At 54.9% G+C, this 57,671-nt stretch carries 51 protein-coding genes (2 of these 51 only partly in view); 25 read left to right on the forward strand and 26 right to left on the reverse strand.

The window, feature by feature from the left end; all coding sequences use genetic code 11:
- The 4 genes in view from IAE48_RS08590 to IAE48_RS08605 are tightly spaced (at most 11 nt apart) and all read left to right on the forward strand, a layout consistent with a single transcriptional unit that may run on beyond the window.
- Positions 1-588 carry the 3' portion of a carbohydrate ABC transporter permease gene (locus IAE48_RS08590; RefSeq protein ID WP_042714510.1) on the forward strand. 300 nt of this gene lie to the left of the window's left edge, so 588 of the gene's 888 nt are visible here — the last part of the coding sequence; its start codon lies off the left edge, out of view; the stop codon is at positions 586-588.
- A gap of 11 nt (positions 589-599) precedes the next feature.
- Positions 600-1,424, forward strand: coding sequence for a phosphodiesterase (locus IAE48_RS08595; RefSeq protein ID WP_200134088.1), 825 nt, complete (start codon positions 600-602; stop codon positions 1,422-1,424).
- 4 nt (positions 1,425-1,428) lie between these two features.
- The gene (locus IAE48_RS08600) at positions 1,429-2,502 is read left to right on the forward strand and encodes an ABC transporter ATP-binding protein (RefSeq protein ID WP_200134089.1); all 1,074 of its coding nucleotides are present in this window, start codon (positions 1,429-1,431) and stop codon (positions 2,500-2,502) included.
- Between the two features lie 4 nt (positions 2,503-2,506).
- The gene (locus IAE48_RS08605) at positions 2,507-3,805 is read left to right on the forward strand and encodes an ABC transporter substrate-binding protein (protein ID WP_370568995.1); all 1,299 of its coding nucleotides are present in this window, start codon (positions 2,507-2,509) and stop codon (positions 3,803-3,805) included.
- 54 nt (positions 3,806-3,859) lie between these two features.
- On the opposite strand, the gene IAE48_RS08610 is transcribed toward IAE48_RS08605, so the two are convergent.
- Complete coding sequence (locus IAE48_RS08610; protein ID WP_200134091.1) at positions 3,860-4,324, reverse strand: hypothetical protein; 465 nt, start codon at positions 4,322-4,324, stop codon at positions 3,860-3,862.
- 41 nt (positions 4,325-4,365) lie between these two features.
- A complete protein-coding gene (locus IAE48_RS08615; RefSeq protein ID WP_200134092.1) occupies positions 4,366-5,403 on the reverse strand; it encodes a hypothetical protein in 1,038 nt (345 codons plus the stop codon).
- A gap of 147 nt (positions 5,404-5,550) precedes the next feature.
- On the opposite strand from IAE48_RS08615, the gene IAE48_RS08620 reads away from it, so the two are divergent.
- Positions 5,551-6,282, forward strand: coding sequence for a hypothetical protein (locus IAE48_RS08620; protein ID WP_200134093.1), 732 nt, complete (start codon positions 5,551-5,553; stop codon positions 6,280-6,282).
- On the forward strand, positions 6,282-6,911 hold the full coding sequence (locus IAE48_RS08625) for a hypothetical protein (protein ID WP_200134094.1): 630 nt from the start codon (positions 6,282-6,284) through the stop codon (positions 6,909-6,911). Before IAE48_RS08620 ends, IAE48_RS08625 begins: the two co-directional genes overlap by 1 nt.
- Here IAE48_RS08625 and IAE48_RS08630 read toward each other — a convergent pair.
- Positions 6,859-7,998, reverse strand: a complete 1,140-nt coding sequence (locus tag IAE48_RS08630) for an MFS transporter (protein WP_200134095.1) — start codon at positions 7,996-7,998, stop codon at positions 6,859-6,861. The two genes, IAE48_RS08625 and IAE48_RS08630, sit on opposite strands and share 53 nt — an antisense overlap.
- On the reverse strand, positions 7,995-8,516 hold the full coding sequence (locus IAE48_RS08635) for a TetR/AcrR family transcriptional regulator (protein WP_200134096.1): 522 nt from the start codon (positions 8,514-8,516) through the stop codon (positions 7,995-7,997). The genes IAE48_RS08630 and IAE48_RS08635 overlap by 4 nt, the downstream gene beginning before the upstream one ends.
- Positions 8,517-8,796: 280 nt before the next feature.
- Between IAE48_RS08635 and IAE48_RS08640 the strand changes: the two genes are divergently transcribed.
- Positions 8,797-18,120 (forward strand): hypothetical protein, encoded by a 9,324-nt coding sequence (locus tag IAE48_RS08640; RefSeq protein WP_200134097.1) that lies wholly within the window; start codon positions 8,797-8,799, stop codon positions 18,118-18,120.
- Here IAE48_RS08640 and IAE48_RS08645 read toward each other — a convergent pair.
- The 5 genes from IAE48_RS08645 to IAE48_RS08665 form a co-directional block, all read right to left on the reverse strand.
- Positions 18,109-18,507, reverse strand: a complete 399-nt coding sequence (locus tag IAE48_RS08645) for a putative T6SS immunity periplasmic lipoprotein (protein WP_200134098.1) — start codon at positions 18,505-18,507, stop codon at positions 18,109-18,111. The two genes, IAE48_RS08640 and IAE48_RS08645, sit on opposite strands and share 12 nt — an antisense overlap.
- Before the next feature lie 2 nt (positions 18,508-18,509).
- Positions 18,510-19,049, reverse strand: a complete 540-nt coding sequence (locus IAE48_RS08650; protein ID WP_233631506.1) for a type IV secretion protein Rhs — start codon at positions 19,047-19,049, stop codon at positions 18,510-18,512.
- Positions 19,050-19,206: 157 nt separating this feature from the next.
- On the reverse strand, positions 19,207-19,584 hold the full coding sequence (locus tag IAE48_RS08655; RefSeq protein ID WP_200134099.1) for a T6SS amidase immunity protein Tai4 family protein: 378 nt from the start codon (positions 19,582-19,584) through the stop codon (positions 19,207-19,209).
- Positions 19,585-19,631: 47 nt separating this feature from the next.
- A complete protein-coding gene (locus tag IAE48_RS08660) occupies positions 19,632-20,126 on the reverse strand; it encodes a type VI secretion system amidase effector protein Tae4 (protein ID WP_187801176.1) in 495 nt (164 codons plus the stop codon).
- A gap of 205 nt (positions 20,127-20,331) precedes the next feature.
- Positions 20,332-21,870, reverse strand: a complete 1,539-nt coding sequence (locus IAE48_RS08665; RefSeq protein WP_200134100.1) for a methyl-accepting chemotaxis protein — start codon at positions 21,868-21,870, stop codon at positions 20,332-20,334.
- Positions 21,871-22,139: 269 nt separating this feature from the next.
- Here IAE48_RS08665 and IAE48_RS08670 point away from each other — a divergent pair, with 269 nt between their 5' ends.
- The 4 genes from IAE48_RS08670 to IAE48_RS08685 are packed head-to-tail and all read left to right on the forward strand — an operon-like array spanning position 22,140 to position 26,181.
- Positions 22,140-23,138, forward strand: a complete 999-nt coding sequence (locus IAE48_RS08670; RefSeq protein ID WP_042713934.1) for an ABC transporter substrate-binding protein — start codon at positions 22,140-22,142, stop codon at positions 23,136-23,138.
- A complete protein-coding gene (locus tag IAE48_RS08675) occupies positions 23,138-24,172 on the forward strand; it encodes an iron ABC transporter permease (RefSeq protein WP_200134101.1) in 1,035 nt (344 codons plus the stop codon). The genes IAE48_RS08670 and IAE48_RS08675 overlap by 1 nt, the downstream gene beginning before the upstream one ends.
- A complete protein-coding gene (locus IAE48_RS08680; RefSeq protein WP_200134102.1) occupies positions 24,172-24,933 on the forward strand; it encodes an ABC transporter ATP-binding protein in 762 nt (253 codons plus the stop codon). Before IAE48_RS08675 ends, IAE48_RS08680 begins: the two co-directional genes overlap by 1 nt.
- Before the next feature lie 15 nt (positions 24,934-24,948).
- Positions 24,949-26,181, forward strand: a complete 1,233-nt coding sequence (locus IAE48_RS08685; RefSeq protein ID WP_200134103.1) for an MFS transporter — start codon at positions 24,949-24,951, stop codon at positions 26,179-26,181.
- Here the strand turns inward: IAE48_RS08685 and IAE48_RS08690 are convergent.
- From IAE48_RS08690 to IAE48_RS08705, 4 genes are all read right to left on the reverse strand, one after another.
- Entirely contained in the window at positions 26,146-29,220 is a 3,075-nt protein-coding gene (locus IAE48_RS08690; protein WP_200134104.1) for an efflux RND transporter permease subunit, read from the reverse strand. The two genes, IAE48_RS08685 and IAE48_RS08690, sit on opposite strands and share 36 nt — an antisense overlap.
- Positions 29,217-30,335, reverse strand: a complete 1,119-nt coding sequence (locus IAE48_RS08695; protein ID WP_200134105.1) for an efflux RND transporter periplasmic adaptor subunit — start codon at positions 30,333-30,335, stop codon at positions 29,217-29,219. Before IAE48_RS08695 ends, IAE48_RS08690 begins: the two co-directional genes overlap by 4 nt.
- Before the next feature lie 78 nt (positions 30,336-30,413).
- On the reverse strand, positions 30,414-31,610 hold the full coding sequence (locus IAE48_RS08700; protein WP_200134106.1) for a cell wall metabolism sensor histidine kinase WalK: 1,197 nt from the start codon (positions 31,608-31,610) through the stop codon (positions 30,414-30,416).
- Positions 31,607-32,302, reverse strand: coding sequence for a response regulator (locus tag IAE48_RS08705; RefSeq protein WP_200134107.1), 696 nt, complete (start codon positions 32,300-32,302; stop codon positions 31,607-31,609). The genes IAE48_RS08700 and IAE48_RS08705 overlap by 4 nt, the downstream gene beginning before the upstream one ends.
- 110 nt (positions 32,303-32,412) lie before the next feature.
- On the opposite strand from IAE48_RS08705, the gene IAE48_RS08710 reads away from it, so the two are divergent.
- The 3 genes from IAE48_RS08710 to IAE48_RS08720 all read left to right on the forward strand — a co-directional run bounded on the left by IAE48_RS08710 (position 32,413) and on the right by IAE48_RS08720 (position 34,348).
- On the forward strand, positions 32,413-33,201 hold the full coding sequence (locus IAE48_RS08710) for a MipA/OmpV family protein (protein ID WP_200134108.1): 789 nt from the start codon (positions 32,413-32,415) through the stop codon (positions 33,199-33,201).
- Positions 33,202-33,333: 132 nt separating this feature from the next.
- Positions 33,334-33,891: a GNAT family N-acetyltransferase gene (locus tag IAE48_RS08715; RefSeq protein ID WP_200134109.1), complete on the forward strand. Its 558-nt coding sequence runs from the start codon at positions 33,334-33,336 to the stop codon at positions 33,889-33,891.
- A 10-nt stretch (positions 33,892-33,901) separates the two neighbouring features.
- Positions 33,902-34,348 carry a GNAT family N-acetyltransferase gene (locus tag IAE48_RS08720; RefSeq protein WP_200134110.1) on the forward strand — a complete coding sequence of 149 codons (447 nt, stop codon included), beginning with the start codon at positions 33,902-33,904 and terminating at the stop codon, positions 34,346-34,348.
- A 30-nt stretch (positions 34,349-34,378) separates the two neighbouring features.
- Here IAE48_RS08720 and betA read toward each other — a convergent pair whose 3' ends face one another.
- Genes betA through betI form a run of 3 tightly spaced genes read right to left on the reverse strand, consistent with a single transcriptional unit; the run spans position 34,379 to position 38,167 of the window.
- Entirely contained in the window at positions 34,379-36,058 is a 1,680-nt protein-coding gene (gene betA, locus IAE48_RS08725) for a choline dehydrogenase (protein WP_042713955.1), read from the reverse strand.
- 26 nt (positions 36,059-36,084) lie between these two features.
- A complete protein-coding gene (betB, locus tag IAE48_RS08730) occupies positions 36,085-37,557 on the reverse strand; it encodes a betaine-aldehyde dehydrogenase (protein ID WP_200134111.1) in 1,473 nt (490 codons plus the stop codon).
- Positions 37,558-37,570: 13 nt separating this feature from the next.
- Positions 37,571-38,167 (reverse strand): transcriptional regulator BetI, encoded by a 597-nt coding sequence (gene betI, locus IAE48_RS08735; protein WP_200134112.1) that lies wholly within the window; start codon positions 38,165-38,167, stop codon positions 37,571-37,573.
- Between the two features lie 239 nt (positions 38,168-38,406).
- On the opposite strand from betI, the gene IAE48_RS08740 reads away from it, so the two are divergent.
- The 7 genes from IAE48_RS08740 (at position 38,407) to IAE48_RS08770 (ending at position 45,371) form a co-directional block, all read left to right on the forward strand.
- The gene (locus IAE48_RS08740; protein WP_200134113.1) at positions 38,407-40,437 is read left to right on the forward strand and encodes a choline transporter; all 2,031 of its coding nucleotides are present in this window, start codon (positions 38,407-38,409) and stop codon (positions 40,435-40,437) included.
- Between the two features lie 283 nt (positions 40,438-40,720).
- Entirely contained in the window at positions 40,721-43,132 is a 2,412-nt protein-coding gene (locus tag IAE48_RS08745; protein WP_233631501.1) for a type VI secretion system Vgr family protein, read from the forward strand.
- Between the two features lie 10 nt (positions 43,133-43,142).
- Complete coding sequence (locus tag IAE48_RS08750; protein WP_200134114.1) at positions 43,143-43,514, forward strand: hypothetical protein; 372 nt, start codon at positions 43,143-43,145, stop codon at positions 43,512-43,514.
- A gap of 101 nt (positions 43,515-43,615) precedes the next feature.
- A complete protein-coding gene (locus IAE48_RS08755) occupies positions 43,616-44,020 on the forward strand; it encodes a hypothetical protein (protein ID WP_200134115.1) in 405 nt (134 codons plus the stop codon).
- Between the two features lie 50 nt (positions 44,021-44,070).
- Positions 44,071-44,442, forward strand: a complete 372-nt coding sequence (locus IAE48_RS08760) for a hypothetical protein (RefSeq protein ID WP_200134116.1) — start codon at positions 44,071-44,073, stop codon at positions 44,440-44,442.
- A 110-nt stretch (positions 44,443-44,552) separates the two neighbouring features.
- Positions 44,553-44,930, forward strand: a complete 378-nt coding sequence (locus IAE48_RS08765) for a DUF3592 domain-containing protein (RefSeq protein ID WP_370568996.1) — start codon at positions 44,553-44,555, stop codon at positions 44,928-44,930.
- Between the two features lie 66 nt (positions 44,931-44,996).
- Positions 44,997-45,371 carry a hypothetical protein gene (locus IAE48_RS08770; protein ID WP_200134118.1) on the forward strand — a complete coding sequence of 125 codons (375 nt, stop codon included), beginning with the start codon at positions 44,997-44,999 and terminating at the stop codon, positions 45,369-45,371.
- Here the strand turns inward: IAE48_RS08770 and IAE48_RS08775 are convergent.
- Positions 45,368-45,757 (reverse strand): hypothetical protein, encoded by a 390-nt coding sequence (locus IAE48_RS08775; RefSeq protein WP_200134119.1) that lies wholly within the window; start codon positions 45,755-45,757, stop codon positions 45,368-45,370. The genes IAE48_RS08770 and IAE48_RS08775 overlap by 4 nt on opposite strands.
- Positions 45,758-45,801: 44 nt before the next feature.
- Positions 45,802-47,511: a DUF4153 domain-containing protein gene (locus IAE48_RS08780; RefSeq protein ID WP_200134120.1), complete on the reverse strand. Its 1,710-nt coding sequence runs from the start codon at positions 47,509-47,511 to the stop codon at positions 45,802-45,804.
- 301 nt (positions 47,512-47,812) lie between these two features.
- On the opposite strand from IAE48_RS08780, the gene IAE48_RS08785 reads away from it, so the two are divergent.
- A complete protein-coding gene (locus IAE48_RS08785) occupies positions 47,813-48,265 on the forward strand; it encodes a hypothetical protein (RefSeq protein ID WP_233631502.1) in 453 nt (150 codons plus the stop codon).
- A gap of 38 nt (positions 48,266-48,303) precedes the next feature.
- Here the strand turns inward: IAE48_RS08785 and IAE48_RS08790 are convergent, their stop codons facing one another.
- From IAE48_RS08790 to IAE48_RS08800, 3 genes are read right to left on the reverse strand one after another with little or no spacing between them, the layout of a single operon-like run.
- Positions 48,304-49,257 (reverse strand): fimbrial protein, encoded by a 954-nt coding sequence (locus IAE48_RS08790; RefSeq protein ID WP_200134121.1) that lies wholly within the window; start codon positions 49,255-49,257, stop codon positions 48,304-48,306.
- A complete protein-coding gene (locus IAE48_RS08795) occupies positions 49,254-51,740 on the reverse strand; it encodes a fimbria/pilus outer membrane usher protein (RefSeq protein ID WP_200134122.1) in 2,487 nt (828 codons plus the stop codon). The genes IAE48_RS08790 and IAE48_RS08795 overlap by 4 nt, the downstream gene beginning before the upstream one ends.
- Positions 51,741-51,750: 10 nt before the next feature.
- The gene (locus IAE48_RS08800) at positions 51,751-52,092 is read right to left on the reverse strand and encodes a molecular chaperone (RefSeq protein WP_200134123.1); all 342 of its coding nucleotides are present in this window, start codon (positions 52,090-52,092) and stop codon (positions 51,751-51,753) included.
- Between the two features lie 154 nt (positions 52,093-52,246).
- On the opposite strand from IAE48_RS08800, the gene IAE48_RS08805 reads away from it, so the two are divergent.
- The 3 genes from IAE48_RS08805 (at position 52,247) to IAE48_RS08815 (ending at position 55,742) form a co-directional block, all read left to right on the forward strand.
- Complete coding sequence (locus tag IAE48_RS08805) at positions 52,247-53,455, forward strand: site-specific integrase (RefSeq protein WP_200134124.1); 1,209 nt, start codon at positions 52,247-52,249, stop codon at positions 53,453-53,455.
- A 135-nt stretch (positions 53,456-53,590) separates the two neighbouring features.
- A complete protein-coding gene (locus IAE48_RS08810; protein ID WP_069891413.1) occupies positions 53,591-54,730 on the forward strand; it encodes a DNA cytosine methyltransferase in 1,140 nt (379 codons plus the stop codon).
- The gene (locus IAE48_RS08815) at positions 54,666-55,742 is read left to right on the forward strand and encodes a restriction endonuclease (protein WP_233631503.1); all 1,077 of its coding nucleotides are present in this window, start codon (positions 54,666-54,668) and stop codon (positions 55,740-55,742) included. The genes IAE48_RS08810 and IAE48_RS08815 overlap by 65 nt, the downstream gene beginning before the upstream one ends.
- A 55-nt stretch (positions 55,743-55,797) precedes the next feature.
- On the opposite strand, the gene IAE48_RS08820 is transcribed toward IAE48_RS08815, so the two are convergent.
- The 5 genes in view from IAE48_RS08820 to IAE48_RS08840 are tightly spaced (at most 18 nt apart) and all read right to left on the reverse strand, a layout consistent with a single transcriptional unit that may run on beyond the window.
- Entirely contained in the window at positions 55,798-56,226 is a 429-nt protein-coding gene (locus tag IAE48_RS08820) for an endonuclease domain-containing protein (RefSeq protein ID WP_200134125.1), read from the reverse strand.
- Entirely contained in the window at positions 56,199-56,498 is a 300-nt protein-coding gene (locus IAE48_RS08825; protein WP_200134126.1) for a hypothetical protein, read from the reverse strand. The genes IAE48_RS08820 and IAE48_RS08825 overlap by 28 nt, the downstream gene beginning before the upstream one ends.
- On the reverse strand, positions 56,482-56,907 hold the full coding sequence (locus IAE48_RS08830; protein WP_200134127.1) for a hypothetical protein: 426 nt from the start codon (positions 56,905-56,907) through the stop codon (positions 56,482-56,484). The genes IAE48_RS08825 and IAE48_RS08830 overlap by 17 nt, the downstream gene beginning before the upstream one ends.
- Positions 56,908-56,925: 18 nt before the next feature.
- Complete coding sequence (locus IAE48_RS08835) at positions 56,926-57,435, reverse strand: HNH endonuclease signature motif containing protein (RefSeq protein WP_200134128.1); 510 nt, start codon at positions 57,433-57,435, stop codon at positions 56,926-56,928.
- A 16-nt stretch (positions 57,436-57,451) separates the two neighbouring features.
- Positions 57,452-57,671: the 3' end of a capsid protein gene (locus IAE48_RS08840; protein ID WP_200134129.1), read on the reverse strand. Its footprint extends 776 nt past the window's final position; 220 of the gene's 996 nt are visible here — the last part of the coding sequence; its start codon lies off the right edge, out of view; the stop codon is at positions 57,452-57,454.

Genomic DNA, 57,671 nt, shown 5'->3' on the forward strand with positions numbered 1-57,671 from the left:
TTCTTCGTGCAGCTTTTTACCATCACGACCGCCGGGTATGTCTTCGCCTGCCATGAGTTTCGCGGCAAGCAGACGCTGTTCGTCCTCTTTCTGGTGCAGCTGATGATCATGCCGGTAGTGATGATGATCCCCAATATGCTGACGCTGAAAACCTTCGGCCTGCTCAACACCTTAACCGGCGTGATGATGCCCTACTTCACCTCGGCGTTTGGCGTGTTCCTGATGCGCCAGGCCTTTCTCGCCATCCCGAAAGAGATCGAAGAGGCGGCGCTGATGGAGGGCTGCCGCTGGTGGCAGGTGCTGTTCCGCGTGATGTTGCCCATGTCCTGGCCGTCGCTGCTCGCCTTCGCCACCGTCAGCATTACCTATCACTGGAACGAGTATTTATGGCCGCTGATGATGCTCAACGATCCCGACAAGCAGGTGCTGACGGTCGGGCTGGTCTCCTTCGCTATGGGCGCGGAGTCCGGCGGGCAGTGGGGGGTGATCAGCGCCGGGACGCTGATGGTCTGCCTGCCGCTGATGGTCGCCTTTATCGCGTTCCAGAAACAGTTTCTTCGAAGCTTTGGCTTCTCCGGCATTAAATAAGGAGTGCAGTGATGTTTTTAGCGCAAATTTCCGACACCCACTTTCGCAGCCAGCATCAGAAGCTGTACGGGTTTATTGACGTCAATGCCGGTAACGCCGATGTAGTGTGCCAGCTAAACGCCCTGCGCGAGCGCCCGGATGCGGTGGTCATCAGTGGCGACATCGTCAACTGCGGCCAGCCTGAAGAGTACCGCGTGGCGCGCCAGGTGCTCGGCAGCCTCGACTATCCGCTGTTTGTTATTCCCGGCAATCACGATGACAAAGCCCACTTTCTTGAGTATATGCACCCGCTCTGCCCGCAGCTGGGCAGCGATCCGCACAATATGCGTTACGCGATTGATGAGTTCCCCACCCGTCTGCTGTTTATTGACTCCAGCCTCGCCGGGGAGTCAAAAGGCTGGCTGACGCCGGAGACGCTGAACTGGCTGGAAGCGCAGCTTATGCAGAGTAGAGATCGGCCTACCGCGCTCTTTATGCACCACCCGCCGCTGCCGCTCGGCAATGCGCAGATGGATCGCATCGCCTGCGAAAATGGCCATCTGCTGTTAAATCTGATTGAGCGTTTCCCGGCGCTGACGCGCATCTTCTGCGGCCATAACCACAGCCTGACCATGACCCAGTATCGCCAGGCGACGATTGCCACCATTCCCGCCACCGTGCACCAGGTGCCGTACTGCCACGAAGATACCCGCCCCTATTACGATATGTCGCCGCCCGCCTGCCTGATGCACCGCCAGGTCGGCGAGCAGTGGGTCAGCTACCTGCATTCACTTTCTCACTACCCCGGCCCGTGGCTCTACAACCCGCAGATCAGCTGCCCGGTGGATGAGCGCTAAAACCATGTTAAGACTCAATCAGGTTAGTAAAAGCTTTGAGGGCAACGCGGCGCTGAATGCGGTCTCGCTGGAGATTGCCGACGGCGAATTTGTGGTGCTGGTCGGGCCCTCCGGCTGCGGCAAAAGCACACTGCTGCGGCTGATCGCCGGATTAGAGAGCGTCAGCAGCGGGGAGATCTGGCTCGATAATCAGCAGATCACCACCCTTTCGCCGCGCGATCGCAACTTTGCGATGATCTTCCAGAACTATGCCCTCTTCCCGCATCTTTCCGTGCGCGACAACATCACCTTCGGCATGAAGGTGCGCAATGAGGAGCGAGCAAGCTGGCAGCCGCGGCTGGCGCGCGTGGCGCAAATGCTGGAACTCGATACGCTGCTGGAGAGAAAACCGGCGAAGCTCTCCGGTGGCCAGCGTCAGCGCGTGGCGATGGCGCGCGCCATCGTGCGCAACCCGAAGCTCTTTTTGATGGATGAACCGCTCTCCAACCTCGATGCCCGCCTGCGCAGCGACGTGCGCGACAGCATTATGGCGATGCACCAGCAGTTACAGATAAGCACCATCTATGTGACCCACGATCAGACCGAAGCGATGTCGATGGCCGACCGCATCGTGGTGATGAATGGCGGGCATGTGCAGCAGGTGGGCCGCCCGGAAGAGCTTTATGCGCACCCGGTGAACCTGTTTGTCGCTGGCTTTATTGGCTCACCGGCGATGAACCTGCAACGGCTGCCCTGTGCCGGGGACGATGTGCTGCTGGGCGAGCAGCGCCTGCCGCTGCCGGCTCACGCCCGAAATCATGATGAGGTATGGCTCGGCATTCGCCCGGAACATATCACCGATGTGCCAGAAGCAGGCCATCTTATGCTGCCTGCCACCGTCACCCAGCGCGAACTGATGGGCGCCGATTACCAGCTGCATGTCACCACGCCCATCGGCAACCTGCGCTACATCCGCCGTCACCGGGGCGATGTTCCCAACAAAGGGGACACGCTCAGCGTCGGTTTTTCACCGTTTGATTGCCACCTTTTTGCTGCCGATACGCAGCGTAATTTACACCAGGAGAGAGACCATGCATAAGCTAATGCGAGCGCTTACTTACGGTATAACCCTTGCGATAAGTGCCAGTGTGGCGGCGCAGGAGAAGATCGACTTTATGTTTCCGGCACCGGTCGATGGCAAGCTGACGATGGAGATGACGCGCATCATCAAAGCCTTCAACGACTCGCAAAAAGAGGTTGAGGTACGCGGCATTTTTACCGGCAACTACGACACCACCAAAATGAAAGCCGAGTCCGCGCAAAAGGCGGGCCAGCCGCCTGCGCTGGTGATTATGTCCGCCAACTTCACCACCGATCTGGCGTTAAAAGATGAAATCCTGCCGATGGATGAGCTGTTTAAATATGGCGATAAAAAAGCGGGCGATTTCCTGCAAAGCGCCTTCTGGCCTGCGATGCAGAAGAATGCGCAGGTGATGGGCGTGACTTATGCCATCCCGTTCCACAACTCGACGCCAATCCTCTACTACAACAAAACGCTGTTTGCGCAGGCGGGCATCACGCAGCCGCCTCAGGACTGGAAAACGCTGCTGGAGGATGCGAAAAAACTGACGGATCAGAGCAAAGGCCAGTGGGGCATTATGCTCCCCTCGACCAATGACGATTACGGCGGCTGGATCTTTTCCTCGCTGGTACGCGCCAACGGCGGCAACTACTTCAATGAGAACTTCCCCGGCGAGGTCTATTACAACGCGCCGACCACCATTGGCGCGCTGCGCTTCTGGCAGGATCTGATCTACAAAGAGAAAGTGATGCCCTCCGGCGTGCTGAACTCCAAACAGATCAGCGCCGCCTTCTTCTCCGGCAAGGTGGGGATGACGATGCTGAGCACCGGCGCGCTTGGCTTTATGCGTGAAAACAGCAAAGGGTTTGAGCTGGGCGTAGCGATGATGCCTGCCCAGCTGCAGCGCGCGGTGCCGATTGGCGGCGCCAGCCTGGTGAGCTTTAAAGGCATCTCCGACGCGCAGAAAAAAGCGGCTTATACGTTTATGACCTACCTCATTAGCCCCGAGGTCAATGGCGCATGGAGCCGCTTTACCGGCTACTTCTCGCCGCTGAAAGCGACCTACGACACGCCGGAGATGAAGGCTTATCTCAAGCAGGATCCCCGCGCAGCGATTGCGCTGGAGCAGTTACAGTATGCGCACCCGTGGTACTCCACTTATGAAACCGTCGCCGTGCGCAAAGCGATGGAGAACCAGCTCGCCGCGGTAGTGAACGATGAGAAAGTGACGCCGGAAGCAGCAGCTGCCGCCGCACAAAAAGAGGCGGATACGTTGATGAAGCCGTATGTCGATAAAACGGCGCTACAGCCGGTGAAATAAGGGATTTGCAGGCCCGCAGGGAAGCGGGGGAAGGTTTGCTCCAGTAAGCACTCACTAACGTAGCAGTATCATGCTTAGCGTCGCCTGGAGGGTTTGCGCATCGTAATAGAGTGAAAAGATATCTGCTGCGGGGTCGCCGGATTTTCGCCACTCTTCTGCACGGGTTATCGGATGCGGATCGCGCTCATAGCCGAGGGTTTGAATGTACTGCCGCAGCGCCTCGATACTCTCTTTGCTGGCATTCTCAAAAATTATGCTGTTGATGGAGGGATAACCGTCACCATTATGAAATTCCAGATGATACGTCGTGGTGATACGCGGAGCCTGCGCAATCGCCTTTTCAGTCAACATGTTGTAATCCCACAGATTACGCTCGGTGTAGACCGTCGTTTCCCCCAGCCCGGAGAGCATCAGCCAGAGCAGAAAGAAGAGCACCAGCGCGAAGGAAACCACAAACAGGCTGCCCCACTTCACTATGCGAAAGAGTAACGCGGTGGCTGCGTGGGGCTTTTGCATCATTATTTTTTATCCTGCACCGTAGTTTGACGCTCCAGTCTTACCTACTCTTCGCGCGCCATAATCTTTTCGATATAAGCCTCAAGCTGATGACGCTGCAGATAGGTTTTCACCTGACGCTCCCAGCCGGAGCCATCGCCGAGCACCGCGCGGCTATGCGTCGGGGCATAGAGATAATGCGTGTCGTAGAGGTTCATCAGCGACTGGTTCATCGCATCGATATTGGCCGGGGTTTTCTTGCTTCTCTCTTGCTGGATAGCCAGCGAATGCAGGACTTTTTCGCGCGACGCTTCATCGGGCGTCCACGACCGCTCACTCAGTTCGCTCAGCACCAGAAACTGCGGCTGATACTCTTCGGCCAGCGCGGCCTGTAACCGGTCATGACCGTCGAGGATGACGAACGACGCCAGCCCGGCGATATACCACACCAGAATCGGCGGCAACGCGTTTTCGCGGCACTTCTTGCGCCACCACTTCACGCGGCCGGACCCGGCATCGACCGGATAGCGGCTAAGCAGCAGATGACCGCCCCACCACCAGTCAACCCACTTCACCTTCTCCGGGTTTTGCAGATCGGGAAAATCTTCACTGTAGAGCGACCAGTTCACGCCGATATAGGTGCTGTGGTCGGGGGTTTCAAAACGCCACTCTTCGCGCGGCACTTTGCGGTCACAAACATAGGGTGCCTTCGGCCTGGCCGCCAGCATCGGGCGTAGCAGCCAGCGGCGCGGCGGCAACAGCGGAACGGGCGCTTCCATCAATTCACGGGCAAAGTAGCGGCACCAGTGGCTGATCCAGCTCTCTTCGCCCGCCCGTTTGGCGCTTTCTACGTCCGCCGAGCTGATGGCAGGCAGCAGCAGATCCTGGCCGGGGTGCTCGGCGTTAAACACCAGCCAGACGCCGGAGTGGTCGTTTAGCATCGTCGCCCAGAAGAGGGGTTCGCCATTGACCTGCAGCGCCATGCGGCCGTTATTGCCGCTCTGCATCTCCATCGCCTGGCCGTTGCCTTCGCGCACCACCAGCTCCAGCCCCTGCCAGCGATCCTGACGGTCGAGCAGATCTTTCCACCAGTATTCACTCATCCTCTTCTCCTTACGACGTGACCCGCAGAGTGTAAGGCAAAGTTGCCGAATCGCTAACTATCAGAATGTCTTAAACCATGGCTGAGATTAAAGGAAAGGGATCGCCTGCCGTTTATTACCTCTCATTACTTTGTGAAAGGAACCACAATGTTACATGCCATTTTGAACAGCAAAGCGCGGCGCGTGGATGTGAGCGATAAGGCTGCACAAAGCTGGCGGTCGGTATTTCAAAACTATGAAGACCTCTTAACCGCCGCTTTCTGGGGGCGAATAAGCTATCTCTCCCAGGAAGCCATACAGGCTTTACTCTCCTCCCTGCTCGCAACCGATACTGGCCCGTGGGGAAAATTTGAATCCCTCACCTTCTGGCCTAAATACCCCTTTCCCGACGAACTCGACAGCACTGTCGCGCCGTGGATCAATGAGCATGATAAGTATGCCGAGCCCGATGTTGTCCTGACTTTCGAGCACGCCACGCTGATGGTGGAAGTCAAACCGCCAGAGGGTGGTCAGCAGTACCAACAGCAGTGGTGTAAAGAGATCTATGCGTGGAAAAACAGCGAAGAAGCCCAGCAGGCGCTGCATTTTCTGGCGATCGGCAACTTACCGAAGCACGCTAACGCTCTGTTTTGCGATTTGAAGCGTCTCTTTGATGGCGTGTCGTTTTACGGCTTAGAGTGGCGCGAGGTTCGCGCCAAAATGGAACACCCCGCCAGCGGCTGGCCGACAGAGCAGGATCAACGCATTGTCGCCGATTGCCTGCGCGCCCTTGAGTTATATGGCATCCGCGCGCCGTTGTTGCCGTGGCAGCCCTTACTTTCGTCTCTTCATCACGCCGACCTGTCGGCTGGCTTCCCCTCTTTACAAGGAAAATCCTGATGTCCGATCCCTTTAGCGTCGTGCGCCAGGCGCACCGGATTTGTGCGGCCTACTATCAGCAGATGCTGCCACTCATCAATGAAACGGCCTATCGCCTTGGGGCAGAGTTTTTTCGCCGCGATCACTGGAGCTTCAGCCCACCGCCGCAGCGTAACAGCAACCCTTTTACCTGCTGGGAGTGGGATTTCCTGCCGCTGATGGATGCCGCCTTCGTTTTCGCTCACCAGCAGACCGCCAGCAAAATGGGGAGCGAGGATTTCGTTGTTGATTTCCGCCTGGTAACGGACAGCGAGCTGGCCTGGGAGCAGCGCAACGAACAGTATGGCGAAGATGAAAAACCGCTCGCCAGCGCATTGAAAACAGCACCAGAAAATGCAAAAAGCTTGCTTGAAATCTACCTCTTCGCCACCTGTAAAAACGGAACCTACGATTCCCCTTACACGCTGTGGAACAGCTATCGCGGTTATCCAGAAACAGACGGTACGGTCACGCTTGCAGAGGGTGAACCCATCAAAGCGATCGGTTTCCGGGTGCAGCTTCATGAGCTAGCGCATGACGGTAGCGTTGACGCGCTTGTTAAACGCATCGAGGCTCATCTGGCACTACTGCGGGCGGATAAAACAGCATAATGCCCGCCAGCAGCGTAAAGGCGATCAGCGCTGGTGCAGCGCCGATCTGCGCGTAAAGCACGCCGAAAAGCATCGATCCGGCAACCTGCCCGGCAGCGAGCATAAAAAAGACCACGCCGACGCCGGATGCAGGCCTCTCTGGCGTGGCCTGCGCACCGCCAACCAGCAGCACGCCGGAAAGTGTAATGTAACCCGCCCCACAGAGCGCCACCGCCGGAAACAGCCAGCCGCTAAAGGTATGGCTGAAGGCAATTAGCATCAGCGGAGCGGCCATAAACAGTAGCGACAGGCGGTAAACCTGCCCCATGCCGATGAGGCGCGCAAGCGGCCCGGTAAGGACCCCGAGCATCCCCGCTGCACCGCATACCAGCCACAGCAGGCTTATCAGCGTATTCGCGACTTTCGCATGCTGGCGCAGCACCTCGGGGCCAAAACTCCACCACGCCGCGCTCGCCATACCGCTGATAAAGGCGACGATCGCAAGGTGCACCAGCGGACGAGTAAACAGCCCCCTCTGAGCGGATGGCTCAACCTGCTTCACCGCACCCGACGGCAGATAGCGCCACACCGGCAGCAAGGTCAGCAGCGCAATCGCCGCGAACAGCACGCAGGCGTAGCGCCAGGGCAGAACAAGCAGCATCGGCACAGAGAGGATAATTCCTGCGCCCGTGCCGGCATTGATGATGGTGTTAACCTGCGTCTGGCGCTGCGCGGTGACAGCCTGGCTGACCGCCGCCGCCAGCGACGGTGAAGAGAGCCCGGCGCTGAAACCGGCAATCAGCAGCCCTGCTGCCAGCAATAGGGCCGAGGAAGCAGCGGCAAGCAGCAGCAAACCCGCCGCGGCACAGAGAGCGGAGATCACGCCTACCAACCTTGCGCCATAGCGCGTGCAGAGCCGGGATGCCACCGAGACCGACAGGCAGTAGGCGGCGAAACTGCAGGCAGAAAGCACGCCCGCCAGACGCGGGCTGAATGGCACCTCTTGCGAGACCGCGGGCAGCATCAATCCCCACGAGAAACGCGCCAGCCCGTAAGAGACGGCAATCAACAGAAAGCCCGTAACGGCGAGCGAAAGGGAGTTTTTCATGGCGTCTCTTGGTGGGCAATAAGCAGTGCCGCCGCATCACCGGCGCGCTGCGCGGCCTGAGCACCGACGATCAATGCCGAGGTGATAGCGCCTTCAAACAGCATCCATATCGCATCTGCCAGCGCGGCGTCGTGCACGCAGTCGGTGATGTAAGCGCGCAGCTGATAGCGAAAATCGAGCGCCAGCGCCGAGAGGCGAACACTCTCCTGCGCATACTCGCCCCAGGCTTTCAGAAAGAAGCAGCCGCCGGTGCCATGTGCCTCCATCCAGTCGCCGAGCACGGTGAAAAGCGTGTGAATGGCGAGCGGATCGTCAGGCGTTCGCAGGTCAGCAAAAAACCGCTGCTGACGCGCCTGCATCACCGCCTCGGTAAGCTGCTCGCGCGACGGGAAATGACGATAAAGCGTGCGCGTCGAGACGCCCGCTTCGCGGCAGATGCGGTCGGTGCTGGTGGCGTGAAAGCCGTTGTCATAGAAGAGCCGCTCGGCGGCCTCGATGATATCGTTTCTTTTTTGCATAGTTAAAAAGTAAACCGATCGTTTTACTTCTGCAAAAAAATAGCGAAAAAAATAAGATTAATAATCTATTCAGCCGGAACGGTATCACCTGCAGCACGGGTTTTTACCGCGGCGTTATTTACCGCGTGAAACATCCGAAAAGGAACCATTTGCCTTGAAGCACCCCTCCCCTTTGCTAATTCTTAAAAATCACCTTCGCACTCCGTTCGTTCCGCCACCTTTTTGAGCAACCACCGCTTTCATCTTCCTGGCGCAAGATGCTGATTATCAGGGGCTTACCATGTCCGACTACGATATTCTTCCTAAAAGTATGCCCGACACCACAGGCGACATGGCCGATCGTTTTGATACCGCGCTGCCGGAGGCATCATTTAAAAATGATTACTCCCGGCTTGCCGCTGATATTTATGAGCTTTTTCTGGACGACTCAGACGATATTACTCTCCAGTCATCAGGCCGCCCGGCAAACAACGGCTCCCCGCCCGATGAAAATAAAAAACAGCAGCTGAGGGATGTTATTGAAGAGGCGTTAAATAAAAAACTGCCCCAGCTGATCGAATTCCACGCGAAGGGTTATAACGCGATCAGTCCGGACAGAAACGCGCTGCAGAACCTCCGGGAGATGCTGCAAAACGAGCGGCTGAATATTCCTGAAGCGCTGCGTAAACCCGCCCGGCGATTTGTCGACACCCTGAATGCCGTGCTCAGCTCAGAAGAGACGCTCTCCCCGGACCTGCTCCAGGCATCAGACGACGTTCTTCAGCATCTGCGCGCCGCGCTGGATGACCTCAGCGCCATCCGCAAAGTCAGCACGCTGAACTGGGAGGAAGAGGCTGAGCAGACGGCGCACGAAGCGCGCGGGCAGCTGGTCACCCGCGCGGCTGAGCAACTTTTCCCGCAGCAGGGCACAGAGCGCGAGAAAAGCCGGCAGAAACTCGACAGTATCCTGTTCTCACAAAGCAGTGCGCTCAGCGCAGAGTATAAAAAATTCAGCCTGTTAAAAGCCTCACTGGTCGCGGAAAGCCGCATGACCCGCCAGCGGCTGGCGGCCCATTTACAGACCCGGGCAGACACCTTAATTCAGGGCGCGCGGGAAGCACGCCGCGCCGCACTGGATGTGCTGCTCACGGAGTCCGGTACCGGGCAGATGCACCCGGAGCAGCTGATGCACTGGAGCCAGGGCTATCAGCAGTATGCCCGTTATCTGCGGGCGGTTGATGCCCGGCCGGACGCCGGTGCGCTGACAGGCAATCCGCTGATTGCCGCCGTGTATGCAACCGCCCGCGGCGGCGGCTCCGCGCGCGCCAGGCTTGCCGGGAGCATGGTGCCGCTGGCGGATGCACTGGGCTCGGTTGCCGTGCGTCTTTTACAGGAAAAACAGCGCACAGAGCCTGCGCCAGCTGCCCCCCGGCCTGCGCAGAGGGAAGAGTCCGGGTTAACGGGCAAAATTAAAAAAGTGGTCTGGGACAGGGGGCGCAAAAAAGGGCGTGCGGTCAGGGCAACCTCTGTCTGGCTGGCGAAAACCTCCGGCAGCAAAGTCAGCCGGGCAGCGTCAAAAACGAAACATACCCTGCAACGAGCCCCTGCCCTCAGCGAAGGCACCCGCCAGGCCATCAGCAACACCGCCCTGCTTCTGCTTGATGAGATTCAGCAGGCAGAGCGGCGGCTCAGGCTCCTGCCGGGTTATGCCTGGGTACGCCAGGAGGCGGTACAGCAGCAGCAAAACGTCAGCCGCGAAATCACCGACGCGCGCGAGTCACCCCTGCTGGATACGCTTGTTTCGCAACGGATTAATGAGGAGACAGCCCGCTGGCAGCTGATCGCAGACAATGCCGCCAGGCAGATGGAGGCCCTGCTCTCTCCCCTCACCCGCCTTGCGGAAACAACCTGGTTCAACGACTTTTACTTTGCCCTGAGTGATGAGCTGCGGGCACACCCGGTGCCGGGAAGCGCTGAGGCGATTTCACGCATGGATGAAACGGTGATCCGGGCCGCCGAGCAGCTGGCCGGTCTCGGGCGTCAGCTGAACGCCGCCGCCGTGCGGCTGAGCGGCCACGGGCATGAGGGCGGAAAAGCACTGCAGAAGAAGGCCGGTGAGTGGCTGATGACGCTGAAAACCCTGAAGCACCAGGTCAAAACGCAGGCCATTCAGCTCACCGGCCATGCGCCGGATAACTTCTCCCGCAGCGGCATGCTGGCGCGCGGCATCGCGGAGTGGGCGCAGACGCTGCGTCAGGATTATCTTGCGGGCCTGGCGGGCGATGAGCGCACCCGCGAAAATGAACGCTTCGATCAATTATTCACTGAACTGCTCAGTAAGCACCGCCAGCACTTTGCAGGGCCTGACGATCCGCAGGCAGAGGGCCTGCTGAAACGCGTCGCCATGGCGTTAAAGCATACAGCGGAAGGGACGACGGTCTACCCGCCGACGGCGGAGGAGATCCTGGCGGGCACCCGCAGTATCTCCGCGGATGTTCAGCACTGGGCAGAGAAAAAGATCCTCACCGGCGCGCTGTCAGCGGCAATGTCAGGCGGCCTGAAACTGCTGACCGGGCCGGTTTCCCTGCCCGTGCGCGTCGCCCTGCGCGGTGCGAGAACCGGCTGGACGCTGAACAAAAGCCTCAGGGCAATGAACCGCGTGCGGCTGGGGGAGGGGCCGCCGGACCACAGCGCGCGGGACCGGCTTATCCATCAGGAGTTGTCGAAGCTGGCCTTCCGGCTGACGCTCTCCTTATCCCCGGCGGGTGGTTATGGCGTGGCCGCCACCGTCGTCGGCAACCAGCTGATTAGGGGTAAAAAAACCTACGCCAGAGCGCTGACAAAAAAAGTAGTTGTCGACCTGCCGCAGGAAGCGCTGTGGTTCGGCCTCGCGAATGGCGGTTACGCCGGCGTTAACGCGGTGGTACGGGCCAGCGCGGAGCGTGCGATGCAGAAAGCCTGGGAGCAGGCGGCAAATGCGCGGCGCGAGAGAATTAACCGCATGCTGCTACAGTTCAGCATGGCGGATATTGAGGAAGAAGATGTTTCAGAGACAGAACAATCCATAGCTGAAACCGCAGACGATACTGCAGCTGAAGTCACCTCCGATGTAGTTATTGCAAGTAACGAGACGAATGAATCAACAACGTCGCAGAGCGAAACGCCTGCAGACGCTGGCACCGACCAGGCCAGAAACGATAAAAGAAAAGTGCCGTCATTATCCCGCAGCGGCCGGATAAAAAGATTCGCACCGGACAGTGGAACTCCCCGGACAGGCATCGCGCTGAATACCACGCCGGATAAGGCGGATAATAAAATTATCTCCTCTCATGTTTCCGGCAGTTTAAAAGGTCTCGTCGAGAACCTGGCTACCGGGCGCGGCTTCCTGAACTCCGGCCTCAAAAATGGACACGAGGGAGCAGTTTATAATGCGGACGGCAACTTTTATATTTGTATAAATAAACAATACTGGCCCATTGATTTCAAAGAGAATCAGAAAGCGGTCATCACTTTAAATCCCTATAAAAGAGAGAGCGAAATAAAAATAGAGGTTCATCTCAAAAATAATACGTGGTCAGCAGCCGAAAATGACAATACAAAAAATAATTATCCCGCCCTTCCTGTTAAGCCTGGAAATCCGCAAGAGGAAAGTGCCGAATCCACTACAAATTCAGAAAAAGAGGTTAGCAAAAATGCTGACTCTTCAGCAGGATTATCTAACAGCACAGCAACACCTGAACTTTATAAAGAGGTTAAAAGCTGGTCAACCCATAGTGCTTTTTATTATAACAACATGACTGGCGGTAAAGAGTCGCAGATTTACACAGACAGTAAAAATCATAAAAACTATATTTATCTTAACGGTATTTATTGGCCAGTCATTATCACAGGAAGTTCAACAGCGGCTATCACCTTGAATTTTGATGACCCTCGGCAGAAAAAAGTCATCAACATAAGGAAAATCAATCAACAATGGGGGATAGCACCGTCATTTAACACACAACCCCTGACTATGAAAAACGCAGGTAATTTTAGCATTGAAGATTACATCAAGGTTTTTTTTAGTGCTAATAACGCTGCTAAAGTTACATCCGAACAATTACAAAAATTAGATAACGGGTTATTCCTCGACAAATCCACGGGTCAGCATTATATACAGGTAAACGGATATTACTGGCATATCACATCTATTCTCCTTCGTGGTTCTGAAAAACTTAAAACCTGGAAAATACATGAAGCCGGCACGCGTGAGTATATTAACGTACATTATAATGAAACCACTGGCGTATGGATTCCCTTGCAAACAAAGGATAATGCGTATGATACAGACAACAGTATAACGCCTGCCACATTATCGACAGATTTAATTGGCGAGATGAAAAAATGGGATGTTGATTCGTCTGTGCGCCCTGCTGGCTCAGGACCAGGCGTAGAGGGCGTTGTATATCAAGATAAAACAGGCGAATATTATATCTATCTGCAAAATCGGTACTGGCATTTCAGCTGGATAACGCCAGATGCAGGAGGGGTAACCATCATTAGCGATGGTATTCGTAAGTTTTTCATTCTCCTCAAGGAGAACAGTCAATGGTACTATTTTGATGAAGAACTGATATCAGACGCATTCGATCTCGATACTCTTCTAAAAAGCATCGAGGATGCTAAGCTTGATAACGAAACGCAAGAAAAATTATATTCCATATTATGGCGAGATAATTTCACATCGCTGGATGACTTACTATATAACTTACAGAAAGCACTGGAGCAGGGATTTTATCGACTCTATGAAAAACCGGCTAGCGAAGCTCTCGTTAATATAATCTCCTTAAGTAATAAAGTATCAGAACTACAAAAATCCATTGCTTATTATAATCCTGATAAGGGTAGTAAAAAAGAAGAGTATAACTGGAATCAAAATCTACTCAATTTATATCGAGAAGAGTTCTCCAGCGATGCAGAAGAGAGTTCTTATTTATATGCCGCACGACAAGCTAAAGTTGCGGCTGATGAGGCCAGGAAAAAGATTACCCAACTCAGCACTGCGGCTATTGATCGACAGATTAAAGAACAATATGACGCCATCTCTGCCCGCATGAAAGATATATCTTACTGGCTTGATTTCCTTTTTGAGAGGCCATTATCAATTGATAAACCAATAGCCCAGGAGAATATAGACGCCCTTAAGCTAACAATTAATACGCACCAAACCAGAATCAAACAACTCAGTACCCTGAGGAAACAAACGCTCGATCGGAAAGCTGAATACCAAAAAGTCATAGACGACTATAACAAAAATTATCGTCTGGTAAATATCAGTATTGACTATGTGAAAAAAGCCCTTGCTGATAAGAAAAAACTAGCAGGATTTAATGATGATGTAAGCATAGCTGAAGAGTTACTAATTGATTTCACCTTACAGAAAATTGCCATAAGAAATTCCGCAACAGAGGCTTATACCCAAGTCGAACTCGATAAATTAAAAACATTGAACATTTCGCAAACGATGATAGCACAACTCATTGAGCGCCATACGCTGAGCCAGGAATTAATAGAACAAATCGAGCAGTCATCAATTCAGTGGCCGTCATTGAAAAATAGCTACCAGGATATAGAATGGAGCAATAAAGAAGCAGAGAGAATTTACCAGGAAAATTATCCAGAGGATGATGACTCTGAAGCTAATCACTTATTACCCCCTTTACTCTACTGGTTATTAAAAAACAACGGCAACTTTCGCACCCTAAAGTCGATGGATATAGATGATATTATTAATGTTTATTATTCCGATGCCTATTTATTGAACCCACTAAAGAAAATTAAGGAAATGCCAGAAGGGTATACCCCATTAGCACACATGTTAGGTAGCGAACACTTCAACTCTGATAGCGAGTATTATCAACAATTCGTCACCTACAAGGAAAAATACAGCAATTACGAGGCTAGCGAAAATACCAAAAACTTCCTCCTGTCATCCGATCTCTCTTTGAATGAGATCACATCTAAGGTAAAAAAACGCTTCTATTTTAACGTACTACAGTCAACTAATATTAATGATAAACATGACGGCGGAATGTTATTTATTGAACTGGAAGATGGCCGCTGGGTTTTCTTCTCTCTTTTCCCTGAATCTCTTTTTAGCCGGGTACTATCTCGTGAAGAGATGATGGGAAATATCTGGTTAAAAGCAATAGCTAACCTGACTCCGGAGAAAACACATTATCACGGGGTTGAGTCCGTTTTCCTCGAATCCTTCTTTCTTAAAAACTTTGAACCCAATAATAAAAACAAAAAGGCTGGCAAATACCACACTGTGGAAGCCAGAAAAAAGAAAGAGTACGAAGATTTAATCAAAAACATCTTATACAAGGATCGCGATGGTATCACCTATGACAATCCTTTTAAAGATCGCGCATATTATGGTTTGACCTATGATTTTTCACTTAACACTGAGCAACCACAAGAAACACTATTAGAAACCCTGAATAAAGCTTTTCATGATGTACTGAACCGCTCCGCCACAAATCGAAAAACGTCCTTATACCAGTCGTCACTATTTGAGAAAATCGCTAACATAGTCATTCCTTTTTATGCTGAGATACGTGGTTCAATAAATGACCCAGAGCACAAGGTTGATGCTACTTCAATTATTCTTGATGTCGTAAGCATTTGCTTTGTTGCTTCCCAGGCGGGAACTAAAACGGCTTCACTGCTTAAAAATGCAAAGGGGATGGGTAAAATAATTGGTGAAGGGAGAAAAATTGGGTTAGCAGGAAAGGGCTTGCAGAAATATGTAATTAAACAGATGGGCAAACAAGGCCTCATCAACGCATCGGGGCTCGCGAAAATCAGCGCCAATGCACTCATTGATCTTGTTTCACCTGTTACTTTAGGCGATTTATCAAAGATCTCTTTCACTAAAAAGAAACTTACCGCTGGCCTTAGCAATATCATTAACGCTGATTTCCATGGAGCAGTAAAGAGCAGAGGCATTCCTGATAAATACATAAACACAAGTATTTCGCTTGATGATTTGTCAAAGACTCATATACACGGCACTGACGTTTATACCAAACCAGCTGATAGTGTAATGAATGGGAATTATTTTATTAAATCTGATGGTAACCTTTACCAAATACGCTGGGATGATTATGCGCACACCTGGCGAACTGTTGACCCTAATAATCCAGGGCGTTTTAGTTATGGTGAACCGGTTATCTTAGAAGATGGCAACTGGGTAATAAATAAAAATTATGGTGGGTTACGTGGCGGTGAAATAAAGTACCCACTGGTTACTATGGGTGAGCAACCGATGAGAGAAGGATTAAAAGAGGAAAAAGTCTTTGAAAATATTATCAGTACTCCAGATGTTAATGCCGCAGCATATCTTGAAGAAATAAAAAAAACCGGCGGATTAAGTGGCGCAATATTATCCCCGTCTGAAAAATGTGAACTTGTTATTACAACCATGGCTACTTTTATGAAAAAAAAGGATTTTACAAACATCAGATGCCGGGGCATGGCTTTTTTTGTTAACGGCATGGATACTTCAGCAACCAATCATTTCGTGCTGATCGGTACAAAAAAAGGCAGAGATTACGCTTTTGATATTACTGCCGGACAGTTTAATGGACTCTATCCAGAGTTAAGCGGCCCAATCATTATGCCCGAGGAAATGTGGGCTCAAAAGTATGCCAATATTACGTCCGAAAGAAAGCTTATAAAATACGCTGATTATCCCCTGAACGAACTGCGTAAGGTAAAAATAGATTACGGGTCTTATAGTCCTTATCTCGTGCGCGGGCCCAATAGCCAACTGCCTAATGCATTGGTCCTCAAGCGACCTATCTGGTATTTTCCTAAAAAAAGTGTCGATGATGTTGCTGCCATCGCTAGCACCAATAAAAAAATGGCATTCGACACCATTGCGCAGGCCAATCCTGTACGCGAGGCGGCAAGGCGTAGCAGGCTAACAAGCCAGGCATCCGATATCAGTTGGGATTATGCGGTTACTCTTCTTGAGAATGCCGAACTTATAAGTAAAGGCCCGGCCATAACGTTACGTACCGGCATACGTCAGGCAACAAAATACCAGCGCGCTAGCGCCTCCTCCCCAGGCAATGTGGATGGTCTCTTTGCAAGTAGTCACGCCATCAATAGCCATGAGAATCTGCTTAACGTAAAACAGGGCGAAATATTGATGTTTATGGAGGTTGATCCTAATTTACCGGCCAAAGGACCGCGCCCGATCCATATTATGGTAAGCCTTGGTAATGGCCGCTTCGCCGGTGTGAAAAATAGCGTGCTTAACAGCAGTTTTGGCGATGGCAAACGAATATTAACCGCAGAACAGCTTGGCGAGTTTGTGAACGGGACATTCAGGCGCAGGGGAAATGCTCAGTTACCAGACTTGCAGCTTATCGCGGGCAGACCGAAAGGGCTGCAGCTTGACTCCCCTTCATTAAAATCTCTTGCAGAAGATGCCCCGTTATCGGCAGCGAACAGCAGCGATATCGCCACCACTACCACTGAATTTCTCAGCAAATCAGGGGAGCTGGCAGAAGAGCAGGCCAGGGCTTTGAAAGATCTATTAACGCCCCTGTTATCCACTACCACCACTGGCGTTGTTCATCAGCCCGTAACCAACTTATTAACGAATGCCGTCCTGATTAAGAAAAAACAGCTGGCAAACGTGCCCAAAGGTCAATTGATCATTTTTGATAAAACCTCTGATGTCTCATCGACAAGGCATGTCATGTACAGCCTGGGTAACGGTGAATTTTTTATGGTCAACCCCGGACATCTGGATGCGGGTCTGCCAATTGATAAAGCTATTGTCAAAGCAGAACAGTTCTCCGATGAGATTTTTAAAAACCGCAAAGTCTATGCCGGCAATATCTCACTGACTAATCTTCGCATGAAGTCACTGCTGGGACAGGACGCCAGTTTTGTTGTCAGCGGCAATCAATTAATCATTACGGCACATGGTGCTGCATCAAGCGTTAATGCAATGGATGCCTCTGAACTTGCAGAGGTGATTCGTGGCCTGGGGCTGCGTGAAACCTCCAGAGTGGACTGGTCAAAAATAAAAGAAATCAGGCTTAACTCCTGTTTTGGCGCATTTGGCTCGTTACCCACCGGCAAAGTTCTGGCGCATATCCTGAACAAAAAAGTGACGGCCTATCCTTTTTACTTCAGCGAGAGAATGCGTGATACCAGGCGCTTTTTTACCCGGGCCAGGACTTACCTCCCGGGTGACCTGCCAACCATCGAAGTAGGGAAAATGATAAAACAGCAAAGCCGCAACCACGATTTGTGGGTCAGGCTACTGCGACTACCGCGGAAAGGCCAGGCGAAGGGAGTGCATCTTGTCACCAGTCGTTTTGATAATACGCTCGAGGATGTTGCAAAACTGGCAAATGGCGACACAACGGTCGGGCAATTTATGAAAGATTACCCTGATTATAAAAGCGGGCTGTCCGTGACAGAGAATGAACTCAACACCCTCGTCGGAGAAACTATTCCTGATGATGAAACCTTTGCCATGCGTTGCTGGGATATTCTGATGGCCAGCACCTATACCGCGAATCTGGTGGATAAATATCTTGAAAGCCAGTCAGCGGATTGAGGTATCGCTCACTGAAAGATGCCCTGCGCTATCGATGGAGAGGGTAAATTGGGCAGTGATGAGGTAGGCATCACCTTTGACAGGTACAACGTTCCAGTAGTAAGCATATTTTTCCCCTGCCCTGAATGCAGTGCTAAACATGGGCAGGCAATCACCCGCAGCAATATAACGCGGCTTATCCGGGAAGAGTTCAAAACGCTTTCCTTCATCAGTACTGAAAATCTCAGCCGAGACCATCTTTTCGCCGGGTTTCATGATCGAGACTGCGCAAACTTCATGATTCATCAAAAATAGATTTGTCGGCACTTCTCGTGTCATTTTGTCAAGAAAACCGATGCAGCCAGATAGCATGCACACGCCCATCAATAGCAAACTTGCTCTCATCATCCTTACCCTCTGCCTGTAATGATTTTTCGATACAGCGTCGGGATATCACGAATATCATCTTTTCCGCAATATCGTCCTGGTTGATTATGTTTCTGAAATAGCTGCCAAACATTAATACCATGAATATGAAGCAACCAGTAATCCGCCAGAATAGAGGCCTGTTGCTCAAGGGAATAATCTGTAAGCTTTTCTCTGTCGAGTTGATAAAAATAATTTGCTGCCCAGCTAAAAGCTCCTCGGATGCGCACCCATTGACCATGCTGATGCTGCCACACGTGCCCTAACTCATGGATGAAGGTGTGTTTTTCTTGCAGGGTCGTAGAAGGCAAAGAAAAGTCATCTCTATAACGCTCTTTTCTGTACCAAATCTCCCCATTCGGCGCCATAACATAATCCGGATACTGCAGCCCAAACGGGAAGTAGCTGTCGCAGTGGATCCAGACGCGGCTATATACAATCGCATCGCCGTAAAATTGACGTGCCATGGCAATTTCACCGAGCGTCATCAGACGCAATGTTCCCTCTCTACGTCCTGTAGTCATCATTTATTCCCTCTCACAAATCACAGCGCAGGATTATCAACAAATCTCGTCACCGCTGCGCAGGGGGAATAAGCAGAAAACAAAAATTCAGATTATTTTTTATAAGGACGCGTTACAGGGGTAATTAAATTACCCCTTCGCGTTAATTGCCGGAATCTTATTTACCGCGCTTTGCTGAAGCATGATCCTGCGCCCAACTGCGCTCGGGATGCGGCACAAAATCTTTGACCTGTTTTGCAAGCTCTGCGCTGTGGTACATGTCGATGCATTTCATCAGATTGAGTTTTACATCGCTGCCCTGATGGGAGTAATACTCTCCTGCAAGATAGCGGTCGGCCAGTTCGCCCATCTTCCCGGCGCCCTTTTCGGCATCATACTCACTCCAGTTATCAAAACCGCCAGCGCTGGCTGATGCGTCTTTACCGGCAGCGGGTTCACTGGCGTACGCTTTCGCTACACAGAGCGCCAGTGCGGCATCTTTGTAATTCTGTGCATAGGTGCGGCTTGCGGCGTCAGGTTGCTGGGCTGCTGTCACAGCAGCGCTAAAGAATAAAATGGCAAATAAAACAGTAGATGATCCTTTCATGATAAGGCCCAAAAGTTAGCATGTTCTGTCTTGTAGTTGACGCCCGGCTCATTGAAATAACAATGATCATAGCATTGAAGACCATTCCACAATGTTGCATGCCCAGTTGCATCACCCCAACCTGATATTTCAAATAAAATTAATCCTTTCTTGCCGGCCAGATCCCCCCCTCCAGCAGGAGGATAACGAGTGATGATATCGGGTTTTCCCCAATTCTGACGCAAAAAATGGATAACATCGGCCACATAATGAAAATACCAGCGGCCATCTGCGCCCGAGACTGTTTTGTTGGCAATAAACGGTATCGTAGTTCCCGTTTGATTGAGGATGTAGCTTATACGCACAGCACATGTGTTTACCCAGGCTCCACGCGGCGCAATATTCATTGCAACTTTGCCACCAATAACCTGAGCAACTTTAGAGCCTGAGTCTGCGGGATCGTAAATCCGCATTGCTGCGGCCCATGCTGCTGAAAAAGTAGGTTTTGCCATTTCATCCTTTCCCTATATATGACTAAAAAAAAGACATTAGCAAAATGTGACTGCGCGTACATGAACAATGCGCCCCGTCTACCAAAATTGAGGATTACGTCAATAAAAATGAGAAATAGAAAGCATGCCGACAATGGGTCAAGTTGCGCTACCAAAAAAACGAGGCATTTAGTATGCCCCGTTTAATGTCAGCAATATAAAACGATTAACTGAGCTTAAACACCGCCACCGCCTCTTCCAGCAGCTGAGACTGCTCTTTCAGCGAGTAGGCTGCGGCGGAGGCTTCTTCAACCAGCGCGGCGTTCTGCTGGGTCACGGTATCCATTTGCGCCACCGCGAGGTTGATCTGATCGATCCCGCGGCTCTGCTCGCCGGTGGAGAGCGCGATTTCCGACATCAGTTCGGAAACCTGCTTCACCGAGTTGATAATACGCTGCATGCTCTCGCCTGCGCTGGTAACGCGATCGCTGCCCACCAGCACCTGACGGCCAGAGAGCTCAATAAGCTCTTTGATCTCCTTCGCCGCCACGGAGGAGCGCTGCGCGAGGTTACGCACTTCTGTTGCTACCACGGCAAAACCACGCCCCTGCTCGCCTGCGCGCGCTGCTTCAACGGCGGCGTTAAGGGCCAAGATATTGGTCTGGAATGCAATATCTTCGATGATGCCGATAATGGTGCCGATCTTGCCGGAGCTGGTTTCGATCTCCTTCATCGACACCACGGCTTCTTCAACAATCGCATTCCCCTCTTGCGCCGCGCTGCGCATATTCCCCGCCAGGCTGTTGGCCTGCTGGGTGTTTTCAGAGGTGTGTTTCACGGTTGAGGTCAGCTCTTCCATGCTGGCAGCGGTCTGCCCCAGCGAGGCGGCCTGCTCTTCGGTACGCGCCGACAGATCGGTGTTACCCGCGGCGATCTCTTCTGCGGCGTAAGCCACGCTCTGGCTGGAGTTACGCACCTGAGAGATGATCTGCACCAGCGAGAGACGCATCTGCTCCAGCGCGCTCATCATGCCGCCGATCTCATCTTTCGAGTTGGAAACCACCGGCAGATTCAGTTCGCCCGCCGCCATTTTCTGGCAGTGCAGGCGCGCGGCATCCAGCGGTGACAGCACACGACGACGCAGCAGGATAAAGATCCCCACAATGATCAGCGTAAACAGCAGCGCAAAGACGCCGAGGGTCACCATGCCGTTAACGAAGCGGCTCTGCGCCTCATTGTTCAGCTGCTGGGCATACTTTTCACGGAACGCCAGCAGGTTATCAAGGGTGATCTCGAACTGACGATCCAGCTGAGGAATGGTAGTGCTGACCAGCTGGTTAAAGCGCGCGGTGTCGTTGTTTTTCGCGGCATCCATCAGCGGACGTAAGCCGTTATCAACATAGTCCTGCCAGGCCCGGCGATACGGCGTGGCAAGGGCATCTTCACCGGCAACGCGCGGCGCGGCGAGATAGTTATTGAACGCCGACGAAGCTTTTTGCATCACCTCATTGGCGCTCTCAAGGGAGGCCTGGGTTTTCTGGCTATCGCCCAGCGAGGCGTTAATCATCGCCTCCATCAGGCGTACGCGCAGGGTACGGCTATGGTTAATCGGATCGATGACCGACAGTACCACGCGGATCTCTTTGTTTACGTTATCCAGCGAGTCGTTACTGCGGGTAAGCGACCAGAGGTTAGACGCGGAGCTGATAAGGAAGATAGAGAGTAACAGACCAAAAACGAGCAATGAAAAACGCCTGACTGACATAGTGATCCCTTGGGTGATAGAGCGACAAAACGATGTGGCACCGCATAAAATGCGAATTGCCTTAAAAGAGTTATCGACCAAAAGGGAGCGAAATTTAAATTAAATAATCATATTTACACTAAATATGAATCCTCAAAAATCCATTCATAAAACAAATTTGAGCCCCTCGCGCAAAGAAGATCTCGCATTCGTAATAGGATTCATTATCATTGCGAAACTATTTCGATGATCCCATAAATCACCATAATGTTAATGAAGGATAGTGTTGAATGAAGAAGGTTCTCTGTGCGCTGGGGCTGGCGCTTGCCTCATTAAGTTCGGCTTATGCCACCACATATCCCCTCACCCTTGAAAACTGTGGCTACAAAGAGACCTTCACCAAAGCCCCTGAGCACGTGGTCGCGTTAGGGCAAAACACCGCCGAGATCCTGCTGCTGCTTGGCCTGGAAGATAAAATCGCCGCCACCGCCTTCTGGCCGACCAAAGTCCTGCCGCAGCTGGCGGACAAAAATGCGAAGATCAAAACCCTGACGGTAGAGATCCCCACGCTGGAGTCGGTGCTGGCGCAAACCCCGGATTTCGTTGCCGCGCAATCACCGCTGCTGCTGGGGCCAGAGAGCAAAGTGGCGAAGCGCGAAGATCTCGCCACCGTCGGCGTTAACAGCTATATGTCACCCGGCATGTGCGCCACCAAAAAGGGCACCGGCGATATGTACGGCAGCCGCCAGAAGCTGTGGGACATGACCTACCTCTACCAGGAGATCGAGGATTTCGCGAAGATCTTTAACGTTGAAGATCGCGGCCAGGCGCTGGTTGCCGACTTCAAAAAGCGCGAAGCCGATCTGCGTAAAGAGTTTGGTAAAAACAAAAAAGATCTCTCCTTCGTCTTCTGGTTCTCCAGCTCATCCCCTTCTGCTGACGCCTACGTCGGCGGCAAAAACAGCGCCTCCGGCTTTATCGCCAACGTGCTCGGCGGCCATAACGCCATCACCACCGAAACCGAGTGGCCGACCGTTGGCTGGGAGAGCATTATTGCCGCTAACCCGGATGTGATCGTCGTCTCCAGCCTCGACCGCAACCGCTGGGCGCTGGATAACGCCCAGGAGAAGATTAAGTTCCTGAAGAGCGATCCCGCCGTCAGCCAGCTTGAGGCAGTGAAAAAAGGCCATATCGTGGTGATGGATGGACAGGCGATGAACCCCACCATTCGCACCATCTACGGCGCAGAGCAGGTTGCTGAACAGCTGAGAAAGATGGGGCTTAATTGATGGCAGCGTTGCACCCAACGCGACAAACGTTGTGGTTAAGTAGTGCCGCGCTGCTTGCCGTTGTGCTGGTGGTGGTGGTGATTGCGGTAGGAGCCAGCGTCGGCGAGCTGGCAATTCCGTTACCCAGCGTTTTTTATGCGATTGGCAATAAGCTTGGGCTGACTGCCGAGCCGCTCAACCGCATCTATGAAAGCGTGATCTGGGATTTCCGTCTCAGCCGCTCGCTGGTCGCTGCCTGTTGTGGCGCCGGGCTGGCGATTTGCGGCGCGGTGCTGCAAAGCCTGCTGAAAAACGCCCTTGCCGAGCCCTATGTGCTCGGTGTCTCGGCGGGCGCCTCGACCGGTGCGGTCTCCGTGGTGGTGCTCGGTCTTGGCGCGGGTGCGGTATCGCTCTCGGCGGGCGCCTTTGCCGGTGCTTTCGCCGCCTTTGCCTTCGTGGCGTTTCTCACCAACGGCGCGCGCGGCGGCAACGAGCGCACCATCCTGGCCGGGGTGGCCGCTTCGCAGCTATTTAACGCCGTCACGGCGTATACCATCAGCACCTCCGCCAGCGCCCAGCAGGCGCGCGACGTAATGTTCTGGCTGCTGGGCAGCTTTAGCGGCGTGCGCTGGCCGGAGTTCCAGCTGGTGCTGATCGTGGTGCTGATTGGTCTGGCGATCTGCCTCTACTACTCGCGGGCGCTGGATGCCTTCACCTTCGGTGATGATGCGGCGGCCTCGTTAGGTATCGCCGTGCCGTGGGTGCGCCTCGCGCTCTTTACCACCACGGCGCTGATCACCGCCACCATTGTCAGCATGGCTGGCTCCATCGGATTTGTCGGGCTGGTGGTGCCGCATATGATGCGCTTCTTCTTTGGGCCGCTGCACCGCAGGCTGCTGGTGGCCTGTGCGCTGGCGGGCGCGATTTTGATGGTGCTGGCGGATATCGCCTCGCGGATGCTGATCGCCCCGCAGAGCCTGCCGGTGGGCGTCGTCACCGCGCTGGTCGGCGTGCCGTTCTTCGCCTTTATTATTTACCGTTCAAGGAATCGCTAATGAGCATCGCCGCTGAAAACATCACCTGGAAGGTGGGTAAGAAAGTGATCGTCAACGATGTCTCAATGACGGTTGCGCGTGGCGAAACGGTGGGCCTGCTGGGGCCGAACGGCTCGGGGAAATCCTCCCTGCTGCGCGTGCTGGCGGGGCTGCGCCGCCCGCATAAAGGACGCGTATTGCTCGACGGGCAAAACCTTCACCGGCTGCCCAAAAAGCAGCTTGCCCGCCGGGTGGCGTTCGTTGAGCAGCACGGCATGACCGATGCCAATATGCGCGTGCGCGACGTGGTGAAACTGGGGCGTATTCCGCATCACTCCCCCTTCTCCAGCTGGAGCACGGAGGATGAGGAGACCATCTCCGCCGCGCTGGCACGTGTCGACATGCTGGAGAAAAGCCAGCAGGGGTGGCTGACGCTGTCGGGCGGCGAGCGGCAACGCGTGCACATTGCCCGCGCGCTGGCGCAGATGCCGTCGGAGATCCTGCTCGACGAGCCGACCAACCACCTCGATATTCACCACCAGCTCCAGTTGATGAAGCTTATCAGCGAACTACCGGTGACCAGCATCGTCGCCATTCACGACCTCAACCATGCGCTGATGTTTTGCGACAGCCTGATCGTGATGCAGCACGGTACTGTGGTGGCGAGCGGAACGCCGCAGGCGATCCTCACTGAAGAGCTGCTGTGGGAAGTATTTCGCGTGAAGGCGAAAATCACGCCATCGCCCTGCCATGACAAAAACCATATCCACTTCATCGCCTGACGTCAGGATTTTCGCATGTCTTTTCCCCACCTGCGGCCAACGAAACAGCTCTGGCCGCCTGTTTTACTCGGTAGCCAGTTTGTTTTTAATATCGGCTTCTACGCCGTGGTGCCCTTTCTGGCGATCTTCCTGCGCGATGACTTACTGCTCTCCGGCGGGCTGATCGGCCTGGTGCTTGGGCTGCGCACCTTCTCGCAGCAGGGAATGTTCTTTATCGGCGGCGCGTTATCGGACCGCTTTGGCGCGCGCTTGATTATCCTCTGCGGCTGTATTATCCGCGTCGCAGGCTATCTGATGCTGGCCTTTGGCCACTCGCTGGGGCCGATCATTGTCGGAGCCTGCCTGACCGGCATCGGCGGCGCGCTCTTCTCCCCCTCGATTGAAGCGTTACTGGCGCGCGCCGGTGCCCAGAGCGAGAGCCAGGGCAAGCGCAGCCGCGCCGAGTGGTTTGCGCTTTTTGCCGTCTGCGGCGAACTCGGCGCGGTGCTCGGCCCGGTAGCGGGCGCGCTGATGACCGGCCTCGGCTTTCGCCAGGTGGCGTTAGCAGGTGCTGGCGTGTTTGTCGTGGCGCTGATTGTGCTCTTCTTCTGCCTGCCGCCCGCGCCGCCAAAACGCCAGACGCTGGCAGTCACACCGTGGTGGACCACCTTTCGCCAGCCGCGCTTTGTCGCTTTTATCATTGCCTACAGCTCCTGGTTACTGAGCTACAACCAGCTCTACCTGGCGCTACCGGTTGAGATCCAGCGCGCGGGTGGCAGCGAAAAAGATCTCGGGCCGCTGTTTATGCTGGCCTCGGTGCTAATTATCACCCTGCAACTGCCCCTCGCCCGCTTAACGCGCCGCATCGGTGCCGCGCGCATGATGCCGGTGGGCTTTTTGCTCATCTCTGCAAGCTTTGCCAGCGTCGCGCTCTGCGCTGCCAGCACGCCGCCTGCGGGCTGGATGCGGCTGCTGCCCGCCATCAGCTTTGTCTCGTTATTAACCCTCGGGCAGATGCTGCTGGTGCCTGCGGCGAAAGATATGGTGCCGTGGTTCGCCGACGACGCCACGCTCGGCGCGCACTATGGCGCGCTGGCGACGGCGGGCGGTTTTGCCGTGCTGGCGGGCAACCTGCTGTTTGGCAGCCAGCTAGACCGGGCGTTAACCCCCTCGGTTGAGGCGATCTACCCCTGGTTGCAGCTGGCTATCTTCCCGCTCTGTAGCGCGGTGGCGTTAATCTTTATCTGCCGCCCGATGCGCAGGGGCTAAGCGGGCGCTCAGTTGCAGCACCAGGCTGAACGCGGCGGGTAACACCGTCAGCGTCACCAGTGTTGCCACCAGCAGCCCGCCGATAATGGCGTAGGCCATCGGCCCCCAGAACACCTGATGGGAGATAGGGATCATACCGAGGATCGCCGCACAGGCGGTCAGCATTATCGGCCGCGCGCGGTGCTCCGACGCGGCGATAATCGCCTCATCAGGCTGCATCCCAAGGTGCAGGTTACTGTCCACTTCGCTAATCAGGATCACCGCGTTACGGATGATCATCCCCGCCAGCGCAATCACCCCCAGCAGCGCGACAAACCCCATTGGCGTGCCGGTCGGCAACATCGCCAGCACAATTCCCGGCAGGCCAAACGGTGCCATGGTGACGGCCAGCAGCATGCGCGAGAAGCGCTGAAGCTGAACCATCAACAGCAGCAGCATAATGATCAGCGTCACCGGTAGCACGGCATACACCGAGCCGTTGCCTTTGTCCGATTCGGCAACGGTGCCGCCCTCCTCAATGCGATACCCGGCAGGCAACTGGGCGCGCAGCTTATCCACCGTCGGGCGCAGACCGGACGATACCGCTTCCGCGCGCAGGCCCGGCGCGAGATCCGTCTGCACGGTGATAAAGGGCAGCCGCTGATGACGCCAGATCACCGGGTCGTCCAGCCCCCACTCCGGCGTCGCCACTTCGCTCAGCGGAATTTTTGTACCGTTAGACGTCGGCAGCATCAAGGTGCCGAGCGTACCGATATCGAGCCGCTCGCGATCGTTACCGCGCAGCACCACGTCCACCAGCCGATCGTTATCCCGCACCGTGGTGAGCGTCGCGCCGGACCAGACGGTATCAAGCATCTGGGCAATGCTTTCCGAGGAGACGCCCGCCGCACGCGCGGCGGTCTGATTAACCTGTAAGCGGATCATCCGCTCCGGCTCCCCGGCGGTCAGGTTCACTTCCCGGGTCAGCGGCGAGCCGCCAATCTGCGCCGCCAGCTGATGCGCCAGCGTCTGCACTTTTGCATAATCCGGCCCGCTCACGCGGTAGCGCACCGGCCAGCCCACCGGCGGCCCCAGCTCCAGCGGCGACACGCGAGAGGTAATCGCGCTGAACTGCTTTGCCAGCAGCGTCTCCAGCTGTTGGCGCAGCCGGTCACGGGCGGCGAGATCTTTTGCCACCACCACCAGTTGCGCGGTGTTTTCGTTGTCCTGCAAAACATCCATCGGCAGATAAAAACGCACCGCGCCGGAGCCGACGTAGCTGCTATAGCGATCGAGATCCTCATTACCGGTCATCGCCCGCTCTAGGCGCTCCACCTGCTTTTGCGTCTCGGTCTGCGAGGCGTTCGCGGGCAGCGAGAGCGTCACCAGCAGCTCCGGGCGGTCGGAGGCGGGGAAAAACTCCCCCTGCAAATAGGTGGTGCCGACCAGCGACACCCCCAGCGCCAGCAGCGCCAGTGCCAGCGTGGTCAGCCGCCAGCGCAGCGCGAGGCGCAGCAGCGCCTGATAGCCGCGCTTCAGCCTGCCGACGCGATCGCCATGCTTATTGATGCGCGCGGGCAGCAGCCAGGTGCCGGTGAGCGGGGAGAAGAGGATCGCCACCAGCCACGAGCAGAGCAGCGCGATCAGCACCACGGCAAACAGCGAGTAGCAGTACTCCCCGGCGCTGGAGGCGGCAAAGCCGACGGGAATAAATCCGGCGATCATCACCAGCGTGCCGGTAAGCATCGGAAAGGCGGTGGTTTTGAAGGCATAGGTGGCGGCCTGCCTGCGCGACTCCCCCGCTTCCAGGCGCGCGACCATCGTTTCAACGGTGATCATCGCATCATCCACCAGCAGACCGAGCGCGATAATCAGCGCGCCGAGGGAGATACGTTGCAGGCCGATCCCGGCGAGCATCATCCCGGCGAAGGTCATCGCCAGCACCAGCGGAATGGCGGCGGCCACCACCAGGCCCGCGCGCAGGCCCAGCGAGACAAAGGAGACGGCGAGCACAATCACCACCGCTTCCACCAGCACGCGGACAAAACCGCTCACCGCCCCGCTCACCACCTGCGACTGATCGGCCACTTTCACCATCTCAATGCCGTGCGGCAGCTGGGCCTGGATCTGCGCCATGCGCGCATCCAGCGCCTTGCCAAAGCGCAGCATATTCCCGGTCGAAGCCATCGAGATCGCCAGCCCCAGCGCCGGTTGCCCGTTAACGCGAAACTGCGGCGCGGGCAGCTCAGCGGCCTGGCGGGTGACAGTGGCGATATCGGTGAGCGGAATATAACGATCGTTGATATGCAGCGTCACCGCCCGCAGGCTCGCTTCGCTGCTTAACGCGCCGCTGACGCGCAGCGCCACATTATCCTCGCCGGTGCGGATGGTACCGGCAGGCGCGATGGCGTTTTGTGCCTTCAGCGCCGTGCTGATCTGCTCAATATCGAGCCCCATTCCCGCCAGCTGACGCGGGGAGAAGGCGATAACAATCTGCTCCTGCTGATCGCCTATCAGGCTTATCTTGCCGATATCGTTCAGCGACATCAGGCTGCGGCGGATGGTCTCCAGCCGATCGCGCAGTTCACGCGGCGAGTAACCGTCGGCGGTAAAGCCATAGATGGTGCCGAAGGTGTCATCAAACTCATCGTTGACCTGCGGCCCCTGCGTGCCCTGCGGCAGATCGGCGGCGCTGTCCTGCATCTTTTTCCGCACCTGGTACCAGATGTCGGGCACTGCTTTCGGCGGCGTGTCATCACGCAGGTTGACGTTGATAATCGTGCTGCCAGCGCGGGTTTCGCTCTCAATAAAATCGAGATGCGGAACCTCCTGTAACTTCTTCTCCAGCACGTCGGTGACCAGCTGCGTTGTCTCTTCGACGCTGGCACCCGGCCACTGAGCGGTGACGACCGCCGTTTTGATGGTGAACGCCGGATCTTCATTACGCGGCAGCTGTTGATAGCAGAGCACGCCCATCACTATCACCAGCAGCATAAAAAAGGTGACCAGCTGCTGATGTTCCAGCGCCCAGGCAGAGAGGTTAAAGCGCGAGCGTTTCATGGCTGTAACTCCCCGGCGATCACCTGCTCACCGGCGCGCAATTTGCTGACGCCCGCAGTAATCACTCTGTCACCGGGACGCAGGCCGGAACGGATAAACACCGATGAGGCGCTATAGCCGCCCAGCGTCACCGCGCGCGGCTGCGCCCGGTTTTTCTCATCAATCACAAACAGCGCCGGTTGTTGACCAAGGCGGCTTAATGCCGGGGCAGGCACCGCGAAGCCTGCGGATGCTGACTCCGGCAGCGCAATGGTGGCGCTGGCACCGAGCGCCATCGCCGCGGGCGGGTTTGCCAGCGCCAGCCGCACCTGCCAGGTGCGCGTCTGCGGATCGGCCTGCGGGCTGATATCGCGCAGGCTGCCGCTCGCCTTCACCGACGGGTCCGCCAGCAGCGCAACGGTGAACGTTGCGTTTGATGCCAGCTGGCGCGGGTCGGCAACGGCAAACACCACGTCGCGCGCCTCGCTGGTGGCGAGGGTAAAGACCGCCTGCCCGGCGCTGACCACCTGCCCGGCAGAGGCGTTCACGCGCGTGATGATGCCGTCTGCCGGGGCGACCAGCTGCGTCCAGCTCAGATTCTGCTCGGCGTTGCGTAATGCCGCAGTGCTGCTTTTCAGCTTTGATGCTGCCGACTGCCAGTCGGCGCGGGCGCTGTCGAGCTGCGTGCGGGCAATCGCGCCGGAGGGCATTAACGCCTGCATCCGTTTCAGATTCAGCGCCGCCACCTGCTCAGCCGCGCGGGCACTCTCCACATCGGCGCGCGCGCTGGCGAGCTGGTTTTTGCTGGTTTCGCTCTCAAGGGAGGCCAGCACCTGCCCGGCATGCACCCGTGCGCCAATATCCACCTCACGGGAAATCATGCGGCCATCCAGGCGGAAGGCCAGCGTGGTCTCATCATGGGCGCGGATCTCGCCAGTGCGCACCGTTTGCGGGTTTGCCGCACTGTTAGTGACGACCAGGTAACGCACCGGACGCGGCGGTGCCGGTTTGTCGGTTTTTTTCTCGCCACAGCCGGTCGCAGCCAGCGCCAGCAATAGCAGCAGAGGAAGCCCGCGCACAGCGTGCAAAAGCCTGTGCGCGAGCGGGCGTGCGTAAGGGATAAACTGTTCTGACATAGCGCCACTCCGGATCGGTAATGGCGCTATTACAGGCGTGACGCGTCGAGATTCAGCCCACGTTTCGTCAAGGTTTTATCAAGGCTGCAACTTTTCTTGCGCCTCAACAATGTGGGGAAGGTGAAGGGTGATCGCCAGCCCGCCCGCTTCCGGCAGCGCGGCGCTGATGCTGCCGCCGTGAGCATGGACAATCGCCTGGGCGATGGATAACCCAAGGCCGCTGCCGCCGGAATGGCGCGCGCGCGAAGTCTCGGCCCGCGTGAAGCGATCAAACATCAGCGGCAGAAAATCAGCCTCCACGCCGGGGCCGTCATCGGTGAAATCAATTAAATAGCCGCTCGCCTGCGATGTGAGGGTGATAAACAGATGGCCGCCCTGCCGGCCGTAACGCACCGCATTCTCCATCAGCACGGTAAAGACCTGCCCTAAGCGGAAGGCGTCGCCCTCCAGCGGCGCGGGCGTTGGCGCGGTCAGGGTAAAGGTGAACCCGGCGGCGTCGGCCTGCGGTTTCATCCACGCCGCGCGTTCGCGCAGCAGATCGTCTAAGAGCAGCGGCTGGCAGTTGAGCATCAGCTGCCCGGCGTCGGCCAGCGAGAGCAGGTGCAGCTCATCCGTTAAGCGGCGCAGCAGTTGTAATTGCTTCATCACCATCGACATCTGCGCAGGGCTTGGCTCAAACACCCCATCCAGCATCCCCTGCAGGCGACCAATCGCGGCGGTGAGCGGCGAGCGCAGTTCGTGAGCCATCGCCACGTGGGAGGCGCGCAGTTCACGCTCATAGCGCGCCAGCTGGCGGGTCATGCCGTTAAAGTCGCTGGCAAAGCGCACCATTTCGGCGGGGGCTTCTTTTACCAGCTCCGCCTGTGCGCCAAATGTTCCCTGCGTCACCTCTTCGGCGGCGTCGCGCAGGCGGCTAAATTGCAGGGTCAGCGGGCGGGCATAGCGCAGCCCCATAAAGACGATAAAGGGGATCATTACCAGCACCAGCACGCCAACCATGATCCAGTCCGTCGAGGCGATAGTGGGCGTGGAGTAGCTCAGCCCCCACCAGGTATCGACGATTTCGTGAAAGCGCGTCGGATTGATCTCCGGGTTCTCTTTCAGTAGCAGAAACTCGGCGCGCACCGACGCGGGCATGGCGTGCAAAATCCAGACGTTCTGCACGGCATAGCGTAGCCACATACAGAGCGCGATGATGATCACCGTACCGATCGCCAGCGCGAGGATGCGCACGCAGATCCAGCGCCAGAGCGACTGTTGAACTGAATTTTTCATGGCTGAGAGAACCTGTAACCGACGCCGCGCACATTGCTTAACACGCCGCTGACGCCCGCGTTTTCCAGCTTTTTACGCAGGTTGTAGACGTGCGTATCGACCACGCGCTCCAGCGCTTCGCTTTCGGGCAGGCAGTGCTCCAGCAGATGCTGGCGGGAGAAAGCGCGCGTGGGATGGCGCATCAGTGTCGTAAGCAGGGAGAATTCCGTCGGCGTCAGCTCCAGCGCGCGCGTCTGGTTATCCTCTTGCGTGACGGTCACGCTAATGGCGACGGTGTCGACCACGAGGTTGTGCCAGCGCAGCACCTCCTCCTGGGTTTCCGCGCGCTGCGTGCGCCGCAGTACCGCCTGCACGCGCGCCACCACTTCGCCGGGGTGATAGGGCTTCACCACATAATCATCCGCGCCGTAACGCAGCGCGCCAATGCGATCCGGCGCATCGCCGAGCGCCGTCACCATGATCACCGGTACATCGCTTTTGCGCCGCAGCGCCGCCAGCACTTCGCTGCCGTTCATGCCGGGCAGCATCACATCAAGCAGGATCAGATCGGGCTTGCAGCGCTGCGCCAGCTCCAGCCCGGCCAGGCCGTCGCTCGCCAGCGTCACCTCATAATTTTCACGGCGCAGATAGGCCTCCAGCACGCCTGCCGCATCCGCGTCATCCTCAATCACCAGCACTCTTTTCGCCACCATTTCCCCACCTTGACCGTTTCTTAACACTTTGCTGACGGTTTATTGATACGACCTGTCTATGTTCCCTTTCAGCGCTTGCGCACACCCTTTCCCACCGACGAGATGTGACGATGATAACCAGAAAACGTACGTTGTATAGCCTCTGCGCCCTGCTGGCAGCCACCGCCTCTGCGGCGCACGCCGATGATGATCCATCGGCACAAAATGGCGTTACTGTAGGCATTGCCGCACAGTCTGCGCCGCGCTATAGCGGTTCAGACAAGCAGCGCCTGCAATTCGTTCCGCTGATTCAGGCGCGTGATAATGCCCTCTTTATTGATTCGCAAAAGGGCATCGGTTACGACCTGCAAAGCGATAACGGCTTCTATCTCGAACATACGCTCGGCTATGGCCTCGGCCGCGATGACAGTAACTCCTCCTGGCGCGATGGCGCGGATAACCTGAAGGGGATGGGGAAAATCGATGCCACGATGAATACGGCGTTTGCCGTCGGCTGGTCGATCACCCCGTGGCTCTCCGTTGAAGGCAAAGCGACGCTGCCGCTGACCGACAGCCAGGGCGTGCAGTATCAAACCTCGGTGACGCTGCTGCCGGTGCAGAGCGCCAGCGATACCGTGGCACTCCAGTCCGCTGCCCTGTTTGGCGACAGCCGCTACATCAACACCTTTTATGGCGTCAGCGCGCGGCAGAGCCAGCGCAGCGGTTTTCGCCCCTATGACCGCGCGGGCGGTTTCTACGGCGTCAACAGCTCGCTCACCTGGAGCCATCAGTTCGACGAACACTGGGGAACGCTGCTGAGCGCGGGCTACACCTGGCTTGGCGATCGCGCGGGCGACAGCCCGATTGTCTCGCAACGCAATGAGGGAACCGGCACGCTTGCCGTGACCTGGACCTTCTGAACAGGAGGAAGATCGTGAAAAAAGAGGATTATCAGCTGGTGGGGAAGATCTGGTTTGGCTGCTTACTGGTTTACCTCGGCGCCTATCTGACATATATCTCTTTGTAATGATTGCCACCGAAACAGCGATGAGATGAATAAAGACGCCCACACTAACGCCCTTTGCCTCGACACGCCACGGCTGGTCTGCACGCAAATCGAGGCCCAGGATCGCGATTTTTTTAGCCGCCTGATGGCGAGCAATGAGGTGCAGCATTACATCTCGGATGAGCGCGCGCCAGAGGAGATCGAGGAGGCTTTCACCGCCCGCTTGCCGCCCTGGCAACCAGGGAGCGCACACTGGCTCTGCCTGGTGGTGCGCGACAGAGCGAGCGGTGAAAGACTCGGCGTCACCGGCTATATCCATCGCGAAGCAGACTGCGCCGAAGTGGGGTTTCTCTTTGCTCCCGAGGCGCAGGGAAAAGGCTATGCGCGCGAGTCGTTACTGGCGGTGTGCGATTTCGCCTTCCATAAAGGCGGCATCCGGCGGCTGACGGCGATGGTCACCGCCGGCAATCACCCCTCTCGCCGCCTGCTGGAAAAGGTGGGGTTTGTGCTGGAGGGCGAGCTGCGCGAGAGCTACTGGCTGCATAACCGCTGGCACAATGACTGGCTATTTGGCCTGCTGCGCCAGGATTATCTCCATCAATAACGAGGGTGTTATGTCACTAAACATCACCGCCATTACCCCGGCAGTCGACGGTTTTCAGCCGCTAAAACAGGCGAGCGTGGCGGAGGGGTTTAATATGCTGCGCAGGCTTGAGGAGAACTGGATCAATCAGCACAACCGCTTTGATAAGCCAGGCGAAATGCTGCTGGGCGCGTTGATTGACGGCCAACTGGTCGGCGTTTGCGGGCTGAATATCGACCCGTTTGTGCAGGGAGATCGCGCAGGCCGGGTGCGCCACCTCTACGTTGCCGCAGCCTATCGCAGCCAGGCGGTGGGCTGCCTGCTTTTGAGGGAGATTGTCGCCCACGCCGCGCAGAGCTTTGACAATCTCTACACGCATGCACCGCAGGCGGCGTTCCGCTTTTACCAACGCGCAGGCTTTGTGCCAACGGAAGGGATTGAGCGGGTGACGCACTGCCTGCGGTTGGGGCAAAACTAGCCGGTAAGCGTGCCCTACCGGCTTTTGGTGTTACGCGCGCATCGGCTCGCCGCGCACCGGGCGGTCGCCCGCCACGAAGTAGTCGGCGTTGCTGCGCGGCAGCGGCGTGCGGCCACGGATATTATCGGCAATCTTCTCGCCAATCATAATGGTGGTGGCGTTGAGGTTACCGGTGATGATCAGCGGCATAATCGAGGCATCGACCACGCGCAGCCCTTGCAGGCCGTGCACGCGCCCTTCACCGTCCACTACCGCCATCTCGTCGCTGCCCATTTTGCAGGTGCCGCACGGATGGTAAGCGGTTTCGCCATGGTTACGCACAAACTCATCCAGCTGTTCATCGGTCTGGCACTCGATACCGGGGCTGATCTCACGCCCGCGATACTTATCCAGCGCCGGCTGGTTGATGATCTGGCGCGTAATGCGGATCGCATCGCGGAACTCCTGCCAGTCCTGCTCGTGGGCCATGTAGTTAAACTGAATGGCCGGGTGCATACGCGGATCGCGCGATTTCAGGCGCACAAAGCCGCGGCTCGGCGAGCGCATGGAGCCAACGTGGCACTGGAAGCCGTGGGCTTCAACCGCGTTGCTGCCGTTGTAGTTAATCGCCACCGGCAGGAAATGGTACTGAATGTTCGGCCAGGCGAACTCTTCCCGGCTGCGGATAAAGCCGCCGCCTTCGAACTGGTTGCTGGCACCGATACCGGTGCCGTTAAACAGCCACTCCGCGCCGATTTTCGGCTGGTTCCACCACTTCAGCGCCGGGTAGAGCGACACCGGCTCTTTGCACTCGTACTGCAGGTACATTTCGAGGTGATCCTGCAGGTTTTCCCCGACGCCCGGCAGATCGTGCACCACGGGAATATCGAACTTCTTCAGCAGATCTGCCGCGCCGACGCCGGAGCGTTGCAGGATCTGCGGCGACGCGATGGCTCCCGCGCAGAGCAGCACTTCGCGACGCGCATGCACCTGCTGCGGCGTGTTACTGGCACCGTGCAGATACTCCACGCCCACCGCCCGCTTGCCGTCGAACAGAATGCGATCGGTGGTGGCATGGGTGATGATGGTCAGGTTGGAGCGCTTCTTCGCGGTATCGAGATAGCCACGCGCGGTGCTCGAGCGACGCCCTTTCGGCGTCACAAAGCGATCCATCGGGCCAAAGCCCTCTTGCTGGTAACCGTTGAGATCCTCGGTGCGCGGATAGCCCGCCTGCACGCCCGCTTCGATCATCGCTGCAAACAGCGGGTTGTTGCCCGGTTTGCAGGTGGTGATGCTGACCGGGCCTTCGCCGCCGTGGTAGTCGTTCGCGCCAATATCACGCGTTTCCGACTTGCGGTAGTAAGGCAGGCAGTCGAGATAGGTCCAGCGCTCAAGCCCCGGTTCCTGTGCCCAGTTATCGAGATCCATCGCGTTGCCGCGCACGTAGCACATGCCGTTGATCAATGACGATCCGCCCAGCCCTTTGCCGCGCCCGCACTCCATGCGGCGGTTGTTCATGTGCGGCTCGGGCTCGGTTTCATACGCCCAGTTGTAGCGTTTGCCCTGCAACGGGTAAGCCAGCGCCGCAGGCATCTGCGTGCGGAAATCAAAACGGTAATCGGGACCGCCCGCTTCAAGCAGCAGCACGTTGACGTCGCTATCTTCGGTCAGTCTTGTTGCCAATACGTTCCCTGCGGATCCGGCTCCGATGATGATGTAATCAAATTCCATTAGTCGCTCCTCAGGTTAAAATTCACTCAAAATACAGACTGGAAACGGGTCATTTCGAGCTGCACAGACTTCACCTGGGTGTAGTTTTGCAGCGTCATCAGGCCGTTTTCACGCCCGACGCCGGAGTGCTTGTAGCCACCCACCGGCATTTCGGCGGCGGATTCGCCCCAGGTGTTGATCCAGCAGATCCCCGCTTCAATCTGATGAATAACGCGGTGCGCGCGGTTGAGATCCTGCGTCACCACACCAGCGGCCAGACCGAAGTCGGTGGCATTCGCGCGGCGCACTACTTCCTCTTCGCTTTCATAGGTGAGGATCGCCATCACCGGCCCGAAGATCTCTTCGCGCACGATGGTCATCTCGTCGCGGCAGTCGGTAAAGACCGTTGGCGCAACCCAGGCGCCGTTATCGAACTCACCGCCAGTCAGACGTTTGCCGCCGCAGAGCAGGCGCGCGCCTTCACTGATGCCGGATTCGATATAGCGCATCACGTTGTCGCGGTGCGGGAAGCTCACCAGCGGCCCGAAGTTGGTGGCTGGATCGTTTGGATCGCCCGCTTTAATACGCGCCACGCGATCGGCGATCTTCACTTCAAACTCTGCCTGCCATTTCGCCGGAACAAACACGCGTGTGCCGTTGGTGCAGACCTGGCCGGAGCTGTAGAAGTTGGCCATCATCGCGATATCGGCGGCGAGATCGAGATCCGCATCGTCAAAGATGATCAGCGGCGATTTACCGCCCAGCTCCATGGTGACCTCTTTCAGGGTCGAACCGGCGGCATTCGCCATCACTTTTTTACCGCTGGCCACGCCACCGGTGAAGGAGACTTTGTCGATGCCCGGATGCTCGGTCAGTAGCTGGCCGGTGACCGCGCCGCTGCCCGGCAGAACGTTAAAGACGCCGTCCGGCAGACCCGCTTCGGTGTAGATTTCCGCCAGTTTCAGCGCGGTGAGCGGTGTGACTTCGCTCGGTTTGAAGATCATCGCGTTGCCCGCAGCCAGCGCCGGTGCGGATTTCCACAGCGCGATCTGGATCGGGTAGTTCCACGCGCCGATACCGGCAACCACGCCAAGCGGCTCGCGGCGAGTGTAGACAAAGGAGGTGTCGCGCAGCGGGATCTGCTGCCCTTCCAGCGACGGGATCAGCCCGGCGTAGTACTCCAGCACATCCGCGCCGGTGACAATATCAACCGCCTGGGTTTCGCTTAGCGGTTTACCGGTGTCGAGGGTTTCCAGCGCGGCCAGCTCGTCATTGCGCTCGCGCAGAATATCGACCGCGCGACGCAGGATGCGTGAGCGCTCCATCGCCGTCATCGCGGCCCAGATTTTCTGGCCTTTACGCGCGCTTTCGACTGCGCGATCGACATCGGCCTGCGCCGCTTCGTGCACCTCGGCTAACACTTCGCCGTTGGCCGGGTTGATGGTCTGGAATGTTTTTCCAGCCGCGGCGGGAACGTATTGACCATCAATATAGAGCTGCTGTTCTGCGAATCGGGACATGATTCCTCCTTCCTCAGGGATTCTTTGCACCAGCCAACTGCTGGCGGATGAATTGGGTGGTGAGCGTTCGGGCAACGTCCGGGTTGAACGGTTTGCCGCTCAGGGCTGCGCGCAGCCACAGGCCATCAATTAATGACGCCAGGCCGTGCGCCGCCAGTCGGGCCTTTTCGCGCGGCAATTCGCGGCGAAACTCCGCCGTCAGGCTGGAGAAGAGGCGTCGGCTGCTGACCCGCTCAAGGCGGCCCAGCTGCGGTTGATGCATGCTGCTGGCCCAGAAGTCGAGCCACGCTTTCATCGCCGCGCTGTGTACCTGCGTTTCGTCGAAGTTACCGTCGACAATCGCCAGTAAACGCGCTTCGGTTGTGGCCTGGGCTAACGGTTTCAGGCGTACCGCCACCGCGTCGCGCAGTTGGCGCGTGATGTCGCGCATGGTGGCTTCCAGCAGGCCGTTTTTGTCCTTGAAGTAGTGGCTGATGATGCCGGTCGATACCCCGGCCCGGCGCGCAATCTGCGCAATGGTGGCGTCGTTGATCCCGACGTCGTTGATCGTATCCAGGGTCGCATCAATCAGTTGCCGACGGCGTATCGGCTGCATTCCCACCTTTGGCATGACTCCCTCTTCCACCGCAAAGTAAGGGCTCTATTTAATCTTTTTTTGATTGCACGTTCAATATAAAAAAAGAATTTGTTAAGGTAATGTACCTGCGCTGTTACAAAAACGAAGCGGCAGTGTGTAAGCTGTAGCAGGCTCAATCCGTAACAAAAATGAGGGAAAAACAACAAGAAAAGAGGCAGCACGTTGCAAGTAATCTTTTGATTTATTTACAGGAAATTAACCAGAGGTAACCGATGATTAATCCACCTGCCAGTGAAAAAGACAGAATCAATCCTGTGGTGTTCTACACCTCCGCCGGACTGATTCTGACATTTTCACTTGTCACCATTCTCTATAGCGATCTCGCCGCGGCGTGGATCCAGACCACCGTTAACTGGGTGTCGTCCACCTTTGGCTGGTACTACATGCTGGCCGCCACGCTCTACATCGTCTTTGTCATCTATATGGCCTGCTCGCGCTACGGGGCGATCAAGCTCGGGCCAGAGCAGTCCAAACCGGAGTTCAGCCTGTTAAGCTGGTCGGCGATGCTGTTTGCCGCCGGGATCGGCATCGATTTGATGTTCTTCTCTGTCGCTGAACCGGTGACGCAGTATATGCAGCCGCCGGAAGGCGCCGGGCAGACGATGGAAGCCGCGCGCCAGGCGATGGTCTGGACGCTGTTCCACTACGGCTTAACCGGCTGGTCGATGTACGCCCTGATGGGGATTGCGCTCGGCTACTTCAGCTACCGCTACAACCTGCCGTTAACCATCCGCTCGGCGCTCTACCCGATTTTCGGTAAACGCATTAATGGCCCGATTGGCCACACGGTGGATATCGCAGCGGTAATCGGCACCATTTTCGGTATCGCCACCACCCTCGGTATTGGCGTTGTGCAGCTTAACTACGGGCTGAAGGTGCTGTTTGATGTGCCGGAAGGGTTAACCGCGCAGATGGCGCTGATTGTGCTGTCGGTGGTTATCGCCACCATTTCGGTCACCTCCGGCGTGGATAAAGGCATCCGTATTCTTTCCGAACTGAATGTCGCGCTGGCGCTCGGGCTGATCCTGTTTGTACTGTTTATGGGTAAAACGGATTTCCTGCTCAACGCACTGGTGCTGAACGTGGGCGATTACATCAACCGCTTTATGGGCATGACGCTGAACACCTTTGCCTTTGACCGCCCGACGCAGTGGATGAACAGCTGGACGCTCTTCTTCTGGGCCTGGTGGGTGGCGTGGTCGCCGTTTGTCGGCCTGTTCCTTGCGCGCATCTCCCGCGGTCGTACCATCCGCGAGTTCGTGCTCGGTACGCTGATCATTCCGTTTACCTTTACCCTGCTGTGGCTGTCGGTGTTTGGTAACGCCGCGCTGTATGAGATCATTCACGGCGATGCCGGTTTTGCCCAGGAAGTGATGTCCCACGCCGAACGCGGCTTCTACAGCCTGCTGGCGCAGTACCCGGCGTTTAAACTGAGCGCCTCGGTTGCCACCATTACCGGCCTGCTGTTTTATGTCACCTCGGCGGACTCCGGCTCGCTGGTGCTGGGTAACTTCACCTCGAAGCTGAAAGATATCAACAGCGATGCGCCGAACTGGCTGCGTATCTTCTGGTCGGTGGCGATTGGCGTGCTGACGATGGGGATGCTGATGACCAACGGCATTTCCGCCCTGCAAAACACCACGGTGATCATGGGTCTGCCATTTAGCTTTGTGATCTTCTTCGTGATGGCGGGGCTCTATAAGTCGCTGAAGGTGGAGGATCACCGCCGCGCCAGCGCCAGCCGTGAAACCGCCCCCTATATTCCGGCGAGTAACGATCGCCTGAGCTGGAAAAAGCGTCTCTCGCGCCTGATGAACTACCCGGGCACGCGCTACACCCAGCAGATGATGGAGACGGTGATCTACCCGGCGATGCAGGATGTGGCGAAGGAGCTGGAACTGCGCGGCGGTCGCGTTACGCTGGAGAGTGTGCCTGCGGAGGATGATAAACCGCTCGGCCATCTCGATTTGCGTGTGCACCTCGGCGAGGAGCAGAACTTTGTTTACCAGGTCTGGCCGCAGCAGTACTCCGTTCCCGGCTTTACCTACCGCGCGCGCAGCGGTAAGTCGCACTACTTCCGTCTGGAGACCTTCCTGTTAGAGGGCAGCCAGGGGAATGACCTGATGGATTACAACAAAGAGCAGGTGATTATCGATATTCTCGATCAATATGAACGCCACCTGAACTTTATCCATCTGCACCGCGAAGCGCCCGGCGCAAATATTGTTTACCCACAGATGTAACGACATAAGGCCACGCAAGTGGCCTTATTTTTTCAGGCGGATGAATTTGCGCTAAACGAAAGTGTTTTTAGGAAAAATCTGCAAATACGACTCAGTTTTTCAATTTCATGCATTGCGCTCTGTATCTGAAGATGTCGATCTGTAAAATGTCGTCTTTCATGGAATGGTTGCGGATTGACATTAAACGTTTATTCCCGCCAACCGTGAGCACAGCAAAAAACCAAAAAAAGAAACACCTCGCAAACCTTTGAACGCGCGGGGCAATAGCTCCGGGAGAGTTGCTATGTTTGACCGTATCACCGTCACCCCGCCAGCCGGCGCCGAGTCGCTGATGTTCTGGAAACTTAACGGCACAGAAGTGATGTCGCGATCCTTTGCACTGAACGTCACGATGTTAAGTGAAGATGGCAATATTGACCGTAGAGCGCTATTAGGGAAACCCTTAACTATTAAGGTGCCAACCCAGAGCCTGCAACCACGCTATTTCAACGGCAAAATTACCGAGGTGAATCTGCAAAGCACCGAGCTTGATGGTGTGCGCTACGCAGTATATCTCCTGAAAATTGAATCCGATTTATGGCCGCTGCTGCGCGACCGTAACCAGCGTATTTTCCAGAACCAGCGCGTGCCGGACATTATTAAAACCGTGCTGTCGGAATATGGCGTTAAAACGGAAGATAAGCTGACCGGCGACTACCGTAACTGGGAGTATTGCGTTCAGTATCAGGAGAGCAGCTACAACTTTATTAGCCGCCTGATGGAACTGGAAGGGATCTACTTCTACTTCCGCCATGAGGCGGATTCCCACACCATGGTGCTGATGGATGCGGCAGAGCATCATGAACCTTTCAGCGGATATGAAGTTATCCCCTATCACGCCACCCTTTCCGGCGGGTCGACGGATAAAGAGGGTATTGGTCAGTGGGCGATCAGCGAACGCGTTACGCCCGGCCTTTACAGCATCGATGATTACGACTTCCGCAAGCCGAACGCGTGGATGTTCCAGGCGCGGCAGAACCCTGCTTCGCCCTCACCTGGCCAGATTGACTATTACGAGTGGCCGGGTCGTTTTGTCGAGCATTCGCACGGTGAGTTTTACGCCCGCATCCGCCAGGAGGAGTGGCAGGCCGAGCAGCAGCGCATTGACGCCAACGGCACGGCGCTCGGTATCACGCCGGGTTATACCTTTACCCTCGGCAACCCGCCTTTTGCCGGCAGCAGCAACGATTATCTCGTCGTCAGCGCCGCCTACACGCTGGAAGAGAACAGCTACGCCAGCGGCAGCGCTTCCGACACTATCCATCAGATTCAGTTTGTGGTGATCCCGGCGGCAACCACCTTCCGTTCGGCACAACGCACGGAGTGGCCACGCACACATGGTCCGCAGACCGCTCGTGTGGTTGGCCCGCAGGGTGAATCAATCTGGACCGACCGCTATGGCCGCGTGAAGGTGAAGTTCCACTGGGATCGTCATGCAAAAGGCGATGACACCAGCTCCTGCTGGGTGCGCGTATCCAGCGCATGGGCGGGCCAGGGCTTTGGTGGGGTGCAGATCCCACGCGTCGGCGATGAGGTGGTTATCGACTTTATCAATGGCGACCCGGATCGCCCGATTGTCACCGGCCGCGTCTATAACGAAGCGAGCATGCCGCCGTGGGAGCTGCCGGGCGACTCAACCCGTATGGGCTTTATGACCCGCAGTAAAGACGGCAACAAAGATAACGCCAGCTATCTCTTCTTCGAAGATAAGCTCGGCAACGAGTCGGTTGACCTCCACTCCGAGCGGGATATGAACGTCTCCGTTGAGGGGATCCATAAGGAGACCGTGCATAAAGAGACGATCTATAACCATAAGCTCACCCGTGCCATAACGGTGGACGATCACGACACGCAGACCTTTAATAAAGGGCAGACCATCTGCGTGAGTGCCGAAGGCCGTAAAGAGACGATTGTCGATAACGAGACCAAATCAGTCACCGGTTACTCCGACAACAGCTATACCAAGAATCTGGTGATCAAAACCGACGCCTCGGTCAGTACCCTGGCGGCAGATAAGATCATGTATGAAGTGCCGGAAGTCGTGTTTGGCCAGGTGGTGAATGCCCAGGGTCAGGAGTCGCAATTGCCGCCCGTGCCTACTGATCAGCGGATTGGTCCAATGCCGGATAAATCAGTAAAAATCGATCCCCATCCTAACCCGGTTTCAGTCATGTCACTTAATGCGCCAGGCTCACTTTCATACGCCACTAAAGTAACCTATAAGCGGGGCGTGGTGACCGATATTCAGGGTATGGAAAAGCGTACGGTTAAGCTTAATCAAATTGTGGATATTAAAGGCAGTGTAGGCAGACATATCGGTGGGCGACTGGACGAAATTGTTGAGGGTGGTGTTAGCCTCTATTCGCCGAAGAAAATTACTATTGAGAGCCCTGAGAAAGTAGAGATACTTTCGCCAGGTGAATATTATGAATACAAAAATGCTGCTGCAAGTCTTAAGCTGAATGATATTTCAGTGAATATGACTTCAGCTTCAATTAATCCACTTTTCGGTTTTTCTTTTAATGGGTTAAAATTTGAGAATAAAGCCGCAGCATTAAAATGGGAAGGCGGAAAGTTCGAAATACACGTGGGAGGGACGGAAACAAAGATCAACACCTTCTCCCAATACATCACAGCCTTAACCAGTTTTTTTTAGCCGAGGAATTATGAATACTTTATCTTATATCATGCCGAAATTAGCATGGATCATACCTTTGGTAGCAATGTTTTTCGTTGCTTACGTTGTATTTAAAAACAAGCAATCTGATAAAATTGATGCATTTATTAAAGAAAATGGCGTTGATGTCGATGCTGTCATGGTGGAGATAGTCCCAGATAAATACCAGAGAGTTAATAATAAAATTGTCGCGGTAATTACAGTACAGTATAGTTTTGAAGGAAAAACTGTTACATCTAAACGCGGTCTTAATTTTTATATAACTGACAAAGATAAGTTTGAGGTTGGCAATAAAATCAGGATAAGAATAAATCCTGCAAACCCGACGCAGTTTTACTATCCTGATTACAGAACTTACTAACCATACACATAATATCTGTCAAGAATACCCAGCTTTTATAGCTGGGTAACATTGCAAATTTATAATTATTCTATTTCATAATCTGGAATTTTAAAGCTGTTATGTTTGATATTATAGCAAAAGCAATCGTTTATTTATCTATGGGGATATTTATCACCGCGATATTCTACTCAATAATTAGAGGTTTTTTTGATAAGAAAACAGCCAAGGAGATCTTAAAGGATCCCTGCTATGTTGACGCAACAATTACCGAGATAATGCCGGGCACGCCAACCAGTTATGGGCTTGTCAATATTACAGTCGATTATTCATTTACAGCCATAAACGGCGAAACCTACACGAAAAAAAACGTCCTGACCGGCATTAAAACGATGGACCTGCCGAAATTCAACGTCGGTTTCACCATACCCGTCGTTTACCTTAGAAACGATCCGTCAAAAAACATGCTTAATATGAGAAATGCGATAGAGGATTACGTGCGGTTCAGATGGAAAAAGAAATCCTGATGTTACTGCATAAGTAGCTGTCAAAAAGATAAGGACTGGGATATATATTTATGGAATTTCTCTCTTATATTATGTTGAAATTAGCGTGGATCATCCCCCTAATAGGCCTGAGCTTTGCAGGCTACGTGGCCTTCCTCACCCATAAAAGCAATAAAAGAGATGCCAATATTAAAGAGAATGGCGTTTATATAGAGGCCATTATCACGGAGGTCGTTCCTGATAAATATCAAAGGGCTAACAATAAAGTTGTTAGTGTCGTCACGGTGAAATATATCCTTTCAGGGCAAACCATTACCTCGAAAAGAGGCATCAGAGTTTATGTCACCGACAAAGATAAAATTCAAATGGGGAAACCATTAAGAATAAGAGTAAACCCTGCCAAGCCTGCTGATTTTTACTACCTCGATTATGAAAGTTGTTAAAGAGGAGAGGCCACAGGACGATTACCTAAAAAATATATCAGCAACCCGCTCAAAACAAGGAAGGTTAGTGCTAAAATAAGTGCATTCTTATCAGCTATGGATCCAGCGTGATGGAGTTACTTAAAGCGGTTCACATAATACTTGTTACCATTGTCTCTGCGGTGCTTTTTTATGCCATAGTCATTAGAAGTCTTTTTTATTGGTTTATCAAAAAGAGAATATTCAACAACCCTTGCTACGTTGATGCAACTGTTACCCATATTAAACAGCATATACCATCGAGTCGAGGCATTGTCAGTATTGAAGTCGACTATCGATTTACCGCAGTAACTGGTGTGATATATGAAAAAAAACATGACCTGCTAAACATCAAAACCATCAATATCGATCTTTTTCAGCCTGGTTCAGTCATCCCTGTGGTCTACCTTAAAACTGACCCTGGTAAAAACAGAATAAATATGCCTGATGTAATACTGGACCAGCAATGAGTATTGTATTTAGGCTGATTCAATACAGCATAGCGAACTCCTTAATCACGGAGAAACAGAACTGTCATGATGGAATTTTTATCGACCATTTCACCAAAGTTAGGCTGGATTATCACTGGCGGTATGCTGCTTGTTTTCGTTTATATCGGCATAACTAACTGGCGGAGCCAGTCAAAAGATGCAAAAACCGAACAAAACGGCACTGACCTTAAGGCAAATATCGTTGATTTGAAGTTTGATGAGTATCAGGAACTTAATAATCACCTTACGGCAGCCGTGACGGTGAAATATATTGTTAAGGGAGAGGAAGTTATTGCCAAACGTGGTATTGCTTTCCCTTTTATTGAAAAGGATCAGTTTTTTTCTGGTGCCGAAGTCAATATCCGCGTCGACAATGAAACCGGAAAGCACTTCTACTTTAGCGACTACAAAACCTATTAACTCTGTGGTGTTGCGGGGCAACTGCCCTCCTGTTTGCTACGCACTTTCACCAGCACCTGATGCAACTGCCCGATGGAGAGATCGCGCACCACGGGCTCTGGCTCGCCGCGCAACCAGCGAAAAAAATAGCAGATGCCGAGTAGATCGAGACCTTCGCTTGTAAAGAGGTACTCGTTCTCCTTTAGCGAGAAAAGCGAGCGAAAATCCTCTTCATCCGTTTCAAAACGGACAGCAAAAAACTTTTCTGCTGCTTCAAGAAGCTCAACGCCGTCATCACCGCAAATACCCAGATCCTCTTCCAGCAGCGTACTTTCATCGATCGCTTTGCGCGTACATCCCGAAAACTCACGCACAAAAGCAATCACCTCTTCTACGCTCGGGCTCACTGTTGCACTCCTCTCGCCCGGCTTTATGCCGCCGGGCTTAATGACTACTGGCCTTCAAAGCCGTAATACTGCACCGGATAGCGCTGACCGTTGATCTCCAGATCGCGCCAGGGCTTGCTGACGGTTTTCGGCATACTTTCGCGCAGCGCTTTTTCGGCGTTCTGCGACAGCGTGACGCTGCCCGCCTGACGCCACTCATTGCCCTGATGGGTATAGACCGAGATCCCGGCGTCGTTGCGGTTATAGAGCAGCACTTCCGGCGTGCCGTCGTCGTTGAGATCCTGCATCCAGATCAGGCAGGCGCTGCTATCCACCATGCAGGTGCTCAGCGTGTGATCAACATACTGCGTCTGCGCCTCCCACCAGCTCTCCGGCGGCGCTTCGCTGCCCGCGCGCAGCGGGATGCTTTTCTGCAACGCGTTAATGTCTTTCTTCGTGCCTTCGTGATAGCCGCCGAGGATTTGCATCAGCATCGCTTGCTGCTGCACCGGATCTTTAAGCCACTGCGGATGCGCCTTCAGCCTCTGCAACGCAGCTTTGCCACGACGCCCTGCGTTGCTTAACGTGTAGAGATCGCCTTCATCGGCTTTGGCTTTGCCCGCGGCGTAACGCGCCAGTTGATTGTTAACAGTGATACGCAGCGGATCGACAACCGGCGTATGCAACAAAAACCAGCCGCAGGCTGTTAGCGCCAGTATCAGGACGGTGAAACGGTTCATGTTTGCCGCGCCCTGCGACCAGGCCCGGCGCTGATAGCTCACCAGCAGCAACGACCCGATCAACGCGAGAAGCGTAAGAGCCACGCCGTAAACGCGATCCACCGTCCAGCCATATTCGGCGATGCGCAGCCACAGCGCCCAGCCCGCCAGCGCGGCGAGCAGCGGCGTGATCCATTGCGCCACCAGTACCAGACGCGCAATCACCCCCGGCGAACGCGAAGCAGCCGGCGCTTTTTCGCCAACCATGGCGCTGAACGCCAGCATCAGCAGCGTCATGGTCAGCAGCAGTGTCGCGGCGGAGACAGAGGCCGGGATAATCGCCAGCCCGGTAAAGGGCAGGCAGGCGAGAAACAGCAGAGAGATAACCGCGTGCAGCGGCAACAGGACGCTGACCGCGAGCGTCAGCAGATTACGAAACAGCCCGGCAGCGCCAGGCAGGCGTCGGCAAAAGATAATGCCAGCGGCAACAGCAGCACCCGTCGCCATCGCCGGGAAAAATGGGTTATCAAAAAAGAGGTGCTCGAACAGCGTGATGCCAATCATGCTGAAGAGTTTGCTCCACAGCAGCAGTACCAGCCAGAACAGCCCGGTCATCACCGCGGTCACGCCCAGGGTGAAGGTGTTGTTCCACAGCGCGCCGGTGATAAAGGCATGTTTATCCGCTTTCTGCCCGGACGGCGTGCAGAACGCCGCCAGAAACGGCATCACCAAAGTAAGCAGAAATGTCGATGCACCGAAGTTTGTGCCATGAAAATCATCGTTCGGCAGGCCGGGGAAGTTCCAGCGCAGCCAGCCGGTCATCAGCGCGATAAACGGCAGCGTCAGCAGCGCGCAGAGCCACGGCTTAACGTCTTTGATGCGATAAAGCGTGAAGGCGAGCACGCTGGCAAATGCAATGGCAAGCGGCGACAGATAAAACGCGTAGTCGTGATCGTCGATGAGCCCGCCGGACAACGCACACACTAATCCAGCGAGCGTGCCAATGGCGATAATCACCCACCTGGTCTTTGCCGGAAAATCCTCTTTTTGTAACATCGCGACTCCTTTGCTGTTTGGCTGGTGAGAAACCTGTTTATACGCTTTTTTGTCGTCAAAAATCACTACGGGTTTTTGCTGGCTCTTTTCTTGCTCTGCTTTGTACGGCGCACGCTCAGGCATTGTCCATGCCAGGGAGAGGAGCGCAATCACTTGTTTGGGTGGGGATTAAAACCTGGATCAACTCTTTGTCTTTTTCAGACTTATTTAATGCGTGTCGTTTGATACAGAGACAGGTCTAACATTTTTCTTAACCGCATTGATTTTCTTCTATTAATACAATCGGGGGAGCTGGCACTCTATGCCCCGACTGCAAATGGAATGCGAAGGAAGTGATATGAAAAAACTAAAAAGAGCGTCAATGCTTATTCTGCTGGTCATCATTGGCTTTGTGCTGATTGATTGCAGCATGCAGAAAGTTGCTGAGCGCCACGAAGGTTATACCGAGGCAAACCTGTGGGCCTATTATCTTTACACCGACAGCGACATTCGCCATGCGCCGAGAGCCTCTGAGAAATATCACTTCACCTTCACCGCCGAGGATGGCACTCAGCCCAGGGACAGCAGCATTGTTTATGGCCCAGGTGCTGACATAACCGTCATCAGAAATTATTTAACCTCACTGGGATACGCCAGCGTAAAGCGCGAAGGCCTGCTGGAAAGTTGGCAGCGCAAAGGGGAAAACACGCCCTACTTTGTTATTACCCGGGATCCGCAAACACGGACGCTGACGCTGACTCGCTCCAGTTTTTAAACAGGCTTTTCTCTTACCGCGCCATTTACTCCGGGCACTTACCGATAAGTTAAGGTAAATGTCGCTGTTGCACTGGCGACACCTGCGCTGACGCGCGGTGCGGTCTGGTAATAGCGCGCTTTAAACTGGACGGTCTCGGTGCCGCCGCCGGGCGAGGTGTAGTAAATCCTGCGCTGCCCAAAGCGCACCGCCCGATCGTCGGGCGCGAAATAGAGCTGCACACCGACGCCCGTTGCCGCGATATCGCCGGGCGCGCTGTCCAGCTTCATTACACCAGTCACGTTTGAGGGATCCTGTTCTGCGTCGACCTGGACGTAGATACGGGCGTCTTTATCGCACTCCAGCTCAATCCAGAAATCTTTCCATTCGGTATAGGCGCCGGGGCCATAAAAGTTCGATTTTTCATGGTCGCCCAGCAGCACATAGAGCTCCGGTGTCAGGATCGTGCAGGCCGTGGTGGTAACCGTGTTGGTGCCGCCCAGCGTGACATTGGCAAAATAGAAGCGGCTGTCAATTGAGGCGCGCGCCAGCACGCCCGGGGTCAATGTTCCTGGCGTGATCGCGCCGGTTTTGATTAATTCCGCTTTCATACCGGCACCGATATAAACACTGGTATTCGGCGGCACGCGCTGATCGTATGGCAGCTGTTTTCGGGAGCCGATATTGGTTAAGCGAATCCCCACACCGGGCAAATTCGTTGCATAAATTTTGTTTCCGAGGGCGCTCTGCGCGCGCCACTGGCTCATCTCCCAGCGGTAAATCCAGCTCTCATTGCATCCGGCGATGTTGTTCCCGCCGTTATAGGCACCGGTTACTGCCGTCGCAATCACGATACCGACAGGCGTATCACGTTGTACCGAGACGTTGCCGAAGCTGATGGCATTGCCGATCTCACCCGCCAGATTACTGGCAAAACCGCAGGCGGCCTTCGCGCCGCAAGAGAGGCACCACAGCGCCATCAGGCCGGAGAGTGATTTTACGAACCGCGTCATGCCAGGCACTCCTCTTCTGTTTCAATTACCGGGCTGTTGCCGACGTTGTCCGGCAGCCGAAAATGGACTTCACACTGCTGATCCGTATTCCATTTCACTTTGAGTTTTCCTTCCTCCGGCACGCCCGCGAGATAGACCACGCCGTCGTCGCCGACGATGCCGCTGCTCCCCTCCTTCAGCGTTACCTGAGCGCCGAAGGGCACCGGTCGCCCCTGATAAGAGAGCTTCATCAGCACGCGCCACCCGACCCGGGTATTGAAGTTCGCCATCACCACAGCGCCGTTTGTCGGGGTAACGGTTTGCACTGCGCTATCGATATCCACCTCATCGCCAAGGGTAGTGGTATCCAGCACCACGCGGTTTTTCCGGTACGGCGTGACATAGGGCACCACCGCATAGCCACGCCGGTCAGTGTAGAGACCGGTGTTGTTCTGCACTTTCGCATCACGAGCGCCCGGCGCTTGCAGCACGGCCAGCGCCTGGCCCAACGGCTGTGAGAGGGTTACGCCGTGCGGATGGGCAACCACGCCGCCTTTCAGGCCGTAGTTAATCTGTTGATAGTGCGCGTCATAGTTGTAGCCGCCGCTTATCTCCCCCTGCCCGCCTTTGTAACCGGCGCTGAGACTCCCCGCGCTGCCCGCGCCGTGATGCGTGTGGCTCTGCTGGATGCTGTAGCTCAGGTTGTTGTCGGCAAGCGTCGTACCGCTGAGCCCCACCTGCTGGCGGGTGTCGCCGTGCCGTGCGCTGTTCAGGCTGTAGCTCGCCCACGCGTTGGGCAGAAAACGGCTGAGCGGCACCTGGACGCTGAACGCCAGCTGCTGCTCTGCGGGCTGTGCGCGAGCCGGATAGCTGTTATAGCTGTAGGCGAGGTTGTAACTGATGCCATTAAAATTGCCGCTCCAGCCGGTGCTAAGCGTGCGTTCGTAGCCCTCCTCCTGCCAGAAACTCTGCTGATAACCGGAGAGATAAAGCGAACCGTAATCCCCCGCGCTCTGGCTGAGATCGAGCTGGAGCTTTTGCCGCTTATTGTGGCCCTCCGCGCGCCGATCGCTCGCCTCCTGAAAGGTGTAAAACCCGGCGGTGGAGTAGCGGTACGCCGCAAGGGTGAAGCGGGTATCGGTGGCCTGAAAATCCTTTGCATATTGCAGCCGGTAGGAGTGGCCGTGGTGAGCGTCGTTGCCGTTCAGCGTGCTCTGGGCAACCGACATATCGGCGGACAACGAGCCGAGATCGCCAAGCCCAAAACCGAGCCCCGCCGCTCCGGCGTGGTAATTTTGCGCAGCGATCGCGCCGCCAAAAAGGGTAACGGCGCGCGGCAAGCCGTAGATGGCCGTCGCCTGGCCAAAGGCGGGCTCATCGCTGCTTTTGTTGCCGCTGCGATACTTCCCGGCGGTGAGGGCATACTTCAGGCGACCTTCGCGCTGCATAATCGGCACCGCCGAGAAAGGCTGGGTAAAAGTGCGTTCGCTGCCGTCCGCCTCTTTGATGGTGACAGTGAGATCGCCGCTGCCGGAGGTGGGATAGAGATCGCGGATAACAAACGCCCCGGGCGCGACGTAGCTCTGGTAAATGATGTAGTCATTCTGCCTGATGGTCACCTGCGCACTGGAGTGGGCGATGCCGCGGATCACCGGGGCAAAGCCGCGCAGGCTGTCCGGCAGCATGTTGTCGTCAGAGGCGAGCTGCGCGCCGCGAAACTGCACGCTGTCGAAGATCTCCGAGGCCGTGTAGCTGTCGCCAAGAGTCAGCTGCCCCTTCAGCGCTTTGATGTTGCGTTGCAGGTAGGTGTTAATCGACGCCCAGCGGCTGCCGTGATCGCTGGCGTAATGCCCGGTCGAGTCGTTACGCAGCCGCCACGCCCCGAGATTTACCCCGCTTTGCAGGCTGGCGTAGTAGCTGTCGCGCGAGCCTTTGCCCACGTCCAGCCAGCGATGGCTGCCGCTGAGGCTATAGTTCAGCAGCGCAGCAGTCACTCCTTCGTCCCACTCTGCGGGATCGACATCGCCTCTGGCGCGCGCATCCATCGCCGCCTGTGGCAGGCTGACGTTTAGCCTTAACTGGCTGAACCGCAACTCTGCTGCGGCCATCGGGATGTAATATCCGATATCCTCAAGCGGTGCCTCCGGCGACAGCGCCGCCAGTTCGGGAAAGGCGTCGATTTTTACTCCCCAGCCCCGCAGCATCGCGGGCGTGATCTGCGCATGCAGCCGCTTGTCCGCGCCCGCGATAAAGGCAATATCCTGCGCATCGCCCTGCTTTTCCCCATTCACATAGACAGTCACGCGGTAGGTGCCCGGCAACTGACCGTCCGGTTCAGCAAAGAAGGCGAGATCGGCTACCAGCTGGCCCGGGTTATCAAGCTCCAGCGCATGAATATTAAAGATCTCAAGCGCATCCGCATGGCGCAGGTAGCCGGGCAGCAGCAGCACTATCGGCACCAGCGCCGGTAACAACGCCCGCTGCCGCGAAGTCGGGGTTTTCATCACCTTCCCCTCAGAGCGGCCGATGTTCAACCCGGCTGACGCCGCCGTAATCGCTGATCGCCTGCCAGCTGACGCGCGATACCGCAGCCGAGGGCAGCGTAAAGCTGGCGTTGCCCAGGGGCGGCACCATATCAACGTCCTTAACCTCGGTTCCGTCCACTTTCAGGGTGAAGAGCGTGACGTAATAGGGCGTGGGATTGGTGACGGTCAGGCGATTGCCGCGGTGAGTGAACCGCAGATTTTGATAAGCGCTTCCCGGCTCGCCCGGCAGCCCGCCGGGGCGGTAGAAAAGCTTGATGCGCGATTTGATCACCACCTGCAACATGTTGGTGCGCGCAACGCTGTCATCCATGGCCGGACTCGAACCGGCACGGGTTTAGGCGGCTTAGCTTGCTTCAACAAACATCGTTAACTCGTTGAACTATCTAGACTAAAGCTCATAGACCCGGCACATTTCACAGACTGTTTAGCCATGAAAAAGCCCCGACAACATAGCCGGGGTTTGTATGAGTTTCAAGAGAGATCGTTATCTAGTTTTAGATCCCTGCGGGAATTACCTCGTGCGGATAGCTATCCCCAGCTACATGCGCCACCTGTTTCAAGGGAAGCGCTACTTTATGAAAAGCACAGGGACGCGAGACATACGGCAAGCGCGTTTGTTTCGCGATGCTATTGCTCTGGAATGGACTCGCTTACGGAATCTGCTTAAGCCGCAAGGCGGCTCATCCGTCGATCAAATCATTGATGAGCTACGCCGTGTCAGTGTGTATGCTAAGGAAGCCCCCGCATCATTTGGTGCATCGGTTCAGGCTTGCCCTTCCCTACTTAAAATGCGCGATCTGTATCTTCTCCAATACAGCGAGAAGAGAAAGCTAACCACGCTATCCAAGACCAACAAAGCCGTAGAGGTGCTGTTAACCCACCTGAAAAAGAAAGATATTCAGTTGCGGGATATTAACCGAACCATAGTTACAGGCTGGTTAGATAAGCTCAAAACTGAGCGAGCGCCGCAAACCATCCAGAACTATATAAGCGCACTGGCACAGATTTGGGATTTGGCACGCAATCGTTATCACGATGCGCCGCAGGATAATCCTTGGCGCGGTCATGCGCTCGAAGCAAAAAGCAGCAAGGTCAGTTATGAAGTCTTCACACCGGGCGAGCTAGCAAAGGTCTATGCCTTGCTTGATGACGAGATGAAGGCAGTAACGGCTATTGGTGCATACAGCGGCATGCGACTTAACGAGATATGTACACTAAGTGACAGCAGCATTAAAACTATCGAGGGCGTATTGTGCTTTCAGGTAACGGAGGGCAAAACCAAGAGCGCAGCGCGAATCGTTCCAGTACACAGCAAGCTAATCCCCCTCGTGAAATCATTACTCAAGACCACCCATAACAATTTCCTTTTCTATCACGCCTCAACTACAGATCGAGCAGATGGGAAGCGCTCATCGTGGCATACTCAGCAATTCTCGCGGGCGAAGCGTAAAGCTCTTGGAGAGACTGCCGCAGAGAGAAAAGTATTTCATTCACTCCGCCATGCGTTTGTGCAACAGCTCGACCGTGCTCAAGTGCCAGAGGATCGTATTGCCTTACTCGTCGGCCATGAGCGAGGTAACACGGAGAGCTTCAAAACATATTCGAAAAACGCAGCGGCCCCAGTCGAGTTGTCGCGCTACGTAGAGTTTGTAGACCACCAAATAGCCATTTAAATTTAATGGATGTTTAAACAGTCCTTCTTCGCAATAGCATCTCTAGACCTACCCGCAATCCGTTGCAATGACCCCCTCATCTGTTAAGATGCAGGGGCGTTTTCGCATGTCATAATGATCAGCAATAGGTAAAAAATGTCCACACTTAAACCCGCCATCTTCTCTTTCTTTTCCGGCTCAGGCTTTTTAGACCTTGGCTTTGAAAACTCAGGCTACGAAGTGGTTTTTGTGAATGAATTTCACCCGCCGTTTATGGATGCTTACAAGCACTCGCGTGCGGTAATGAACAAGCCTATCCCTCGTTTTGGCTATGCCGAAAAGAGCATAGAGGAAGTTGATCACAAGCAGTTGAAAGACGCTATTAAAGCACTCAAGAAAGAAAAAAGACTGATTGGCTTCATTGGTGGCCCACCTTGCCCAGACTTCTCCGTTGCGGGCAAAAACAAAGGGCGCGATGGGGAGAATGGTAAGCTGTCCCAAAGCTACATTGATATAATTGTGGAGATGAAACCTGACTTCTTCTTGTTCGAGAACGTCAAGGGGTTATATCGCACACTCAAGCATCGCGAGTTTTTTGAGCATCTCAAAGAGCAGTTGATGAATGTGGGTTACACTCTTCATGAAAGGTTGATTAATTCGATTGAATACGGTGCTCCGCAAGACCGAGAGCGCATTATTCTGTTGGGTTTCCAAAGTAAGAAATTAGCCAAGTCATTTAATTGGAGTGGCAGATTATACCCCGATCGTAATGCCTTTAGTTACAGTTGGCCAACAACAAATGAATTTTCCGAGGACTCTATACTGGCAATGCCAGAGTCACTCCCTAAAGAATTAACTGTTGATTACTGGTTTAAGAAAAACAATGTTTCTGAACATGTGAACGCAAAGCATGTGTTTACGGCCAGAGCCGGATTAGTTCGCTTCAAGGCTGTTGCAGAAGGTGACGATAGTAAAAAATCTTACAAGCGCCTCCACCGCTGGAGATATTCTCCGACGGCTGCTTATGGTAACAACGAGGTTCATTTACATCCATATAAGCCACGCAGAATAACAGTTGCAGAAGCGCTTGCCATTCAGTCTTTGCCGAAAGAGTTTGAATTGCCATCTTATATGACTCTTTCAAATATGTTCAAAACTGTTGGCAATGGTGTTCCTTACCTTGCAGCCTTCGGAATAGCAAAATCTATATTAGAGCATTTAGGGATAAAAGATGAATTTGACAGCAATGAATCTTGTGAATGCGATAGCCAACCTGCCCAAAAACAGGCAGTTTGATTATGTGAATGAAAGTAATGCTGGGAAGATCGTTGTCGACTCGATTAAGTCGCCACAAGGCCCGATACGTTTTAAGCGTTTTAACCCAACCAAAGGCGAGACGCTCAAAGATGCAAAGATGGACAGCATCTCTAGCCAGATGCTTTGGCGTTTGGCTAACGCAATTCAAGAGGATGCGCCTATCAATTTAGATAGAGTGCTTGGTGCAAGCTATAACTCTCGTTCCGTTATTGAAAGTTTGCTTGCACACACGCCGCAATTTTATTGGTGTAAACTTGACCGTTTAGAAGTTATTAACACTAAACAGACGGTAAAGAAAGGCCACAAGCATCTTGTATACTTACCCAATTCGCCACACGAAAACGGTAAGCTCTCTGAATACAAAACTAATATTGTAATATCAGAGATGAAAACAGAGGTTGTATATCAAAGCGTTGATCTGGAAACGATCCGCCCAGTTGAGGGCATGTCGATTGAAGAATCAAGAAGACATGCACAAATCCAGATTGCATTAGTAAAAATCGGCCACCACTTAGGCTACAGAACATGGGTGGCAGCTAATGATCGTGGACTTAAATATAACGGAAAAGTCATTGCTCAAATGGATGGGGTAATTGATAGCCTCTCAAATGAAAAGGTATTAAGCTCGTACAGCGAGGCCATTGACGGTGCAAAACTAATAGATTGCATTTGGTTTAGAAATGGGAAATTAATGCCCGCCGTGATGGAAATTGAGCATAGCACTGGGATTAAAAGCGGGTTAACCCGGATGAAGAATTTTTGTGACTATGCTCCACGGCTTCAAGATATCAGATGGACAATAGTAGCCCCCGATGAATATCGTGCTAAAGTCATTGAGTTTGCGAATATGCCGCAATTCCGAGAGCTGGACACAAAATTCTTCCCGTACTCAGCAGTCGAAGAATTGTATTCTCTTTGTGAACGACGCAAACCACAAGGAATTACAGATCAATTCCTTAATGCGTTTATGGAAAACTGCGTAACCCACTGACTAGCGGGCTAAACATCTTTTGTGCCGGGTGCAAACCCGGCGCAGCCAGAACTCATCACCCCGGATAAACAACGCCCAGCCCTTGGTTTTGTTGGCGGTAGCTCGTCAGCATCGCGTTCATGCTGCTAGGCGACAGCCCACACAAACGCCCAGCATGGTAGCCACCCTCAGCGGCGTTAGCAGAGCGATGCACCACAGCACGCACGCGCCCGGTTCGGTGGCAGTGATCTAGCACGGCAGACGTAAGGCGCAGCGGCTTACCTGTCACCGCACAGCGTCGGTATTGATAATTCCACAGGAAGACACGGACAGCGGCCACATCAGCACGGCGCAACTCCAGCCGCCCGGAACCATTCAACAGAAAGCGATACACATCTTCGAATACAGCAGCACTTGTAATCCGTTCCGCCAGCGGCATGTTGCCGAGGTGTTCCAGATAGCCCCGCATAGCTTTTCTTAGTAGTTGGTCTGTCCGTATAACCATGATTCAAAGTCTCCATTGTCAGACGCAGCCCGATTGCAGGCTTCGTATTCTTCGCGCTGGCGTTGGCGTACCAAAGCATAAAGCTCATCAGCCATCGCATTAACGCGTTCGTCACTGATACCGTTGCGGCGCATTAGCCCCAGCAGCTTACGAAATTCATCTTCAAGCTCAGGCTCTCCGGTATCCATTACCCACACTTTCAGGTCAGCGAGTGCGCCAGTCATTGGCGGCGGTTCGATGTACCGCCACCTTAATTTAATCGTCAATGCCATAAGCATTCCTCTTTATATCGTTTGCTCTCGCTTCACTGGCTTGTTTAAGCGTCTTTCCTTCGATAGCGATATCCAGCAGTTCCTTTTGCTTACCAGCCAATCGCAAGGCGCTATCTCTCCAGCAAAGCAGAAAGAAGACAGTCAGCACCTGTTTACTCAAGCCATCCAGAAGATCACCAAGTCCTTGCTCCAGAAGACAGGCCCGCCACGCGGCGGCGTGCTCAGTCATAGCACCGACTATCGGGACAGGTGCGCCAAGCATCGTCGCAAGCTGACTCATAACACTATTAGCATCGCCCGGATGCAGCCGGGGAACAGCCATGCGGCCAGCCTGCGCCAACAGTTCGGCGTACCGCTGGCGGCGTGGGTCATCATCTGCCAGCGCTCTAATCGGCTTTTCATCAACCATATATGGAACCTCCGGGGATTAGGCAGCCTGCAACAAATCGGCTGGCGTTGAGGGATGGTGTCTGGCCTTAGCTTTTAGATAGGCAGCACGCGCCGCCGCTTCGGTAGTAAATAAGCCAAGATGACGGAGTACACCATCAACGCGTATGTAAGCCTCCCATTTGCTACAGCCCTTATTCCAGCTATACCCCCTTGCCTTGCGTCGGTTCTGGTCGTTTTCCCGCTGCGTAACCAAACGCAGATTGCATAGGCGGTTGTCGTCACGGATACCGTCGATGTGATCGATCTGCTTACCGTGAGGAATAGCGCCATGCGCAAGAATCCACGCCACGCGATGGGCTTTTAGCTGGTACTGCTTGCCATCAAGTCGCAGGGCAACTTGACGATAGCCATCAGCTCGCCGGGTGGAGTCAGCATAGGAGCCAGCCTTAACCCGGCGTCGGTTAGCTTTATGGTGCAGGCGACCTATCACCGGGTCATACAGGAAAAGGGATCGCAACAGCTCAGGGGCGTAAGCATCATTAACCATGACTCAGCCCCTCCAGTTATGCAGCTTGTCGGAAATTGATAACGCAGTCAGGACGACGCAGCCCAACGTTGAACAGGCGATATGAGTCCATCACCATCGTCATTTCGCGTTCATCATCCCACTGGCGATTAATGACGCTCTGCGCTTCGACCGTCAACAGTACCGAGGAAGGTTTAAACAGCGTCGCCCTCGTTAGCGCTTCCTCTGCGGTAACGTCATAATCAGCGCCCAGTTCA

This window comes from Kosakonia sp. S57, from assembly GCF_016516575.1.
Classification (GTDB): domain Bacteria; phylum Pseudomonadota; class Gammaproteobacteria; order Enterobacterales; family Enterobacteriaceae; genus Kosakonia; species Kosakonia cowanii.

Coding starts and splice junctions, on each gene's coding strand:
- IAE48_RS08595 (WP_200134088.1), top strand. CDS start 600: ATGTTTTTAGCGCAAATTTCCGACACCCACTTTCGCAGCCAGCATCAG.
- IAE48_RS08600 (WP_200134089.1), top strand. CDS start 1,429: ATGTTAAGACTCAATCAGGTTAGTAAAAGCTTTGAGGGCAACGCGGCG.
- IAE48_RS08605 (WP_370568995.1), top strand. CDS start 2,507: ATGCGAGCGCTTACTTACGGTATAACCCTTGCGATAAGTGCCAGTGTG.
- IAE48_RS08610 (WP_200134091.1), bottom strand. CDS start 4,324: ATGATGCAAAAGCCCCACGCAGCCACCGCGTTACTCTTTCGCATAGTG.
- IAE48_RS08615 (WP_200134092.1), bottom strand. CDS start 5,403: ATGAGTGAATACTGGTGGAAAGATCTGCTCGACCGTCAGGATCGCTGG.
- IAE48_RS08620 (WP_200134093.1), top strand. CDS start 5,551: ATGTTACATGCCATTTTGAACAGCAAAGCGCGGCGCGTGGATGTGAGC.
- IAE48_RS08625 (WP_200134094.1), top strand. CDS start 6,282: ATGTCCGATCCCTTTAGCGTCGTGCGCCAGGCGCACCGGATTTGTGCG.
- IAE48_RS08630 (WP_200134095.1), bottom strand. CDS start 7,998: ATGAAAAACTCCCTTTCGCTCGCCGTTACGGGCTTTCTGTTGATTGCC.
- IAE48_RS08635 (WP_200134096.1), bottom strand. CDS start 8,516: ATGCAAAAAAGAAACGATATCATCGAGGCCGCCGAGCGGCTCTTCTAT.
- IAE48_RS08640 (WP_200134097.1), top strand. CDS start 8,797: ATGTCCGACTACGATATTCTTCCTAAAAGTATGCCCGACACCACAGGC.
- IAE48_RS08645 (WP_200134098.1), bottom strand. CDS start 18,507: ATGATGAGAGCAAGTTTGCTATTGATGGGCGTGTGCATGCTATCTGGC.
- IAE48_RS08650 (WP_233631506.1), bottom strand. CDS start 19,049: ATGACTACAGGACGTAGAGAGGGAACATTGCGTCTGATGACGCTCGGT.
- IAE48_RS08660 (WP_187801176.1), bottom strand. CDS start 20,126: ATGGCAAAACCTACTTTTTCAGCAGCATGGGCCGCAGCAATGCGGATT.
- IAE48_RS08665 (WP_200134100.1), bottom strand. CDS start 21,870: ATGTCAGTCAGGCGTTTTTCATTGCTCGTTTTTGGTCTGTTACTCTCT.
- IAE48_RS08670 (WP_042713934.1), top strand. CDS start 22,140: ATGAAGAAGGTTCTCTGTGCGCTGGGGCTGGCGCTTGCCTCATTAAGT.
- IAE48_RS08675 (WP_200134101.1), top strand. CDS start 23,138: ATGGCAGCGTTGCACCCAACGCGACAAACGTTGTGGTTAAGTAGTGCC.
- IAE48_RS08680 (WP_200134102.1), top strand. CDS start 24,172: ATGAGCATCGCCGCTGAAAACATCACCTGGAAGGTGGGTAAGAAAGTG.
- IAE48_RS08685 (WP_200134103.1), top strand. CDS start 24,949: ATGTCTTTTCCCCACCTGCGGCCAACGAAACAGCTCTGGCCGCCTGTT.
- IAE48_RS08690 (WP_200134104.1), bottom strand. CDS start 29,220: ATGAAACGCTCGCGCTTTAACCTCTCTGCCTGGGCGCTGGAACATCAG.
- IAE48_RS08695 (WP_200134105.1), bottom strand. CDS start 30,335: ATGTCAGAACAGTTTATCCCTTACGCACGCCCGCTCGCGCACAGGCTT.
- IAE48_RS08700 (WP_200134106.1), bottom strand. CDS start 31,610: ATGAAAAATTCAGTTCAACAGTCGCTCTGGCGCTGGATCTGCGTGCGC.
- IAE48_RS08705 (WP_200134107.1), bottom strand. CDS start 32,302: ATGGTGGCGAAAAGAGTGCTGGTGATTGAGGATGACGCGGATGCGGCA.
- IAE48_RS08710 (WP_200134108.1), top strand. CDS start 32,413: ATGATAACCAGAAAACGTACGTTGTATAGCCTCTGCGCCCTGCTGGCA.
- IAE48_RS08715 (WP_200134109.1), top strand. CDS start 33,334: ATGAATAAAGACGCCCACACTAACGCCCTTTGCCTCGACACGCCACGG.
- IAE48_RS08720 (WP_200134110.1), top strand. CDS start 33,902: ATGTCACTAAACATCACCGCCATTACCCCGGCAGTCGACGGTTTTCAG.
- betA (WP_042713955.1), bottom strand. CDS start 36,058: ATGGAATTTGATTACATCATCATCGGAGCCGGATCCGCAGGGAACGTA.
- betB (WP_200134111.1), bottom strand. CDS start 37,557: ATGTCCCGATTCGCAGAACAGCAGCTCTATATTGATGGTCAATACGTT.
- betI (WP_200134112.1), bottom strand. CDS start 38,167: ATGCCAAAGGTGGGAATGCAGCCGATACGCCGTCGGCAACTGATTGAT.
- IAE48_RS08740 (WP_200134113.1), top strand. CDS start 38,407: ATGATTAATCCACCTGCCAGTGAAAAAGACAGAATCAATCCTGTGGTG.
- IAE48_RS08745 (WP_233631501.1), top strand. CDS start 40,721: ATGTTTGACCGTATCACCGTCACCCCGCCAGCCGGCGCCGAGTCGCTG.
- IAE48_RS08750 (WP_200134114.1), top strand. CDS start 43,143: ATGAATACTTTATCTTATATCATGCCGAAATTAGCATGGATCATACCT.
- IAE48_RS08755 (WP_200134115.1), top strand. CDS start 43,616: ATGTTTGATATTATAGCAAAAGCAATCGTTTATTTATCTATGGGGATA.
- IAE48_RS08760 (WP_200134116.1), top strand. CDS start 44,071: ATGGAATTTCTCTCTTATATTATGTTGAAATTAGCGTGGATCATCCCC.
- IAE48_RS08765 (WP_370568996.1), top strand. CDS start 44,553: ATGGAGTTACTTAAAGCGGTTCACATAATACTTGTTACCATTGTCTCT.
- IAE48_RS08770 (WP_200134118.1), top strand. CDS start 44,997: ATGATGGAATTTTTATCGACCATTTCACCAAAGTTAGGCTGGATTATC.
- IAE48_RS08780 (WP_200134120.1), bottom strand. CDS start 47,511: ATGTTACAAAAAGAGGATTTTCCGGCAAAGACCAGGTGGGTGATTATC.
- IAE48_RS08785 (WP_233631502.1), top strand. CDS start 47,813: ATGCCCCGACTGCAAATGGAATGCGAAGGAAGTGATATGAAAAAACTA.
- IAE48_RS08790 (WP_200134121.1), bottom strand. CDS start 49,257: ATGACGCGGTTCGTAAAATCACTCTCCGGCCTGATGGCGCTGTGGTGC.
- IAE48_RS08795 (WP_200134122.1), bottom strand. CDS start 51,740: ATGAAAACCCCGACTTCGCGGCAGCGGGCGTTGTTACCGGCGCTGGTG.
- IAE48_RS08800 (WP_200134123.1), bottom strand. CDS start 52,092: ATGGATGACAGCGTTGCGCGCACCAACATGTTGCAGGTGGTGATCAAA.
- IAE48_RS08805 (WP_200134124.1), top strand. CDS start 52,247: ATGAGTTTCAAGAGAGATCGTTATCTAGTTTTAGATCCCTGCGGGAAT.
- IAE48_RS08810 (WP_069891413.1), top strand. CDS start 53,591: ATGTCCACACTTAAACCCGCCATCTTCTCTTTCTTTTCCGGCTCAGGC.
- IAE48_RS08815 (WP_233631503.1), top strand. CDS start 54,666: ATGAATTTGACAGCAATGAATCTTGTGAATGCGATAGCCAACCTGCCC.
- IAE48_RS08820 (WP_200134125.1), bottom strand. CDS start 56,226: ATGGTTATACGGACAGACCAACTACTAAGAAAAGCTATGCGGGGCTAT.
- IAE48_RS08825 (WP_200134126.1), bottom strand. CDS start 56,498: ATGGCATTGACGATTAAATTAAGGTGGCGGTACATCGAACCGCCGCCA.
- IAE48_RS08830 (WP_200134127.1), bottom strand. CDS start 56,907: ATGGTTGATGAAAAGCCGATTAGAGCGCTGGCAGATGATGACCCACGC.
- IAE48_RS08835 (WP_200134128.1), bottom strand. CDS start 57,435: ATGGTTAATGATGCTTACGCCCCTGAGCTGTTGCGATCCCTTTTCCTG.